The sequence below is a fragment of the Pseudomonas guariconensis genome, assembly GCF_015680235.1.
Lineage (GTDB): Bacteria > Pseudomonadota > Gammaproteobacteria > Pseudomonadales > Pseudomonadaceae > Aquipseudomonas > Aquipseudomonas guariconensis_A.
This window is the reverse complement of record NZ_JADLJL010000006.1, coordinates 111,333-163,741: the sequence shown is the minus strand read 5'-3', so window position 1 is coordinate 163,741 and position 52,409 is coordinate 111,333. Positions and strand designations below refer to the sequence as shown.

The following is a 52,409-nucleotide window of genomic DNA, read 5'->3' as shown; positions in this document are numbered from 1 at the left end:
GCTCCCACAGGGACGACGCCGATCGCCGAACCTGTGGGAGCCGGCTTGCCGGCGATGGGGCCGTCGCGCGGCCTTGAAGGCAATCAGACCAGCGGATCACCTACATGCAGGATCTTCATGCCGTTGGTGCCACCGATAGTGTGGTAGCTGTCGCCCTTGGTCAGGATCACCCAGTCGCCTTGCTCCACCAGGCCGCGCTTGAGCAGCTCGTCGACGGCTGCCTGGCTGACCTTGTCCGCCGGCAGTGAAGCCGGGTCGAACGCGATGGGGTACACGCCACGGAACAGCGAGGCGCGCGCCTGGGTGGCGCGGTGCGGCGACATGGCGAAGATCGGCACGTGCGAGCGCAGGCGCGACATGATCAGCGGGGTGTAGCCGCTCTCGGTGAGCGAGATGATCGCCTTGACGCCCGGGAAATGGTTGGCCGTGTACATGGCCGCCAGAGCGATGCTTTCGTCGCAGCGCTCGAAGGTGGTGTGCAGGCGATGGCTGGATTTCTGGCTGGTCGGGTGCTTCTCGGCACCCTGGCAGATGCGTGCCATGGCCTGGACCGCTTCGATCGGGTAGGCGCCGGCAGCGCTTTCGGCCGAGAGCATCACTGCGTCGGTGTTGTCCAGCACGGCGTTGGCCACGTCGGAGACTTCGGCGCGGGTCGGCATCGGGTTCTGGATCATCGACTCCATCATCTGGGTCGCGACGATCACCGCCTTGTTGTTGCGGCGAGCGTGCTGGATGATCTTTTTCTGGATGGCGATCAGCTCGGCGTCGCCGATTTCCACGCCCAGGTCACCACGGGCGACCATCACTGCGTCGGAGGCGGCGATCAGGCCATCGAGGGTCTCGTCGTCGGCCACGGCTTCGGCGCGCTCGATCTTGGAGACCAGCCAGGCGGTGCCGCCGGCTTCGTCACGCAGCTTGCGAGCGTACTCCATGTCCTTGGCATCGCGCGGGAAGGAGACGGCCAGATAGTCCAGGTCCATTTCCGCGGCCAGCTTGATGTCGGCCTTGTCTTTCTCGGTCAGGGCCGGCGCGGTCAGGCCGCCACCCTTGCGGTTGATGCCCTTGTGGTCGGACAGCGGGCCGCCGACGATTACCACGCAGTGCAGGGCATCGGCCGTGGCGGTCTCGACGCGCATGACCACACGGCCGTCGTCGAGCAGCAGTTCGTCACCGACGCCGCAGTCCTTGACCAGGTCGGGATAATCGATACCGACGATGTCCTGGTTGCCTTCGGTCAGCGGGTGGACGGTGGAGAAGGTGAACTTGTCACCGATCTTCAGTTCGATGCGCTTGTTGGTGAACTTGGCGATACGGATCTTCGGACCCTGCAAATCGCCCAGCAGCGCCACATGGCGGCCGTTCTTGGCGGCGATCTCGCGGATCAGGCGGGCGCGGGCCTTGTGCTCGTCCGGGGTGCCGTGGGAGAAGTTCAGGCGTGCCACGTCCAGGCCGGCGAGGATCAGCTGTTCGATCACTTGCGGCGAGTTGCTGGCGGGGCCCAGGGTGGCGACGATTTTGGTACGGCGGATGGTCATGCACAGACTCCTATAGTGAAGCGCAGCGAAAGGCTACTCCTGTATATCGCTGTAGTCATTGTTCCGTTGCACTACCTCCGTGTTCGGCAGGGTGGCATTTGAACGGGCCGGGGTATGCTTGCATGCCTGTGTGAAGATTTGCCGCGCCCGGCCGATACCCTGCTCATCAAAGGAGATTCCCCATGCGAGCCCTGATCGTTTTGGCCGTGGCGGCCAGTGTCGTCGGTTGTACCCGCTGGTCCATGGACCATCACCTGAACAATGCCTACCGCGCCTATGACCGTGGTGATTGCCAGCGCGTGATGCTGGAGTTGTCGCAGGTCGACCGCACCAGCCGGGCCCGGCCATTCATCCACCCCGAAGTCTCGATGCTGCGCGGCCAGTGTCTGGAGCGTCAGAAACTCTACGTGGATGCTGCACAGACCTACGAGTACCTGATCCAGCGCTACCCGCACAACGAGTACGCCTATCGGGCCAAGGCGCGCCTGCAGACCCTCGAGCAACTGGGCCATTACCGCCCGGGCGAGGCAGCACTGGCGAGCCCGGCGGCAGCTACACCTTGGCGTTAATACCAAGGTGTTCTTGCTTTCACCGAAACAGCCACAGGTGCTGAGCTAATCTGTTAATGGTTGTAACGTTCACCGCCAGTACCTTGTCTTCCTGGCATCAGGTACGGACCTCGCCACATGTTTATCCAACGTCATATAGAACGGCATCAGCTGCCTTGCGTACTCAAGGTCTACAACCGCTACACCGACCAGCCGATCGGCTACCTGGGCAACGCCTCTGAAGACGGCATGATGCTGATCAGCCAGTTGCCGGTGCTGGTGGGGCCGGATTTCGAGCTGCAGTTGCGCCTGCCGCAGGCCGGAGCTGGTAGTCAATGCATCGACCTGACGGCCAGTTGCCTCTGGTGCCGTGAAGATCAGACACCCGGGCACTACGACGCAGGGTTCATGTTGCTCAAGCCGCCTCGTGAGTACGAGGACTTCGTCCGGGCACTGCGTGACTACTTCAGTTTTCGCCCCATGAACGCCTCTGCATAAGGCGTAGGTAACGCGCTGCATCGAAGCGGGCATTCGAATTTGGCCAGCCAGGCCGCTAGACTCTGTCGACCTTGTTAAAGGAAGACCCCGTGAGCTCCAGCATTTTCTGGCACGACTACGAAACCACCGGCATCAACCCCCGTTGCGACCGTCCGCTGCAGGTCGCCGGCGTGCGCACCGACCTTGAGCTCAACGAGATCGAAGCGCCCATCAGCCTGTATTGCCGGCCCAGTGACGATATCCTGCCACACCCGGCGGCGTGCCTGGTGACGGGCATCACGCCCGCGCAGCTGGCCGCCAATGGCCTGGGCGAGGCCGAATTCATGACCCGTGTGCATGAGCAACTTGCACGCCCCGGTACCTGTGGCGCCGGATACAACACCTTGCGTTTCGACGATGAGGTCACCCGCTACAGCCTCTACCGCAATTTCTTCGACCCATACGCGCGTGAATGGCAGGGCGGCAACAGCCGCTGGGACCTGATCGATGTGGTGCGCACCGCCTATGCGCTGCGCCCGGAGGGCATCGTCTGGCCGCAACAGGACGGGCGCACGAGCTTGCGCCTGGAACTGCTCAGCAAGGCCAACGGCATCGACCATGGTCAGGCGCACGAAGCGCTTTCCGACGTGCGGGCAACCATCGCCTTGGCGCGCCTGATTCGTGAAAAACAGCCCCGGTTATATGACTGGTTGTTCCAACTGCGCAGCAAGCACAAGGTCATGGAACAGATTCGCCTGCTGCAGCCATTGGTGCATGTGTCGGGGCGTTTTTCCGCGGAGCGTGGTTACCTGGGGGTGGTATTGCCGCTGGCCTGGCATCCGCGAAATCGCAACGCACTGATTGTATGTGACCTGCACCTGGACACCGCGCCGTTATTGCAGGACAGCGCCGAAACATTACGAAAATGTTTGTATACGCGGCGCGACGAATTGTCTGATGGACAATTACCCGTGCCTCTGAAGTTGGTGCAGGTTAACCGTTGCCCAGTGCTCGCTCCGTTGTCGGTATTACGGCCTGTCGACCAGCAAAGGCTGGGCCTGGATATGACCCTCGTGCAACAGCGCGGCGAACAATTGGCCAGGCAGCAACACCTTTGGCAAGACAAGCTGGACGCTATTTACAGGGGGGATGAATTTGCCCCCAGTGAAGATCCAGAGCAGCAGCTGTATGACGGTTTCCTGGGCGATCGGGACCGTCGATTGTGTGAACAGGTCCGTAGCCTTGACCCTCGTCAGTTGAGGCAGGGGCATTGGATGTTCGACGATCCGCGAATGCCGGAATTGTTGTTCCGTTACCGTGCCAGGAACTTTGCCGAGACCCTGACGGCAGAAGAACAGCAACGTTGGCATCGGTTCTGCCAGCAACGCTTGAGTGACCCGCGCCTGGGGGCGCCGAATACCCTGGGTGACTTCGAACAGGCATGCCAGAGCGCCTGGAGTGCGGCGGACGATGCCGGGCGGCAAGTGTTGGACGCGTGGCGAACCCATGTCCAACAACTGAAAGCACAGTATCAGTTGTAGCGACCGCCCAATAAAAAACGCCGGCAATAGGCCGGCGTTTTCAGGGGTATTGCCTAGGCAACAATTAGTCCAGCAGGGTTGCCCAGCTTTCAACCACGTCACCGCCCCACTTGGCTTTCCACTCTTTCAGGGTCTTGTGGTTGCCGCCTTTGGTTTCGATCACTTCACCGTTGTGCGGGTTCTTGTATTGCTTGACCTTGCGGGCACGTTTGGTGCCGGTGGCCTTGACGGCACCGCGCGGCGCCTTACTCAGTTTGGACTCTGGATCCAACAGTGCGATCACGTCACGCAGGGACTTGGAGTATTCGCCCATCAGCGCGCGCAGTTTGCCTTCGAATTCCAGCTCTTTCTTCAGCTTGTCATCTTGGGACAGGTTGGCCAGGCGGGCCTGAAGTTCCTTGATGGCTTCTTCGGTGGCGCGGTATTCGTTGATCAGGGACATGGAGTGTTCCTTGAGTAGCATGTTCTAGGGATAACAGTTCGGTGCAATAATAGACAGGCAAAACTCGCAAGTAAACAATTAAAAGGACAATGAACTGTTAATTGTTGTGCGACAACGCAGACGTTGGGTTAAGAAATTTTTACATATCGATTGGTGAATTCATCATTTCCTACAGATATCGCCCACGACAGCGTTTCTCGGCGGGACACGCGGCGGCACGGCCAAGGGCCGGGGCAATCGATACTGCGTTTTTTTCGGCGGACCGCTAGAATGTGCGCCTTTGCGAAGTTTCCGGAGTCTCCTTCATGCGCACCTATCGACTGGTGATTGCCTGCCCCGACCGTGTCGGCATCGTGGCGAAAGTCAGTAATTTCCTGGCCTTGTACAACGGCTGGATCAACGAAGCCAGCCACCACTCCGATGAGCAGAGTGGTTGGTTCTTCATGCGCCATGAGATCCGCGCCGAATCCCTGCCGTTTGGCATCGAAGCCTTCCGCGAGGCGTTCGCGCCGATCGCCGAAGAGTTCTCCATGACCTGGCGGATCACCGATTCGGCACAGAAGAAGCGCGTTGTCTTGATGGCCAGCCGTGAATCCCACTGCCTGGCCGACCTGCTGCATCGCTGGCACACCGATGAGCTCGATTGCGAGATCCCGTGCGTGATTTCCAACCATAACGACCAGCGCAGCATGGTCGAATGGCACGGCATTCCGTTCTTCCATGTCCCGGTGGACCCGAAGGACAAGCAACCGGCCTTCGCCGAAGTCTCGCGCCTGGTCCAGGAGCACAGCGCCGATGTGGTCGTGCTGGCCCGCTACATGCAGATCCTGCCACCGCAGCTGTGCCAGGAATACGCCGAGAAGGTGATCAACATCCATCACAGCTTCCTGCCGTCCTTCGTCGGGGCCAAGCCTTATCACCAGGCGGCCCTGCGCGGGGTGAAGCTGATCGGTGCCACCTGCCACTACGTCACCGAGGAGTTGGACGCAGGTCCTATCATCGAGCAGGACGTGGTGCGTGTGACCCATGCCGACAGCATCGAGGACATGGTGCGGTTTGGCCGTGACGTGGAAAAGATGGTGCTGGCGCGCGGCCTGCGCTATCACCTGGAAGACCGCGTGCTGGTGCATGGCAACAAGACCGTGGTGTTCGACTGATAGCCATCGCCGCGATTTGGATTGCGCGGTTCTTGCCCGGCGATGGTGATATGGAGACCGGCCCAATCGCGGGACAAGCCCGCTCCCACAAGGCCTGCGCTGTCTTCAGAGATACCGCCGTACCTGTGGGAGCTGGCTTGTCAGCGATAGGACCGGGGCAAGCAACTCAAGGCAGTTGGCTCCCACAGGGGGGCGGTCCATGACACTCAGCGCGTCCGACGACGCCAGCGCTCGAGCAACGGACGCGCCAACAGGCAGACGAACACCGGCCCGCCCGCGATCAAATAGAAGTAATACGTCACCGCGCGCCAGATCAGGATCGCGGCGGCGGCTGTCGAACTGCCCACCAGGGGCGCGAGCAGGCTGGCCGAGGTCAGTTCGGCCGCTCCCGCCCCGCCGGGCAGCAGGCTGAACTGCCCTGCGCTGAGCGAAAGGATCTGCACCAGGAAACTGGGGATCCACGACAATTCCACGCCCAAGCCCCGCAATACCAGGTACAGCACGCTGTAGCGCAGGCTCCAGTGCGCGCAGGTCAGGGTGAAGACCAGCGCCAGGGTTCGCTTGGGCAGGCGCCAGGTGTCCGCCAGGGCATGCACGAAGCGCAACAGCTTGCGTGCCCAGCGCCGCCGACGCCGGTATGACATGCCCAACCGATATAGCAATCGCCCGTTCAAACGCATCACCGTGCGACGATAGCGCAGCAGCGTGACGACTCCGGCCAGTGCCGAGCACAGCAGCAAGGCGCTGCCCAGCAGCATGCTTTCCTGGGTGTGCCCCAGGCTGTGAAACAGGGCGTAGCCGGCAATGGCCAGCATGGCGCAGAAGAAAAACACCAAGTCATTGAGCTGGTCCATGGCGAACACGGCGCCGCTGTGTGCCGGGCCGATACGCTCGCGGGCCAGCAAAGCCATGAGTGTCAGGGGCCCACCGCTGCCGCCCGGGGTGGTGCAGATAGCGAACTCGGTGGCCATGATCACGCCCAGGCTGCGAACCCGACCGAGCCTGGCGCCCTGCTGGCCGAGCAGCAGACGCAGGCGTAGGGCATTGATCATCCAGCACAGCAGGATCATGCCCAGCAGTATCGCCATCAACCCGGGGGCGAAGGCCTGCAGGCGTGGCAGCAGGTCGCCGCCGCCCAGCAGGGCCGGCACCGACACGGCTACCAGCAGCGCCAGCCCCAGCCAGCCCAGGCGGTTCATGCGACAGCCTGGCGCGCCAGCCAGGCGGACTTGGTCAGCGGCTGTCGGCCTTGCTCGAGCAAGGCGTGCAAGGTGTGCAGCCAATAGTCGCGGGAGGCCCGATGGCGCATGTCCACCGGATGCAGCCCCAGGCGCAGGGTGGCGGCGTCGCGCCATCGCCGGCATTGCCAGTCGCAGACCATCCGTGACAGCCCACGACGCCAGGCGCTGCGAGCGCTCCACACCAGGCCGGGGGCCTCGATCGCGGTAAATTCTGGCAGGCGGTAGAGGTGCCGCGGTGTGCTGGTATAGCGCAGCGGTAGCCGGCGCAGGGCCTGGCGCGTGCCTTCGCTCATCAGCCAGGCGGGGGCGACGAAGCCGGCCACGGGCCAGGCATGGCGATGGAATACCTCCAGTCCGGCTTCCAGGCGCAGCAAGGCCTCGGTTTCATCCAGCCCATAGAACTCGCCTTCGTGGGTATATACCCGGCGCATGAAGAACTCGCCGGGGCTACGTGGTACCGGGGCGTCATCGGTATGGAAGTAGCCATGCAGGGCCAGTTCGTCCCCTTGCGCCAGACGCCGTTCGAGCAGGCGGCAGAAGGTCGGCGAGCGCGCCAGCGCGTTGCGGTGGTGAAAATCCGGCACCACCAGCCAGGTCATGGGCACGCCACCGAGCTGGTCCACGGCCTGGACGAAGGGCTGGTAATCCGGCCAGGTCTCGGGCGCGACGTCGTGCAGCACCAGCATCAGGCTGCGTGGCGCGGCGGCCGCTTCAACCATGGGCCCGCACCTGAGGTTGATGGCCTAGCACGGCCTGGTAGTGAGCGAGCAAGCCATCGACCACCTTGTCCCAGGCGTAGTGCTGTTCCACATGGCGGCGGGCCTGGGCGCCGAGGCGACGCACACCGGCCTCGAAAATTTCCCGCACTGCGGTGGCCATGGCCTGGCCGTCGTTGGGCCTGCACAGGCGCCCGCACTGGTCGGTGACGATCTCCCCGAAGGCACCGGCATGCACGGCCACCACCGGCGTGGCGCTGGCCATGGCCTCGAGGATGACCAGGCCAAAGGTTTCCTGGTCCCCGGCATGCACCAGCAAGTCGGCGCTGGCGAACAAGCGGGCGACCTCCTGGGGCGGGCAAAAGTGGTCGATGACGCTGACATTGCCCGGTACGTTGGTGGGCATGTTGGAACCGACCAGCAGCAAGTGGTAGTGGCGACCCAGGCGGCTCATGCAGTCGAGCAGCACCGGCAGGTTTTTCTCCCGCGAGCCGCGGCCGGCGAACACCAGCAGGCGGGTAGTGTCGGGGATGCCAAGCTCGGCGCGCAGGTGGGGGTCGCGGTGTTCGGGGTTGAAGGTGGCCAGGTCCACGCCCAGGCGTTGTACATGCACGTCCTTGACCCCGAGCCGGCACAGTTTGTCGGCCATCACCTGGCTGGGCGCCAGGACCCGATCGAAGTTGCCGTAGAGCTTGCTGACATAGGCCTCGACATTGGGGGTGAACCAGTTGCCCATGCGATTGCTGACCAACAGCGGCAAGTCAGAGTGATAGAACCCGATCACCGGCACGTCGAGCTTGCGTCGCGCCTCGAGGGCCGCCCAGGCGGTGAGGTAGGGGTCGCCGACTTCGATCAGGTCCGGTTGCAGGCGCCGCAGCACGTTGCACCAGGGGGCCAGGCGTACCGGGAAGCGATAGCCGTTGCCAAAGGGCAAGGGCGGTGCCGGCACCTGGTAGATGCCGTTGGCGTGGCTGGCGCTGGCGCCGGGGATCAAGAGGCTGTGACGCACGCCTGGCCTGGCGTCGAGTCGGCGATGTTTGGCATCAAGATAGGTACGTACGCCGCCGCTGGCTGGGGCGTAGAACATGGTGATGTCAGCGATGTGCACGATCAGCATCCCTCCGGGATCGTCTTCGGGTCTGTCATCTGGCGGTAATGGCCGTGATGACACGCCTAAAGGTTGACCTTCCTTAAGGATAGTTTGTTCGATCGGGATTCGAGGCGGGCAGGGCAGGCGTGACGCGTTCGGCGCCTTGAGTGCAGGAGCGGCCTTGTGCCGCGAAAGGGGCGCAAAGCGCCCCGTGGGTCTTGAGCCGATCACCGACAGCGGTCGGGACCATAGGCTTGGGATCCTGGGGCTGCCTTGCAGCCCTTTCGCGGCACGAGGCCGCTCCTACAGGAGGGGAGCGGTGAATCAGATGCGGAAGCTGCCGACCAGGTGCTTGAGTCGGCTGGCCTGCCGCTCCAGGTCGGCACAGGCGCGCAGGGTAGCCTGCAGGTTCTCGACGCCTTCCTGGTTGAGCATGTTGATCTCGTTGATGTCCATGTTGATCGAGTCGACCACGGCGGTCTGTTCCTCGGTGGCGGTGGCCACCGACTGGTTCATGCCGTCGATCTCGCCGATGCGCACGGTCACGCTGTCCAGGCGTTCGCCGGCCTGGTTGGCGATCTCCATGCTGTCCTGGCTGTGGCGCTGGCTTTGGCCCATGGTTTCGACCGATTCCCGAGCCCCCACCTGCAGCTCCTCGATCATGGCCTGCACCTGCTGCGCCGACTCCTGGGTGCGGTGGGCGAGGTTGCGTACTTCGTCGGCGACCACGGCGAAGCCACGGCCGGCTTCCCCGGCGCGGGCAGCCTCGATGGCGGCATTGAGTGCCAGTAGGTTGGTCTGCTGGGAGATGCTGGTGATCACCTCGAGGATCTGGCCGATGTTCACGGTCTTGTGGTTGAGCGTCTCGATGTGCGCGCTGGAGGTGACGATCAGGTCCGAGAGGCGGTTCATCGCCTCGATGTTGCGCTCCACCACCTGCTGGCCTTCTTCGGCCAGCAGCCGTGCAGAGGTCGCGTGCTGGGACGCTTGGGCCGCATTACCGGCGATTTCCTGGGCGGCGGCGCCCAGTTCGTTGATGGCGGCGGCGACGCTGCTGGTGCGGTTGGACTGCTCGTCGGAATTGGCCATCGACGAATTGGAGGCACTGATCACCCTCAGGGCCACTTCGTTGACGTGTTCGGTGGCCGAGGACACTTCGCGGATCGAGCCATGGATACGCTCCACGAAACGGTTGAATGCCGTGCCGAGGATGCCGAATTCGTCGTGCTGATGGATCTGCAGGCGCTTGGTCAGGTCGCCTTCGCCCTCGGCGATGTCTTCCATGGCGCGGGTCATCGTGTGCAGCGGTTGCATCAGCACACGGATCAGCAGGCCCAGCAGGGCGATGATGATGACCACCGCTACCAGCGTGGCGATGATCGCCGAAGTGCGGAAGGTGCTGAGCATGGAGAAGGCTTTTTCCTTGTCCACCGACAGGCCGATGTACCAGTTGGCCGAAGGCAGGCCCTTGATCGGCGTGAAGGTCAGCAGGCGGGCTTGGCCATTGGCCTGGACCTCGGTCAGCTCGCCGGAGAGCGTCGGGGTGCCCTCGGGGAACAGGTCGGCCAGCGATTTCATCACCAGCTCTTTATCAGGGTGCACCAGGATCTTGCCCTGGTCGTTGACCAGGAAGGCGTAGCCCATGCCGCCGAAGTCCAGCGAGTTGATGATCTGCACCAGGCCATCGAGGGCCAGGTCGCCACCGACCACGCCGACATTGGCCGATACCTTGCTGAGGATGCCGATGACCATCTTGTTGGTGGTTAGGTCGATATAGGGCTCGGTCAGCATGGCGCCATTGGCGTTCATGCCGTCCTTGTACCAGGGGCGTACCCGTGGGTCGTAGCCATCTGGCATCTTCGAGTCCGGGCGCACGCTGAAGCCGCCGTCCACCTTGCCCAGGTAGACAGTGAGGAAACTGGAAAGCAGGGCCGGCTGGCCCATGAAAGTTTCGGCATTGGCGGGATTGTGTGCGATGTTCTGTGCCAGGTTTTCCACCAACTTGATACGGCCGTCGAACAGGTTGCGAATAGTGGTCGACGTCGACTCGCCCATTTCAGCCAGATAATTCTCCAGGTCGTCGCGAATCGCATTACGCTGGAGATAATCGTTGTAGAGGGTGAACAGGCTGAAGGCGACTATCACGATCAATGATGCCGCCAAGAGTATCTTGTGGCTGAAACGAAGGCTTTTGTTCATGGCGTGGTCCGCTAAGGTTTTTATCGGGTCGTTCGCACGAAGGCAGCTTGAAAACAGTGCAACAATGCCCGCAGGTCCTTTTCGGGTTGTTCCTGTCTTTCGAAGTGAAATATCACCCAGGGGTATCGGCCGTTACGCGGCAAAGCTTGAATAGAGGATGAAAGAAGATGTCGGATTCTTCGCAAATCGTTGTAGGAGCGGGCACGGATGGCCAGCCCGTAGGCCAGGCCATGCGCCTGGCCAACCGCCACGGGTTGGTGGCCGGTGCCACGGGGACGGGCAAGACCGTGACCCTGCAACACCTGGCCGAGGCTTTCAGCGATGCCGGCGTGGCCGTGTTCGCCGCCGATGTGAAGGGGGACCTGTGCGGCCTGGGCGCGGCCGGTTCGCCACAGGGCAAGGTGGCCGAGCGTATTGCCGGCATGCCCTGGCTGGGCCATCGGCCCCAGGCCTACCCCGTCACCCTGTGGGATGTCGCCGGCCAGTCGGGCCATCCGTTGCGTACCACCCTCAGCGAAATGGGGCCCTTGTTGCTGGGCAACCTCCTGGAGCTGACCGACAGCCAGCAGGCAGCACTGTACGCCGCGTTCAAGGTGGCCGATCGCGAGGGGCTGCTGTTGCTCGACCTCAAGGACCTCAAGGCCCTGCTCGGGCACCTGAAGGACAACCCGCAGCTTTTGGGTGACGATGCCGCGCTGATGACCACCGGCTCCACCCAGGCGTTGCTGCGCCGCCTCTCGACCCTGGAGCAGCAGGGCGCCGAGGCCTTGTTCGGCGAGCCGGCCTTGCAGTTGGAAGACTTGTTGCGCCCGGACGGTGACGGCCGCGGGCGTATCCACCTGCTCGATGCCAGCCGCCTCGTGCATGAAGCGCCGAAGGTCTACGCGACCTTCCTGCTGTGGCTGCTGGCCGAATTGTTCGAACAACTGCCGGAGCGTGGCGATGCCGACAAGCCGGTGCTGGCATTGTTCTTCGACGAAGCCCACCTGTTGTTCAATGGCACGCCGAAGGCGCTGCAGGATCGTCTGGAACAGGTCGTGCGGCTGATCCGCTCCAAGGGCGTCGGTGTGTATTTCGTCACCCAGTCGCCGGAAGATTTGCCGGACGCGGTGCTGGCGCAACTGGGCTTGCGTATCCAGCATGGGCTGCGTGCGTTCACCGCCAAGGAGCAGAAGTCGCTGCGGGCGGTGGCCGACGGCTTCCGGCCGAACCCGGCGTTCGATGCGCTCAGTGTGCTCACCGAGCTTGGGATCGGCGAGGCGTTGGTCGGTACCTTGCAGGACAAGGGCACGCCGGAAATGGTTCAGCGGGTGCTGGTCGCCCCGCCGCAGTCGCGGATCGGGCCGTTGACCGAGGCCGAGCGCAGGGCCTTGGTGGCTGGGTCACCGCTGGCCGGGCGCTACGACAAGCCGATCGACCGGGAGTCGGCATATGAAATGCTCACGGCACGCAAGGGCGAGCCGGTGGAGCCGGCGCCGCAGCCGCAGGCCGACGAGGAAAGCTTCGCCGACAAGGCGGGCGAATTCCTGCAGAGCGCAGCGGGGCAAGCCATCAAGTCGGCGGTGCGTCAGGCGGCCAACCAGCTCGGCAGGCAGTTGGTGCGGGGGCTGATGGGGTCGTTGCTGGGAGGCAAACGGCGGTAACGAGCAAGAACGAAAAGGCGCCTCGGAGGCTAATGCCGGTCAGTTAAGGACGCGGGGCGCTGCGCGCCCATCGCCGGCAAGCCGGCTCCCACAGGTCAAGGCTGACGCGTTACTTGTGGGAGCCGGCTTGCCGGCGATGGGCGTGCAGCCGATAAGGCTTAACTGACTGGCATTCGCCTCGAAGGCGCCTTCTTCCATTACAGCGGGAGCGTTCAGCTGATCGCCTTGGAGGCCAGCCAGAACAGGCCGGCGGCCAGGCCCATCGAGGCCGGCAGGGTCAGTACCCAGGCAAGCAGGATGGTTTTCACCGTGCCACCTTGCAGGCCGCTCTTGTTGGCGACCATGGTGCCTGCCACGCCCGACGACAGCACATGGGTAGTCGACACCGGCAGGCTGAAGATATTGGCCATGCCAATGGCGCAGGCTGCAGTGATCTGCGCCGACATGCCCTGGGCATAGGTCATACCTTGCTTGCCGATCTTCTCGCCAACGGTCAGGACCACGCGTTTCCAGCCGACCATGGTGCCCAGGCCCAGGGCCAGGGCAACGGCCACGATCACCCAGAACGGAGCGTATTCGGTGGTGGCGGTCAGGTCTTTGCGCAGTTTTTCCAGGTCGGCCTTTTCACGGCTTTCCAGGCCCGGCAGCTTGCCGACCTTCTTCGCGGTGTCGTCCAGGCAGAGCAGGTAGCGACGCACTTCGACACGCTTCTCGGCGCTCAGGTCGCGGTAATCGGTCACGCCCTTGAGCGACGATTGCAGGGCAGCGATGGTCGGCTCGGTCTGCTGCGGGTTGCAGCTGAACTGCTCAGGCAGATCGGTCGACTTGGCCTTGCCCAGCGCCAGGAACTCGCCCAGGGTGGCTGCGTTGCGTTCGTAGAACTGGCTCATGTGCAACGTGGCGTCGCGGGTGCGCTCGATCTGGTAGGTGGTGCTGTTCAGGTCGAGGACGAACTTCGCCGGGACGATACCGATCAGCACCAGCATGATCAGGCCGATGCCTTTCTGGCCATCGTTGGAGCCGTGCACGAAGCTCACGCCCATGGCGGAAATCACCAGTACCAGGCGGTTCCAGAAAGGCGGGTGCTTCTTGTCATCGAGCTTGCGACGCTGTTCGGGGGTCTTGTGCATCTTCGACAGCGGGCGCCACCACTTCAGGCCGATCAGCACCAGGGCCGCGACGGCGAAACCGGCCATCGGCGAGACCACCAGCGACAGGGCGATGTCGATCGCCTTCTGCCAGTTGACGCCATCGCCCAACGGGATGTCGTTGAGCAGGGCGTTGGCCAGGCCAACGCCGAGGATCGAACCGATCAGGGTGTGGGAGCTGGACGCCGGGATACCGAAGTACCAGGTGCCAAGGTTCCAGGTGATGGCCGCGGCCAGCAACGAGAAGACCATGGCCAGGCCGTGCCCGGTGTTCACATTGATCAGCAGCTCGACCGGCAGCAGGTGGACGATGGCGTAAGCCACCCCGACACCGCCCAGCAGAACCCCGAGGAAGTTGAACACGCCGGAGAAGAACACGGCCAGGTGCGGCGGCATGGCTTTGGTATAGATGACGGTGGCTACCGCGTTGGCGGTGTCATGAAAGCCATTGATGAACTCGAATGCGAGCACGAAGGTCAGAGCGAGCAGCAAGCTCACCAGCACCCACGCATCCAGTCCGCTGAATAATTCGATCATGAAGGTTGTCTGGCGGTCATAGGGGGGCGCGATTATGCCAGAAAACCTTGGCAATCGATGCCCCCGCGACGAACCGATGACGCCCCCGTCGACCGCCACGAAGCGCAACGCAAGGCCAGCTGCTGCCCGATTTCGATGGCTAACGGCGGCTAAATCCTGCGAAATAAACGGAAAAATCACAAATTTTGCGCGCGCCTGACGATTCAAACGCTTGTATTAAATTTGTGTGATTCCGTTTCGTTCCTGGCTTTTCGGTAAAAAAGCCTACGCGTGCCACTGCTCAAGGGCGAAGGGTGCGCGGTGCCTTGAGGGGCTGGGTCAGCTGTCTTCGCTGCGCAGTTCCTTTTCCATTTTTTCCAGTTCTTGGGCGAAGACCTGGTCTTGGACCGTGGCACGCTTGCGCCAAGGTTTGCGCTCCGGTTCCGGTTGCGCGGCATAGGTGGTGACTTCGCCACCGTAAACATCCTTGTAACGTTCAGCCTGGCGCTCGAGTTCCGCGCGCAGTTCTTCTTTCGTCACAGTCATACCCGAATAGTTTGAAGTTTTGCGCTGGCCTTCGTCATGCAAAGTTATGCATACGGCTACGCCGCCAGTGCGAACAGGTTGTCGTAGCGACAGTATTCAATACGGAACAGGACACCTGGAAAGTGATACAGGCCTTGGGCCCTGCACGTGGCTTGCTGGCGGGAACTCGATAGGGGATGCCGGATAGGGCCATGCCGAAGTGTTCGGTCCGGGCCAGCAGGCTCGATTATAGCAACCCGCAAGTCAATGGCTACCTACTTTAGGCGACAACACCAAGCCACTGCAAAGTTTACGCATGGCGTGTTTCACAATTGGGTAAGCCTTGAAAGTTTGAGGCGCAGTGGCCTCGAAAGTTCTTACAAACTGCAATGAAATGAAAAACGGCCTCGGGGTTAGCGAGGCCGTTGCCTGGGGACTTCTACGGTGGGTACCTGACCAGTCTCTCCAAAGAAGCCACATGTGGCAGGAGAAAGGTATAAGCAAACGTGTCAGCGGTCAATTGCGATTATCGGCCGTTGGTTCGATAATCGCACAAGCGAGCGATTTTTTTGAGGTAAGCCATGAGCGAAGAAACCCAGGCCCAGGACCCCACCAACCCGGAGCCGGCCCGTCCTGCGGCGCCCGCGCTGGCGCCGCCGATCGTGGCCTCACCGGCCAAGCGCATCCAGGCGTTCACCGGTGACCCTGACTTCATGACCTCCCTGGCCCGGGGGTTGGCGGTCATCCAGGCGTTCCAGGAGCGCAAGCGTCACCTGACCATCGCCCAGATCAGCCACCGAACCGAGATCCCCCGGGCGGCGGTGCGTCGTTGCCTGCATACACTCATGAAGCTGGGCTACGCGACCACCGATGGGCGCACCTATTCCCTATTGCCCAAGGTCCTGACCCTCGGGCATGCCTACCTGTCGTCGACGCCGCTGGCGGTGTCCGCGCAACCGTACCTGGACCGCATCAGCGACCAACTGCACGAAGCGGCCAACATGGCGACCCTCGAAGGCGACGACATTCTGTACATCGCCCGCTCGGCCACCGTGGAGCGTCTGATTTCGGTCGATCTGTCGGTTGGCGGCCGCTTGCCGGCCTATTGCACCTCCATGGGGCGGATCCTGTTGGCGGCGTTGGACGATGCGAGCCTTCGGGAATACCTGGAACGTGCCGACCTCAAACCCCGTACCAGCCGCACCCTGCATGACCCGGAGTCACTGTTCGCCTGCATCCAGCAGGTGCGTGCCCAGGGCTGGTGCGTGGTCGACCAGGAACTGGAGCAAGGTTTGCGTTCGATTGCCGTGCCGATCTATGACGCCTCGGGGCAGGTGCTGGCGGCGCTGAACGTCAGCACGCACGTGGGGAGGGTTACCCGCAGCGAACTGGAGCAGCGTTTCCTGCCGATCCTGCTGGCGGCCAGCCGGGACTTGTGTCACCAGCTGTTTGGGTAGGTTGTCGATTCGGGCAGGCAGGTCTGCTACACCAATCCCTTGGTATGAGCGGCAGGCGCGAAGGCCTGGCGAGTGGCACTGGCGATCGAGCGTGTTCGACGGGACATGACGCATCCCCTGTAGGAGCGGCCTCGTGCCGCGATCAGGCACGAGGTCGCTCCTACAGTGAGTCTAGGTGTGTTGCAGGAGTGAGTCGTGTGCCGCCTTGTCAGGCTGCGGCGTTCTTCTGCCGTACCGCCACCGGCCCGGCATTGGCCTCCACCGCGCGCTTGAGCGCCGGGCACAGCCCGAGCATGAACGCCAGCTCCGCCACGACGAACAGCGGACCGACGATCAGCCCGCTGACATCGTCGACGAATGCTGGCTTGCGGCCTTCGTAGTAATGCCCGACGAACTGGATGATCCAGCCCACCACGAACGCCCCCAGCCCGGCGCTCAACCATAGCCCGGTAGCCTGTATTGCCAGCACTTGGCCAAGCCACAGGCACAACCCCAGCAGCGCACCCATGACCAGCCCGAAACGCAGGTCCAGACGCAGGTAGAACCACACCGATGCGGCGGCCACGAGCAGTGCCGGCGAGAACCAGATGCCGGCCAGTTCCCAACCGGGACGTGACAGCAGGACGGTGACCGCCAATACGATCAGCGGGATGCCGATGAAATGGGTGGCGATATTGCGTGGGTCGCGGTGGTAGGCCGCGTATTGGCTCAGGTGGTCGACGAGGCTTTTCATGGTTGTTCCTCCCTGTGTGGCTCCAGGCTCACCCTGTGGGAGCGGGGCTACCCGTGAATGAACCGCCATGGCATGAGCATAGCGCCCGACCATCGGAGCTGGAACCGTGCGTGGGTAATGGGCCTTAATCACCGCGGCGAATGGGCAGCCCTCTAAAAACGAAAAAGCCCACCGCGAGGGTGGGCTTGATGCATTGCAGGGCGATCAGCCTTTCGGCGACTGCACCGCGGCCTGTTGGTTGGCTTGGCCGGTCTGTTCCAGCCAGCCGCCACCCAGGGCCTTGTACAGGTTGACCTCGCTGACCAGCTGCGAGAGGCGGTCGCTGATCAGCGCCTGCTGCGCGCTGAACAGGTTGCGCTGGGCATCGAGGAAGGTCAGGTTGCTGTCGATGCCGATGCGATAGCGGCGTTCGGCCAGGCGGTAGTAGTCCTGGTTGGCGGCCACCAGGTCGCGTTGGGCCTGCAGCTGTTCTTCGAACGTCTTGCGCGCGGCCAGGCCATCGGAGACTTCCTGGAAGGCGGTCTGGATGGTCTTTTCGTACTTGGCGACGTTGATGTCTTTCTGAATCTTCGAGTAGTCCAGGCTCGCCTTCAGGCTGCCAGCGTTGAAGATCGGCAGGTTGATCTGCGGCTGGAACAACCAGGTGCCGGAGCCGCCCTTGAACAGCCCGCCCATGTCCGGGCTCAGGGTGCCGGCATTGGCGGTCAGGCTGATGCTTGGGAAGAACGCTGCCCGGGCCGCGCCAATGTTGGCGTTGGCCGCCTTGAGCAGGTGCTCGGCCTCCTGGATGTCCGGGCGGCGTTGCAGCAGCTCGGACGGCAGGCCCGCCGGAACTTCGGCCAGCTGATCTTCGTTGAGCTTGAGCGGTGCCGGCAGGTCGGCCGGTACGCCGGTGCCCAGCAGCACGGTCAGGCTGTTCAGGTCCTGAGCGACCAGGCGCTGGTATTGCGACAGCTTGACCCGGGCGCCTTCCACGGCGGTGCGTGCCTGGCTCAGGTCGAGCGCCGAGGCCACGCCCACTTCGTTGCTGCGGCGGGTGAGGTTGTAGCTTTCCTCGTAGGTCTTGAGGGTTTCCTCGGTCAGCTTGAGCAGAGCCTGGTCGGCCTGCCAGGTGTAGTAGGCGTTGGCCACGCTGGCCACTAGGCTGATCTGCGTGGAGCGGCGGGCCTGCTCACTGGAGAGGTAGGTCTCCAAGGCCTGCTCGGTCAGGCTGCGTACGCGGCCGAACAGGTCCAGCTCATAGGCACTCACGCCCAGCGTCGCCGAGTACTGGCTGGTGATGGCCGCCTCGCCGGTCTGCGACATGTTCGCCGGTACCCGCTGGCGGCTGCCGCTGCCATTGGCCGAGACCGCCGGGAACAGGTCGGCCCGCTGGATACGGTACTGGGCCCGGTAGGCGTCGATGTTCAGTGCCGCGACGCGCAGGTCGCGGTTGTTCTCCAGGGACGTCTGGATCAGCTTCTGCAGCGCCGGGTCGTGGAAGAACTGGCGCCAGCCCTGCTCGGCGGCAGCCACGTTGGCCGACTCGGTCGGGGAATACGCAGGGCCTTGCGGCCACTGCGCAGCCACCGGCGATTCCGGGGTCTGGTAGTCAGGGATCAGCGAGCAGCCGCCAAGGATGAAAGCGGTCACCGCCAGGGATAACAAAGACTTGGTCATTGCCCAGCCTCATAACGAGTAGTTTCAGGGGTGGCGTCGGATTCAGGCTTCTTGCTGCCGAACAACGACGACACTGCTACGAAGAACAGCGGTACCCAGAAGATAGCCAGCACGGTCGCACTGATCATGCCGCCGATCACCCCGGTGCCGATGGCGTGCTGGCTGCCCGAGCCCGCGCCACTGGCGATGGTCAACGGTACCACGCCGAGGATGAACGCCAGCGAGGTCATGATGATCGGACGCAGACGCATGCGGCAGGCCTCGATGGCCGCGTCGAACAGGCTGCGGCCCTGCTCGTGCAGTTCCTTGGCGAACTCGACGATCAGGATCGCGTTCTTCGCCGCCAGGCCGATGGTGGTCAGCAGGCCGACCAGGAAGTACACGTCGTTGGACAGCCCGCGCAGGCTGGTGGCGATCAGCGCACCGATGATGCCCAGCGGTACGACCAGTACCACGGCGATCGGGATCGACCAGCTTTCGTACAGGGCCGCCAGGCACAGGAACACGAACAGTACCGAGAGGGCGAACAGCGCCGGCATCTGCGAGCCGGAGAGTTTCTCCTCGTAGGACATGCCGGTCCAGGAGTAGCCGATGCCCGCAGGCAGTTCGCCGGCGATGCGCTCGACCTCGGCCATGGCTTCACCGGTACTGTAGCCCGGCGCCGGGGCACCGAGGATCTCGACCGCTTCCACACCGTTGTAGCGCGACAGCTTCGGCGAGCCGTAGGTCCACTCACCCTTGGCGAAGGAAGAGAACGGCACCATCTCGCCGGCGCCATTGCGCACGTACCACTTCTGCAGGTCTTCCGGGCTCATCCGGGCGCTGGGTTCACCCTGGATGTACACCTTCTTGACCCGACCGCGGTCGATGAAGTCGTTGACATAGCTGCCACCGAGGGCGATCGACAGGGTGTTGTTGATGTCGGCGATGGTCACGCCCAGGGCGCTGGCACGTTCGTCATCGATGGTCAGCTGGTACTGCGGTTCGTCGTTCAGGCCGTTCGGGCGCACGGCGCTGAGCACCTTGCTCTGGGCGGCCTTGGCCAGGAACTGGTTGCGTGCTTCCATCAGCTTCTGGTGGCCGACGCCGGCACGGTCCTGAAGGAACACGTCGAAGCCGGTGGCGTTACCCAGTTCGAGTACCGCAGGCGGTGCGAAGGCGAACACCATCGCGTCGCGGAAGCTGAAGAAGTGCTGCTGGGCGCGAGTAGCGAGGTTGAACACGCTGTTCTCGGCCGAACGCTCTTCCCATGGCTTGAGCATGATGAATGCCATGCCCGAGCTCTGGCCACGGCCGGCGAAGTTGAAGCCGTTGACGGTGAACACCGACGACACGGTATCGGCTTCGTCCTTGAGCAGGTACTCGCGCATCTGGTCAACCACCACCTGGGTGCGCTCGGCACTGGAGCCCGCCGGGGTCTGCACCTGGGCGAACAGCACGCCCTGGTCTTCTTCCGGAAGGAATGCGGTGGGGATGCGCATGAACAGCCAGATCATGCCGACCACGATCAGTGCATAGGCCAGCAGGAACGGTACCTTGTTGCGCAGGATGGTACCGACGCTGCGCTCGTAACCTTGTACGCTGCGGTCGAAGTTGCGGTTGAACCAGCCGAAGAAGCCGCGCTTGGCCACATGGTGCTCGCCCTTCTTCAGCGGCTTGAGCATGGTGGCGCACAGGGCCGGGGTGAAGATCAGCGCAACCAGCACCGACAGGCCCATGGCCGAGACGATGGTGATCGAGAACTGGCGGTAGATCACGCCCGTGGAGCCGCCGAAGAACGCCATGGGCAGCAGTACCGCCGACAGCACCAGGGCGATACCCACCAGGGCGCCCTGGATCTGCTCCATCGAGCGCTTGGTCGCCTCCTTGGGCGGCAGGCCCTCCTCGGACATCACCCGCTCGACGTTCTCCACCACGACGATGGCATCGTCCACCAGCAGGCCGATGGCCAGGACCATGGCGAACATGGTCAGGGTGTTGATGCTGAAGCCCGCCGCGGCCAGGATGCCGAAGGTCCCCAGCAATACCACCGGCACGGTCATGGTGGTGATGATGGTGGCGCGGAAGTTCTGCAGGAACAGGTACATCACCAGGAACACCAGCACCACCGCCTCGATCAGGGTGTGGATCACGCCGCTGATGGACTCGGTGACCACCGGGGTGGTGTCATACGGGAACACGGCCTTCACGCCCGGCGGGAAGAACGGCTCCAGGTCGCTGATGGTCTTGCGCAGCGCCTTGGCGGTATCCAGGGCGTTGGCGCCGGTGGCCAGCTTGACCGCCAGGCCCGAGGCCGGGAAGCCGTTGTACTGCGCGCTGATGGCGTAGTTCTCGCCACCCAGGCCGACCTTGGCGACATCGCCCAGGCGTACCTGGGAGCCGTCGCTGTTGACCTTGAGCAAGATGTTCTCGAACTGCTCGGCGGTCTGCAGGCGGGTCTTGCCGATGATGGTGGCGTTGAGCTGGGTACCGGGCATCGCCGGCAGGCCGCCGAGCTGGCCGGAGGAAACCTGCACGTTCTGCGCGCTGACAGCCGTGCGCACGTCGACCGGGGTCAGCTGGTACTTGTTCAGCTTGGCCGGATCGAGCCAGATACGCATGGCGTACTGGGCACCGAACACCTGGAAGTCACCTACACCTGCGGTCCGCGAGATCGGGTCCTGCATGTTCGAGACGATGTAGTTGGACAGGTCGTCCTTGGTCATGCTGCCGTCTTCGGACACCAGGCCGATCACCAGCAGGAAGTTCTTCACTGCCTTGGTCACGCGGATACCTTGCTGCTGCACTTCCTGTGGCAGCAACGGGGTGGCCAGGTTCAGCTTGTTCTGCACCTGGACCTGCGCGGTGTCAGGGTTAGTGCCCTGCTCGAAGGTGGCGGTGATGGTCATACTGCCGTCGGAGTTGCTCTCCGAGGACACGTACCGCAGGTTGTCGATACCGTTGAGCTGCTGCTCGATGACCTGCACCACGGTGTCCTGCACAGTCTGCGCCGAGGCGCCCGGGTAGGTCACGGCGATGGCGATGGCCGGTGGTGCAATGCTCGGGTACTGGTTGATCGGCAGCTTCAGGATCGACAAGGCGCCGACCAGCATGATCACCAGTGCGATCACCCAGGCGAAGATCGGGCGATCGATAAAGAACTTCGACATGGTTTACTCCGCTTTGGCGTCTGCTTTCGCCGCGCTGGCCTGTGCTGGGCCGGCCGGTTTCTTGACGTTGGTGGCTTCGCTGACCTTGACCTCGACCCCTGGCCGCACGAACTGCAGGCCTTCGGTGATCAGGCGGTCGCCCGGGTTCAGGCCTTCCTCGATCAGCCAGTCACTGCCCAGGGTACGGCTGGCCTTGAGCTGGCGCAGTTCGACCTTGTTTTCCTTGTTCACCACCAGTGCGGTCGGCGTACCCTTGAGGTCACGGGTCACGCCTTGCTGGGGCGCCAGGATGGCATTGGCATTGACCCCGGCTTGCAGGCGGGCATGGACGAACATGCCTGGCAGCAGGGTGTGGTCGGGGTTGGGGAAGATCGCACGCAGGGTGACCGAGCCGGTGGTCTCGTCGACCGCGACTTCGGAGAACTCCAGGCGGCCCTGCTGCTTGAACAGGCTGCCGTCCTCGAGCACCAACTGCACCTTGGCGGCGTTGTCGCCGGCCTTCTGCAGCTTGCCGCTCTCCAGGTCACGGCGCAGCTTGAGCAGCTCGGCGGTGGACTGGGTGACGTCGACGTAGATCGGGTCGAGCTGCTGGATGGTGGCCATGGCGTTGCTCTGGCCGTTGCTCACCAATGCACCTTCGGTCACCGCGGAGCGGCCGATACGGCCGCTGATCGGGGCCAGGACCTTGGTGTAGCGCAGGTCGATCTGCGCGCTCTTGAGCGAAGCCTCGGCCTGCAATCGTTTGGCATTGGCGTCGTCGTATTCCTGCTTGGAGACAGCCTGCTCGTCGATCAGCTGCTTGTAGCGCTCGGCCAGGGAACGGGTGGCCTGCAGGTTGGCCTTGGCGTTGGCCAGGTTGGCTTCGTAGACGGAAGGGTCGATCTGGTACAGCTGCTGACCTTCCTTGACCTCGGTGCCTTCCTTGAACAGGCGCTTGAGAATGATGCCATTGACCTGCGGGCGAACCTCGGCCACGCGGAAGGCGGTGGTACGCCCCGGCAGTTCCGAAGTCAGGGTATAGGCCTGCGGCTGGAGGGTAACGACGCCGACCAGAGGAGCCTGCGCCGCAGGCGCTGCTTCTTCTTTCTTACAGCCACTTAGCAGGGTTGCCAGGGCGACGGCGGAAACCAGGGCGGTAACGGCTGGCTTGAATTGCATGAGGATCCTCGGGTCGCTAGAGCTGGGAGACGCTCAAGAATAATGGAAGTGTTTTCAGAAAAGGTGCTATCCGGTGGATAAATAGCTTACTAACGAATATACTTACATTCATGCTTGTTTGTAAATACCGCAAGCGGGTGCAAAGCGCCGCAGCGGATTCGTCGAATAACCCCGGGGCGGGCCTTCAATAGGCCGCCCTGGCCTGAATTACCGCGTGCCGTACGCGCACGCGGGCCATGATGAGGTTGAGCTGCCATGGTCCGTCGAACCAAAGAAGAAGCCCAGGAAACCCGTGCCCAGATCATCGAGGCGGCGGAAAAGGCCTTCTACAAGCGCGGAGTTGCGCGAACCACCCTGGCCGACATCGCGCAGCTCGCGGGCGTTACCCGGGGTGCGATCTACTGGCACTTCAACAACAAGGCCGAATTGGTGCAGGCACTGCTGGACAGCCTGCATGAAACCCATGACCACCTGGCCCGTGCCAGCGAAAGCGAGGACGAACTCGACCCGTTGGGCTGCATTCGCACCTTGTTGCTGCAGGTCCTCAACGAGTTGGTGCTCGATGCCAGGACCCGGCGTATCAATGAAATTCTGCACCACAAGTGCGAATTCACCGATGACATGTGCGAGATCCGCCAGCAACGCCAGAGCGCAGTGCTGGATTGCCACCAGGGTATTGCACTGGCCATGGCCAATGCAGTGCGTCGCGGGCAATTGCCGAGCGACCTCGATGTGCAGCGTGCCGCGGTCGCCATGTTTGCCTATGTCGATGGCCTGATCGGGCGCTGGTTGTTGCTGCCGGACAGCTTCGACCTGCTACGCGATGTGGAGAAATGGGTCGACACAGGGTTGGATATGCTGCGCTTGAGCCCTTCGTTACGCAAATGAGACTTTGTTAATGATTGTGATGAAGTGTTTCCTTCGTACATTAAGACGAAGTTAATGCATTTGCGGAATGGGCCGCTGCGCGGCCCTTTCGCGGCACGAGGCCGCTCCTACGGACGGCGCCGTGCATGACCACGAATCGCGCTGCGCTCACCGCCCCCGCAACTGCCGATCAGGCATGGCCATCGCCGCCACCAGCCCCAGCAACGAGAGCCCGGCACTGGTCATCAACAACAGGCGGAAGGTTTCCATCAACCGCGCCTGGGTGATTGGGTCCGGCTCCCCGGCCTTTAGGCTGCCCAGCAGCGGATTGCCAAGCGCCTCGAAACCACCCTGGTGCAACAAGGCCAGCAACAGGCTGGACATGCATGCCACACCCATCGCCCCGCCCAACGCGCGAAACAGGTTGGTGGTGCTGGTAGCCACGCCGATATCCTTGAGCTCGACCGCGCTCTGGGTGCCCACCAGCGAGGTCGGGAACTGCAAGCCGCAGGCGATACCGGTCAGCAGCATGAACACGGCGCCGAGCAGGGCCGATTGAGGAGGCGTCAGGGCCATCCCGAGGATCGCCAATGGCATCAGCACGAAGCCGATCAGGATCTGTGGCCGATAGCGCCCCGTACGGCTGGTCAGCCGTCCGCCGGTGAAGGCGCCCAAGGGCAGGCCCATGGCCAATGGCAACAGGTAGAGTGCCGCGCTGTCGGCCCCGGCACCGGTGATGCCCTGGTAGCGCAACGGCATCAGCATGGTCAGGGAGATCGACTGGAAGCTGGCGAAGAAGATCGCACACCAGCACAGCACGGCAGTGCGGTTGCCGAACAACTTGAGCGGCAACAGCGGCTCCTGGCAGCGCCGCTCATGGCCGACGAACAGCAACAGGCCGAGCAGGGCGCCGGCCAGCAGGGCCAGGACCGGTGGTGACAACCAGGCGTGGCCCTGGCCGACCAGGGTAATGCCCAGCAGCAGGCTGCCAAGGCCCAGGATCAACAGCAGTGCGCCCAGGTAGTCGACCTGCGCCTCGCGCCGCTGTACCGGCATACCGCCGAGGGCGCGCCGGATCGCCCACAAAGCGAGCAGGCCCAGAGGCAGGTTGATCCAGAACACCCAGCGCCACGACAGGTATTCGGTCAGCCAGCCGCCGAGCACCGGCCCGGCGACGCTGGCCAGGGCGTACATGCTGCTGAAATAACCCTGGTAGCGGCCGCGTTCGCGGGGCGGAACGAAGTCGCCGATGATTGCCTGGCTCACCGAGACCATGCCTCCAGCGCCGATCCCCTGCAGCACCCGCGCCAGCACTAACTGCTGCATGTCCTGGGCAAGGGCGCAGGCCACCGAGGCCAGGGTGAACAGGGCAGTGCCGACGAGAATCATACGCCGACGCCCGTACAGGTCGCCGAGCTTGCCATAGATCGGTACGGCCACGGTCATGGCGACCATGTAGCCGGAAATCACCCAGGCCAGCAGGCCGACGTCGTTGAACTGCGCCGAGATCGCCGGCATGGACACGGCGACGATGGTCTGGTCCAGGGCGCCGAGGAGGATCGCCAGCATCAGAGCGGTGAGGACACTGCGCAGGACAGTCGGGGGCAGGGCGGCAGTCACGTTGTAACCTTTCGAAGTCAATGTCGAAGTGGCGTCGGCAATATTGGGCAGGCGCTGGGCAGGCCCGCATTGTAGCGGAGTTAAGTAGCTTCCTATGTATTATGTGCATCCCCTATGCAAGATCGGCATTGGCGCATTCATCCAGTGCAGCATGGCTGCGTGATATCGTGACTCCACCGCAGCGGCTGAAATACGGGGCCTGCACCAGCATGGTGCAAGGTTTTCCGGCTCCGATTTACCGTCGTTGTATCCCACACCTTCTATTCCTCTGCCTGCATGTCGAGCATGACCGCCCTGATGGCGACGGTTGGAACAGGTCAGGTAGACCCGATTCAGGGGTCGGTAGTCAGCCCGTTCAAATTTTCCTGTTATTGCGGAGTGATCATGCCCAAGGCTTCCCACCACGATCTGCGTTTTGCCTTCCGCGAACTGCTTGCGTCCGGTTCGTGCTATCACACCGCGTCGGTCTTCGACCCCATGTCGGCCCGTATTGCCGCGGACCTTGGCTTCGAAGTCGGTATTCTCGGTGGTTCGGTTGCCTCGCTGCAGGTATTGGCCGCGCCGGACTTCGCCCTGATCACCCTGAGCGAATTCGTCGAGCAGGCCACCCGGATCGGCCGCGTCGCCCAATTGCCGGTGATCGCCGATGCCGACCATGGCTATGGCAACGCGCTCAATGTCATGCGCACGGTGATCGAGTTGGAACGTGCCGGCGTTGCCGCGCTGACCATCGAGGATACTCTCTTGCCTGCGCAGTTCGGGCGTAAGTCCACGGATCTGATCCCGGTGGAAGAGGGCGTCGGCAAGATCCGCGCCGCCATCGAGGCACGGGTCGATTCGGCATTGTCGATCATTGCCCGAACCAACGCCGGCGTGTTGACCACCGAAGAAATCATCGTGCGTACCCAGAGCTACCAGAAGGCGGGCGCCGACGGTATCTGCATGGTGGGGGTGAAGGATTTCGACCAGCTCGAGCAGATCGCCGAGCACCTGACCGTGCCGCTGATGCTGGTGAGCTATGGCAACCCGAACCTGCGCGACGACGCGCGTCTGGCGCGCCTGGGCGTGCGCATCGTGGTCGATGGCCATGCCGCCTATTTCGCCGCCATCAAAGCCACCTATGACTGTCTGCGTCTTCAGCGCGGGCAGCAGAACAAGTCCGACAACCTCAACGCGACCGAGCTTTCGCACACTTATACCCAGCCCGAGGAATATATTCGTTGGGCCAAGGAGTACATGAGCGTCGAGGAGTGACCGGCCTGTTCAGAAATCCTTGTCCCACTCCGGTTCGTCCTGGAACCGCTGCGCCAGGAAGTCCAACATGCTGCGCAGGGTACTCGGCATGTGCTTGCGCGAGGTGTACACCGCATTGAGGCTCAGCTCCCGGGGCCGCGCTTCGGGCAGCAGGCGCACCAGCTCGCCACTGCGCAAGGCCGGTGCGGCCTGGTAGGTCGGCAGCATGGCGATTCCGGCACCCGCCAGGGCGGCCTTCTGCAAGGTCATGGCCTCGTTGGCGCTGATGTTGCCCTGCACCGGCACGGCCACGCTTTGCCCATTCACCTTGAATTGCCACAGGCTGTGCCCGAAATAGGCATGGGTCAGGCAGTTGTGCCGGCTCAACGCCTCGACCTGTTCGGGCACGCCATGTGCGCGCAAGTAGGCCGGGGAGGCGCACACCACCGAGCGGCACACGGTCAGGCGGCGGGCGATCAGGTTCGGGTCCAGGTCGTTGCTGGTGCGGATTGCCAGGTCGATGCGCTCGTCTACCAGGTTGACCGTGCGATCGAGCATCTGCAACTCGACCTTCACCCCCGGGTAGCGCTTCACATAGTCAGCCACCGCATCCACCAACTGGGCTTGGCCAAACGAGGTGCTGACGCTGATGCGCAGCTCGCCGCGTGGTGCTTCGTCAGGCTGTCGCACGGCGGCCTGCAGGTCGCCGGCCAGTTCCAGCAACTGGCGACAGCGGGGCAGGGTTTCCTGGCCGGCGGCGGTAAGGCTGAGCCTGCGTGTGGTGCGCTGCATCAGGCGGGCACCGACCCATTCCTCGAGCTCTGCCAGGTAGCGCGAAACCACTGGCCGCGAGAGCTGCAGGTGATCGGCTGCGGCCGACTGGCTGCCTAGATCGATGACGGTGACGAAGACGCGCATGGCGTTGAGACGGTCCATGATCTGCTCGCTTTCAGAAACAAACTATGTCCAAGCATCGCATTTTTTGTGACGGATCAGGCAACTAAGCTGTTGCCCACTTCTCGCTCACAGGAACAAACACGATGTCGCTGATCAATACGCTGCGCGGCCTGGCCTTGGCCAGCCTAGCCCTGGCCGGCCACGCCCTGGCCGCCGACCCGCTTCACCTGGAGGTCTATAACCCCGGCCATGAAGCCATCTTTCCGGTCAGTTCGGTGATCGTCCGCGGTGAGCACGATGCCATCCTTGTCGATGCCCAGTTCGGCAAGGCCCAGGCCGAGCAGTTGGTCGAGCGCTTGCGCGCCAGCGGCAAGCGCTTGACCACCATCTACATCAGTCACGGTGACCCGGACTACTACTTCGGCCTCGACACCTTGACCCACGCGTTTCCCCAGGCACGGGTGGTCGCCTCGGCTGCCACCGTGGCGCATATCCGCAAGACCATGGATGCCAAGCTGGCCTACTGGGGGCCGCAGATGGGGGCCGATAAGCCTGAGCAACTGGTCGTGCCGCAGGTCCTGGATGGCGATCGCCTGGAGCTGGAAGGCCAGGCGCTGGAAGTCGTGGGCCTGGACGGTCCGCAGCCGGACCGCAGCTTCGTCTGGGTTCCCTCTATCAAGGCAGTGGTCGGTGGCGTGGTCGTGGCGGAGCACATTCACGTATGGATGGCCGATACCCAGACCGCCCAGTCCCATGCCGACTGGCTCAAGACCCTCGAACGTATCGAACAGCTCGGGCCACGTACCGTGATCCCCGGCCATTACTTGGGCCAGAGCAGCCGTTCGCTGGAGGCGGTACGCTTCACGGCCGATTACATCCGTGCCTTCGATACCGAAACGGCCAAGGCCACCGATGCCGCCGCGCTGGTCAAGGCGATGGAGCGACGTTACCCGAATCTTGCCGATGGCAGCTCACTGGAACTCAGCGCCAAGGTGGCCAAGGGGGAGATGAAGTGGTGATGGGCGTTGCCTAGCCTCCAGCTACTCAAGACTTACGCTGCATTCACTGACGAGCTCGCCCTTCGAGCCAGTCCATCAGTTCGCCCAACCCCGCGGGCATGTGCTTCGAAGGGCTGACCAGGTAGTACCCTTTGCCGGTCAGCACCTTCAGCCCGAACGGCATGCACAGCCGGCCACTGCGCAGGTCATCGCCCACCAGCGCCCAATCCCCGATCGCCACGCCGGTGCCCTGGGCTGCCATGGCCATGGCCATGTCCAATGTCTCGAAATGCTGGCGAGGCCCGTGGGGCACGATGTCGGTGCCCGTCGCCTGCAGCCAGAGCTGCCAGTCGTGTTCGTCCCGGGAAGGGTGCAGCAGCATGTGCCGCTCAAGGTCATGTACCTGGGCCAGGGGCAGCGCGCCTTCCAGCAGCGACGGTGCACACACCGGGGTCAGTTGCTCGTCGAACAGCTTGCGCACCTGCAGGCCGCCGTTAGGCTGCGCGCCGTAGACCACCGCGGCGTCGAAGCCTTCGCGGCGAAAATCCACACCATGTTGGACAGTGGTGGTCAGCTCCACCGGCACATCCGGGCGCAGGGCCTGCCATTCCATAAGCCGCGGCAGTAGCCAGCGCATCACGCAGGTAGGCGCCTTGAGCTGCAGCGTGCTATTGCGTTCGCCGACCTCACGCACGCCTTGCTCGATCAATGCGAACACCTGCTGCACCCGAGGCAGCCAGTCCTGGCCCTCGCGGGTCAGGCTCAGGCCACGGGCCTGGCGCTGGAACAGCGGATAGCCGAGGTGTTCCTCGAGGCCGGCGATCTGCCGGCTCACCGCGCCCTGGGTAATGTGCAACTGCTGCGCTGCACGGGTGAAATTGCAGTGCTGGGCGGTGACCAGGAAGGTATGCAGGGCGGGCAAGGGCGGCAGGCGTTTCATTGTCGTAAGCCATGATCCAGGGACATGGCTAGTATGTGTTTTTTTGCATTGTGGCGATAGCCGCGCCTTGCTTCCATGGGCACCTGAACTCAACAAGAACCAGGGTAATTCCAATGGCAACCTGTGGCGAAGTATTGGTCAAACTCCTCGAAGGCTATGGCGTGGACCATGTCTTCGGGATTCCCGGCGTGCATACCGTGGAGCTCTACCGTGGCCTGGCGGGCTCCTCGATCCGGCACATCACGCCGCGCCACGAGCAGGGCGCCGGGTTCATGGCCGATGGCTATGCCCGCACTCGGGGCAAGCCGGGGGTGTGCTTCATCATCACCGGCCCCGGCATGACCAACATCACCACCGCCATGGGCCAGGCCTACGCCGACTCGATCCCTATGCTGGTGATCTCCAGCGTACAGTCGCGCGACCAGCTCGGTGGTGGGCGCGGCAAGCTGCATGAGCTGCCTAATCAGAGCGCACTGGTCGGTGGCGTGGCAGCGTTTTCCCAGACCCTGATGAGTGCCGATGACCTCCCGCAGGCCCTGGCCAGAGCCTTCGCCGTGTTCGACGGTGCCCGGCCGCGCCCCGTGCATATCGAGATCCCGTTGGACGTGCTGGTCGAGCCTGCCGACCATTTATTGCCCGCTCGGCCGGTGCGCACCACGCGTGCTGGTGCCTCGCCCCGCATGGTGGCGCAGATGGCCGAGCGCCTGGCCCTGGCCCGGCGGCCACTGATCCTGGCGGGCGGCGGCGCCCTGGCAGCTGGCCCGGCCCTGGCGGGGCTTGCCGAGCACCTGCAGGCCCCGGTGGCGCTGACGATCAACGCCAAGGGCTTGTTGGCGTCTAACCACCCGCTGCAGATCGGCTCGACTCAGTCGCTGCCAGCCACCCGTGCCCTGGTCGCCGAAGCTGACGTGGTGCTGGCCATCGGCACCGAGCTGGCTGAAACCGACTACGATGTGACCTTCAAGGGCGGCTTCGAGATCCCCGGCAGCCTGTTGCGCATCGATATCGACCCAGACCAGACCGTGCGCAACTACCTGCCGGAGCTCGCCCTGGTGGCCGATGCCGAGCAAGCGGCGCAGGCCTTGCTCGCCGCCCTGCGAGCGTTGCCGCAGCCTGCGCGAGGTACTGATTGGGGCGTCGGTCGTGTGGCTCGCCTGCGCCAGGACCTGGCGGCAGGCTGGGACCAGCCGACCTTGAGCCAGACCCGCCTGCTCACGGGTATCCTGGCGACATTGCCCGATGCGATCCTGGTGGGCGATTCCACCCAACCGGTATACACCGGCAATCTGACCCTGGACATGGACAGGCCGCGGCACTGGTTCAACGCCTCGACCGGCTACGGCACCCTGGGTTACGCGTTGCCTGCGGCCATGGGCGCCTGGCTTGGCAGCGCGGCACATGCCGAGGAGCGTGCGCCAACGGTGTGCCTGATCGGCGATGGTGGCTTGCAATTCACCTTGCCGGAGCTGGCCAGCGCGGTGGAAGCACAGGTGCCGCTGATCGTGTTGCTGTGGAACAACCAGGGGTACGAGGAAATCAAGAAGTACATGGTCAACCGGGCCATCGAGCCGGTGGGCGTGGACATTCATACCCCGGACTTCATCGGCGTGGCCCACGCCTTGGGCGCTGTGGCGCAGCAGGTAGGCGATGTGGCGCAGTTGCAGGCAGCGTTGAAGCATGCAGTGGAGCGCCAGGGCCCGACGCTGATTCAGGTCGACCAGACGCAGTGGCAGGCGGCGGTGGGGGGCTGACGTTCAGCGCAGGGCATTACCGCCCAATCGCGGGACAAGCCCGCTCTCATAGAACAACGCATAACTATTTGATTTTGCGGGCCTTGTGGGAGCGGGCTTGCCCCGCGATCAAGGGCGAAGCCCTTGCCCGGTAGGGCCGCCCGATCGCAGGACTGGCCCCACAACCCCCTGTTCAGCCCGTATTGCCGCGCAATCGCGCCACATCGCGAATCGGCGGCGCGCCGTACAACCGGCTGTACTCGCGGCTGAACTGCGAAGGGCTTTCGTAGCCCACCCGATACCCGGCCACCGCCGCTTCCATACCGTCATTGAGCATCAGCCGCCGTGCTTCCTGCAGGCGCAGTTGTTTCTGGTACTGCAATGGGCTCATCGAGGTCACGGCCTTGAACCGGTGGTGCAGCGTCGAAGTGCTCAGGTTGACTTCCCGCGCCAGCTCCTCGATGCGCAAGGGCAGGTGGTAATGTTGCTTCAACCACGTGATGGCCTGGCTCACGCGGTGGGTCTGGCTGTTGGCCAGGGCGATTTCATATAGGCGATGGCCCTGAGGGCCACGCAGCAACCGGTACAGGATCTCGCGGCGGATCAGCGGCGCCATGACCGGGATATCTCGCGGCGTATCGAGCAGGCGCATCAGGCGTATCAAGGCATCGAGCAACTGCGGGTCACTCTTTTCCACGTACAAGCCTCGGCCAGAAGGCCGGTTGGGTACCAGCATCGGCCCGCTTTCAGCGATCAGCTGGCTGATCTGGGTCGGGTCGATGTCCAGGCGCAGGCCCAAGGTGGGGTTTTCCGGGCTGGCATCCAGGCGCGCGGCGCTGATCGGCAGGGTCACCGACACCACCATGTAGTGCAGCGGGTCGTAGGCGTATTGCTCATCGCCCAGGAACAGGCTCTTGCTGCCTTGGGCCAGGATGCACAGGGCGGGCTGGGCCAGGGTCGGCATCGAGCGGATGTTTTCGCGATAGGCCGTGGGGTAGAGGTCATCGATGGCCGATGCCGGGCCATTGGGTTCGCCAGCATGGCGCAGGATCAAGCCGGCCAGTTCCTGGCGCTGCGATTCCAGTGCGGGGTCGATGGGCATGGGGCGGTTTCCTCTATGGACCGACGCAGCATAGGTTTGGGCAAGGGCAGGCGCTAGTCTAAAGCTGCACCTCGATTGCCTGATCCTGTCGCGCGGCAGGATCAGGCAATCGAGCGACAGTAATCGCCTAACCACGCGCGCAGGCGAGGGCCTAACCTTGGCAGCCTGGTTTCATTGCCCCCTCGTTCATGGAGATCGATCATGACCCTGTCACAACCGGTCACTCACCTGGCTTTCATCCGCGCCAGCAATGGTCGCTCGGCAGAGCTGGGCGCGCGCCTTCGTGACCTGCTGGAACCGTCGCTGCGAGCGCCGGGTTGCCTGAGCTTCGTCGTGCAGCAGTCCCAGGCCGATGGCGACCTTTGGCTGCTCAGTGGCAGCTGGAGCGACCAGCAGGCGATGAGCGGCTATTTCGCATCGCCCACCCTGGACGTCTTCGGTGAGTTGGTGCAGGCCCAGGTGGTCAGCAGCCTGGACCTGCACACCTTCGCCTGAGGCCCGTCGTCACTGTAACGGGTGCGGTAGAATGCCGCCCTTTGACCTAGACACGGATTTGCACGATGGCACGTAGAGAGTTTCCTCGTTTCGAAGCGGTTTCGGCGATGGTTCCCGTCGAAGGTGGCGGCTACAACGCGGCGATTGCCGTGAAGGGGCTAGGCGCCGGTGGCGCGCCGCGCTTTTACAAGGTACTCGACGGCCAGGTGTTCAAGAGCGCAGTGGCGGCCGATGAGGCCGCCTGTGCCGAGCTTGCGCGCCTGCAGGGCGTCAGCGAGGAGGGCGAGCTGCTCTGGTGATCAGCCGTTGACCTGGGGCCGGGTCATCTTGAACAGGTTGCCCAGCTCGAAATAGTCCGCAGGGCCGCCGCCGCGCAGGATCGGCTCGGCCGCCGCGGTGTCGTAGATGCCGTCCTTGAGCAAGTGCTCGGCGATGTGCACCGCCACCACTTCCCCAAGGATCAGCCAGCTCGGCACTGGCGCCTGGTCGGCGCGCTTGAGCTGGACGATCTGGCTCACCTTGCATTCGAAGGCCACCGGGCTTTCGCCTACCCGGGGTACCTCGACCACACGTGAAGCGCTCGGGGTCAGGCCGCTGAGCACGAACTCATCCACATCCGCAGCCACGGCCGCACAGCTCTGGTTCATCTGCTCGGCCAGCGGGCGGGTCGCCAGGTTCCAGACGAATTCGCCGGTCTGTTCAATGTTGTTCAGGCTGTCTTTGCGCCCGACGCTGCAGAAACCGATGATCGGTGGAATGTAGTTGAAGGCGTTGAAGAAACTGTAGGGCGCGAGATTCAGGCGACCTTCGGCATCCTGGGAGGAGATCCAGCCGATGGGCCGTGGGCCGACGATGGCATTGAAGGGGTCGTGGGGCAGGCCGTGGCCTTTGGCGGGTTCGTAGTAATACATCTGCGCAAGGCCTATGGGCCTTTCCTGTGTGTGGACGAAGCGCCTAGTTTGCCAAGGCTTGGCCTGGCTGGAAATGATCGAGCCCGGCCGAAGCCGGGCTGGGTACTCATCTTCAGTGATCAGCTGAAGCGGTGGGCGTTGGTGCGTTCGAAGCCGTTTTCCGCGAAGCGTTGGCCTCCGGTGCGGTCGAAGCCATCTTCGGTGAAGCGTTGGCCGCCGGTGCGGTCGAAGCCATCTTCGGCGAAGCGTTGGCCGCCGGTGCGGTCGAAGCCATCTTCAGCGAAGCGCTGGCCGCCGGTGCGGTCGAAGCCGTCTTCAGCGAAGCGCTGTGCGCCGGTGCGGTCGAAACCATCTTCTGCATAAGTGGCCGACTGGGTTTGGACGGCGCTGAAGGTGTGGGCGTTGGTGCGGTCGAAACCGTCTTCGGCGAATGCACCGGTAGCCAGTGCCGACAGAGCCAGGGTCAGGATCAGTTTGCTTTTCATGGTCGTTGCTCCAGTGGAATCGTGGGGTTGTTTGTTTCTATGGGTTCAATGCTACGCCGATTTAATTGATAAAAAAGCGCAAAAACTAGCGATAAAAAATCGATTTATTCGATTTTTTTGGGGTCGCAGTGCCTCGCTTTGAAGCGGATCGGATCGAGTGGTGAGCGCCGCTTTTATCGAAGAAATGAGCCGGACGAAAAAAGGGGCGCCCCGTCAGACGGGGCGCCCCTTTGGTGCAGGGTACTTGTGAGGATCAGTCAGTCACGATCCGCGAGTGCTTGGCGGTGTCCTTCATGGTGGCATACACCAGCAGAGAACAGGCGATGCAGGCGGTGACGTACCAGTAGAAGCCGGTCTCCATGCCGTGGCTCTTGAACCACAGGGCCACGTACTCGGCGGTGCCGCCAAAGATCGATACGGTCAAGGCGTAGGGCAGGCCGACGCCCAGGGCACGAATCTCGGTGGGGAAGAGCTCGGCCTTGACCACGGCGTTGATCGAGGTATAGCCGCTGACGATGATCAGCGCCGCCATGATCAGGAAGAAGGCGCCCCACCAGGTTTGCACGGTGTGCAGGGTGCTCAGGATCGGCACGGTGAACAGGGTGCCCAGCACACCGAAGGCGATCAGGATCGGGCGGCGGCCGATCTTGTCGGACAGCCCGCCGATCACCGGCTGCAGGCACATGAACAGGAACAGCGTGGCCGCCGAAATGGTGGTCGAGTCGCTGATGCTCATGCCCACGGTGTTGACCAGGTACTTCTGCATGTAGGTGGTGTAGGTGTAGAACGCCAGGGTGCCGCCCATGGTCAAGCCGACCACGGTCATCAGTTCCTTGGGGTGGCGCAGCAGGGTGCGCATCAGGCTTTCCTTGGCCTTCTCCTTCTTGGTGAAGGAGCTGGTTTCTTCCATGCCACGACGCAGGTACAGGGCGACCACCGCGCACAGCGCGCCGATCACGAACGGTACGCGCCAGCCCCAGGCATACAGCTGCTCGGTGGTGAGGGTCTGCTGCAGGATGATCAGCACCGCCAGGGCGATGAGCTGGCCGGAGATCAGCGTCACGTATTGGAAGCTGGAGAAGAAACCACGGCGGTCCTTGCTGGCCATTTCGCTGAGGTAGGTGGCCGAGGTGCCGTATTCACCGCCGACCGACAAACCTTGCATCAGGCGTGCTAGCACCAGGAGGATCGGCGCAGCCACACCGATGGTTTCGTAGCCTGGGGTCAGGGCGATGACCAGGGAGCCAGCGCACATCAGCAGCACCGAGGCCATCAGTGCGGCCTTGCGGCCCTTGCGGTCGGCGTACAAGCCCATCAGCCAGCCACCGATCGGGCGCATGAGGAAGCCCACGGCGAAGATGGCAGCGGTGTTGAGCAATTGTGCGGTGGTGTCGCCGGCCGGGAAGAAGGCCTTGGCGAAGTACAGCGAGAACGCGGCGTAGACGTACCAGTCGTACCATTCGACCATGTTGCCGATGGAACCACTGAAGATCGACTTGAGGCGGCTGGCGGTGGTTTTTTCCGCGGCGGGCGCGGCGACCGCCCCGGAGGGCAGGGTGCTGGCGTTATCCATCAGGGGATACCTTCTCGTTGTTTTTGTGGGAGCGCGCCTGGGCGCGGCTTGAGAAGGCGATTGCAGAAGGTGTGCCAAATGGTGCAACGGGGGCGCAGCGCGCCCCATTGCGGGGCAAGCCCGCCCCTACAGGTCCCTGAAATCCAGGCATTCGCGCCCCCCCTGTAGGAGCGGGTTTGCCCCGCGATGGCTGCGCAGCAGCCCCCATCCGATCACTCGGATAAGCAATATCTTGCTCACTCAGGCAAAACGATAGGCAAGAATCCGCCTATTCCCGCTCGATAAAATCCTCCCGCACCAACCCATGGCGCTGCATTTTTTCGTTCAGCGTACGCCGCGGCAGCTGCAAGGTTTCCATTACCGCCTTGATTTCGCCCTTGTGCTGACGCAGGGCTGCCCGCAGGCACTGGGCTTCGAATGCTTCCATCTGCCCAGCCAGGGATTGCCCGTCCGGCGCCGCTTCGACGTTGGGCGCGTCCAGCCCCAGGGCATGGCGCTCGGCGGCATTGGCCAGCTCGCGTACGTTGCCCGGCCAGTCATGGGCCAGCAGCCGCGCCAGTTGCACGCCCGAAAGGGGCGGTGCGGTGCGGCCCAGGCGTTCGGCCGCGGCCCGGGCAAAGTGCTCGAACAGCAAGGGGATGTCTTCGCGCCGTTCGCGCAAGGGGGCCAGGCGCAGCTCGGCGACGTTCAGCCGGTAGGCCAGGTCTTCGCGGAACCGTCCGGCCCGGGCCTCTTCCAGGAGATCCGGCTTGGTCGCAGCGATGATCCGCAGATCGACGCTGATGCTCTGGTTGGCGCCCAGCCGTTCCAGCTTCTGCTCCTGGATCACGCGAAGCAGTTTGGCCTGCTGGGCCAGGGGCATGCTCTCGATTTCGTCCAGGAACACCGTGCCACCATTGGCGTATTCCAGCTTGCCGATACGCTTGCCCTGGGCGCCGGTGAAGGCGCCGCTTTCGTGACCGAACAGCTCGGCCTCGAACAGTGACTCGGGGATCGCTGCGCAATTGAGGGCCACGAACGGCTTGTCGGCACGCGGGCCGAAGTCGTGCAGGCAGCGGGCGACGCGCTCCTTGCCGCTGCCGGTTTCACCGCGCACCAGCACATTCACCGGCAGGCTGGCCAGGTCCAGGACCTGCCGGCGCAGGTTCTGCAGGCCTTGGGACATACCCAGCAGCGTGCCCTCCAGCCGCGACTTGAGGTCGGCCTGTTGATGCAGGCGCCGGTTCTCCAGCACCAGCTGGCGTTTCTCCAGCGCACGGCGTAGGCTGCCCAACAGGGTCTGTGGCGTGAAGGGCTTTTCCAGGAAGTCGTAGGCGCCGCTGCGCATGGCCTCGACCGCCATGGGCACGTCGCCGTGGCCGGTGAGCAGGATCACTGGCAGGTCCGGGTCCTGTGCCTGCAGTCGCTCGAGCAACTGCAGGCCATCGATGCCCGGCATGCGCACATCGCTGACGATCACCCCCGGGAAATGCGCCGGCAAGTGCGCCAGGCATTCCTCGGCACGGGCGAACAACTGGACGCTGAAGCCGCTGAGGCTCAGCCACTGTTCCACCGCGGTGCGGATACTGGTTTCGTCATCGACGACGATCACCGAATTCAACATACGGGCTCCTGGTCACGGGGCAGGGTGAAGCTCAGACGTGCACCGCCCGGCAGGTTCTCGGCCTGCAACTGGCCGCCGGCCTCCTGAACGATACCGTAGGAGATCGCCAGGCCCAGGCCAAGCCCTTCGCCCACCGGCTTGGTGGTGAAGAAGGGGTCGAAGACCTTGCTCAGGTCCGCCTTGGGGATGCCGCCGCCGGAGTCGATCACGCTCAGCCGCCACTGGCCGTTGTCGGCTTCGATGCGAATCTCCAGGCGTTTGTAGCGTTTATCGGCCATGGCGTCGAGGGCGTTGCGCAGCAGGTTGATCAGCACCTGCTCGAGGCGGATCGCGTCGCCACGGACCCAGGCCGGGCGCGCCAGGTACTGTGCGACCTCGACACCTTCGTCGCGGATGCGCGCCTCGAGCAGATGCAGGGCCTGGTCGACCACGGTCGCCAGGTCCAAACGCTCGCGCAGGCCACCCGGGCTATTGCGGGCGAAGGTCTTCAGGTGCCCGGTCAGTGCTGCCATGCGCTTGAGCATCTGTTCAAGGGGCTCCAGGGCGCGGCGGGCTTCGTCGATGCGGCCATGGTCGAGCAGCAGGCGCAGGGTTTCCAGTTGCATGCGCTGGGTGGTCAGGGGTTGGTTGATTTCATGGGCCAGGGCCGCAGACATCTGCCCCAGCGCGGCCAGCTTGGTCGATTGCACCAGGCCTTCCTGGGCGGTACGCAGCTCACGGGTGCGTTCTTCCACCAAGCGCTTGAGCTCGTCGCGGCTGCGCTTGCGCAAGCGGGCCAGGCGCAGGCGTTGGCTGACGAACAGCGCGGCGAACACCAGGGTCAGCCAGATGGCCGCGGCGGCCAGGGCGGCGTTGCGGCCATCGGCGCTGACCTGGGGCTTGCGCAGCAGGTGCAGGGTCCAGCCTTCGGCTTCCAGCGGCAGGCTTTCCCACAGGTATTCGGCACTACCCTCCGGGCCTTGCACCCGACTCAGGCGGCTGTTGTCGCCGAAATCGGTCAGCACCTGATGCTGCAAGGGCACCAGGGGTTGCTTGTCGTACTGCCGGGTTTCGGCCAGCTCGGCGCGGTCGGCGCTGGAGAGCGGTTGCAGTTCGCGGTAGCGCCAGCCGTCCTGGTTGGCGATGAAGGTGATGCCACGGGCATCGCTGACCAGCAGGATGTCACTGCCCTGGCGCCATTCGCGCTCAAGCTCGGGGAACTCCAGCTTGACCACCATCGCCCCAAGGAATCGTCCCTGCTCGTCGTTGACCGCGCTGGCCAGGAAGTACCCCGGCACGCCGCTGGTGACGCCGACCGCATAGAAGCGGCCGCTGCCGTGGGTGCGGGTCTGCTTGAAGTAGGGGCGAAAGCCGTAGTTGGAGCCGACGTAGGTGGTCGGCAGGCGCCAGTTGCTGGCGGCTATGGCAAGGCCGGTACGATCGAGCAGCTCGAGGGTCGAGGAATTGGCGGCGCCATTGATCCGTTCGAGCTTGTGGTTGAGAGCATCCTGCACAGGCGCGTTGACCGGGCCGCGCAGGGCGGCGATCAGCTCCGGGTCCAGGGCCAGCACGGCCGGCAAGGCGCGGTAGCGTTCGATCAGAGTGTGCAGGGCATTGGCGTACAGGGTCAGCTGCTGGCTGGCCCGGCGGGCGTCGGTCTCCATGGCCTGGCGCTTGGCTTGGTGCATCGCCCAACCGGCGCTGAGCGCGGTGCCGACGAGGATCACCATTAGGATCATGGCCAGGCGCAGGGTACGGAAGGAAAAAAGCATGAGGCAGGTCCTTGGCCTGTGCGGCTGTTTGACAGTGACACGGCGGGCTTCATCGCGGGGCAGTCCCGCGCCTACAGGAACAGCGTCATCCCTGTGGGCGCGGGCCTACCCCGCGATGGGGCCCGCACCGGCACCGCAGGCTTACATCAATTCGAAGCTCTGCTGCTGCACCGCCTCGGAGTCCAGGCCGACCTGGACGTTGAATTGCCCAGGCTCTGCGACCCGTTGCAACTGGCCATTGTAGAACTTGAGGTCGTCCTCGCTGATGCGGAAGGTCAAGGTCCGCGATTCGCCGGCCTTGAGCATCAGCTTCTGGAAGTTCCTCAACTCCTTGACCGGGCGGCTCATGGACGCACTGACGTCCTGCAGGTACAGCTGCACGACCGTCTCGCCGTCGCGCTTACCGGTGTTCTTTACCGTTACCTTGGCCTCGAGCGTACCGCCACGCTTGAGCTGCTGGCTGCCCAGGGTCAGGCCGGAGAGCTCGAAGCTGCTGTAGCTCAGGCCATAGCCGAACGGGTAGAGCGGGCCATTGGGCTCCTCGAAGTACTGCGAGGTGTAGTTGCCCGGTTTGCCCGGCGTATAGGGCCGGCCGATGCGCAGGTGGTTGTAGTACATCGGAATCTGCCCGACCGAGCGCGGGAAGGTGATGGCCAGCTTGCCGGACGGGTTGTAGTCGCCGAACAGCACATCGGCGATGGCGTTGCCGCCTTCGGTGCCGCTGAACCAGGTCTCGAGCATGGCGTCCGCCTGTTCGCGCTCCCACGCCAGAGACAGCGGGCGGCCGTTCATCAGCACCAGTACCAACGGCTTGCCGGTGGCTTTCAGCGCCTTGATCAGGTCTCGCTGCACCTTGGGAATTTCCAGCGTGGTGCGGCTGGAGGACTCGTGGGACATGCCTCGCGATTCCCCGACCACGGCCACTACCACGTCGGACTGCTTGGCAGCCTTCACCGCTTCATCGATCAACACAGCCGCGGGGCGAGGGTCGTCGACGATCTCGGGCGCTGCGAAGTTGAGGAAGTTCAGATAGTCGAACATGGCCTTGTCGCCGGTCACGTTCGACCCCTTGGCATACACCAGCTTGGCTTTGCCCGCCAGCGCGCGGCCCAGGCCTTCGCGCACGGTCACCGAGTGTTCCGGTTTACCGTCGGCGGCCCAGCTGCCCATCATGTCGATCGGTGCGTCGGCCAGCGGGCCGACCAGGGCGATGGTGCCGGCTTTCTTCAAGGGCAGGGTCTGGTTGCGGTTTTCCAGCAGCACCAGGCTGCGGCGCGCCACGTCCCGGGCCGCCTCACGATGCAGGCGGTTTTCGGCGTAATAGTCGGCAACGTCGTGCTCAGGCTTGCCGATACGCACGTACGGGTCCTTGAACAGGCCCATGTCGTACTTGGCGCCGAGCACTTCGCGCACCGCCTGGTTCAGCTCGGCCTGGGTCACTTCGCCGGACTTCAGCAGGCCCGGAAGCTCCTCGCCGTAGAGAGTGTCGTTCATGCTCATGTCGATGCCAGCCTTGATCGCAAGCTTGGCAGCCTCGCGGCCATCCTGGGCCACGCCATGGCGGATCAGTTCCTGGATGGCGCCGTGGTCGCTGATGGTCACGCCCTTGAAGCCCCATTCCTTGCGCAGCAGGTCGTTCATCAGCCAGGTGTTGGAGGTGGCTGGCACGCCATTGATGGAGTTCAGTGCCACCATCACCCCGCCAGCGCCAGCATCGAGGCTGGCGCGGTAGGGCGGCAGGTAGTCGTTGTACATCTTCGGCAGGCTCATATCGACGGTGTTGTAGTCGCGCCCGCCCTCCACCGCGCCGTACAGGGCGAAGTGCTTGACGATGGCCATGATGCTGTCGGGGTTGGCCGGGCTCGAGCCCTGGAACGCCTTGACCATCACCTGGCCGATCTTCGAGGTGAGGTAGGTGTCCTCGCCGAAGCCTTCGCTGGTGCGACCCCAGCGCGGGTCGCGGGCGATGTCGACCATCGGCCCGAAGGTCATGTCCAGGGAGTCGGCCGCCGCCTCGATGGCCGAGGTGCGGCCGACCTTGGCAATGGCGTCCATGTCCCAAGTCGCGGCCAAGCCCAGGCCGATCGGGAAGATGGTGCGTTCGCCGTGGATGGTGTCGTAGGCGAAGAACATCGGGATCTTCAGGCGGCTGCGCATGGCAGCGTCCTGCATCGGCCGGTTCTCCGGCGCCGTGCGCGAGTTGAAGGTGCCGCCGATGCGCCCGGCGGCGATCTCCTCGCGGATCTTCTCCCGGGGCATTTCCGGGCCGATGCTGATCAGGCGAAGCTGGCCGATTTTTTCGGCTTCGGTCATCTGGCCGATCAGGTGTTCGATGAACGCCTGCTTGTCCTGCAGGGGCGGTGCGGAGGGGGCGGCCAGGGCCACCTGACTGGCAAGGCCCATGGCCAGGCCCAGCAAAGACAGTTTCATCATGAATTCCGTTGTCGTGGCCAATGCCGTATCCACGAAGATACGCGCCCGGCCTGAGTTTTCTTGGCGGCTGTTCTTGTACGGTTCGCCGGGCGTTTCTTGGCCGATCCGCCCTGCAGGGTCCAATGCAGCGGCGGATTATGCCTCATCTGGGGCGTGTCATGAGATACACTCCCGCCGACCGGCTGCCGGGACAACAACTATAAGAACGACCGAGAGACCCAGGGCATGACTGTTTTCAACGAATACGAACAGCGCCAGATCGCCGAGGCCATCGCCCGCGCCGAGCAGCGCACCGATGCGGAGCTGGTGACTGTGCTGGCGCGGCGCGCCGACGATTACGCCTACCTGCCACTGTTGTGGGCTGCACTGCTGGCCCTGGCGATACCGGGCTTCGCACGCCTGGCCTTGGGTTGGCCCGATATTCGCACCTTGCTGGTGGCCCAGATGATCACGTTCGTCATCCTCTGCCTGTTACTGCGCAATCCGCGCCTGGCCAGCCACCTGGTACCGCGTCTGTTGCGCCAGCGTCGTGCGTCGGGCCTGGCCCGGCAGCAGTTCCTGGAGCTGAACCTGCAACGCACCGCCGGCGCGACGGGGGTGCTGATCTTCGTCAGCGAAGCCGAGCGCCACGTGGAGATCCTGGTGGACGAAGGCATTGCCCGTCATCTGCCGGACCAGGCCCGCGAGGCGCTCGTCGCGCGCTTCACCGAGCAGGTGCGCCAAGGGCAGACCCTGCAAGGCTTCGTCGAGTGCATCGAAGCGTGTGGCGAATTGTTCAGCGAGCATGTGCCGCCGACCTGCGCGCGCAACGAACTGCCCAACCGCCTGGTGATCCTCGACTAGCCGCGTCCATCGAGAAAGCCTTCGCGCAGGGCGGGCATCGACGTAGAATGCCCGCCATTGCGCGTTGCGCTCCCCGCATTTCGAGGCACCCACTTCCCATGTCCGCCACACCTTCCGCCACCACCGCGCCGGATGCGCGTGCCCAGTTCCTTGGCCTGCTGGCCGATGCCCTGCACGGGGGCAGCCTGGCCAAGCTGGTGCTGGCGCGCCCGGTCGGCGCCGACCAGACCCTGCAGCGGATCATCGCCAAGCCCGTGGTGGTCAAAGGCCAGCCGTGCCTGTCGCTGGTCTACCGTCACCAGACCCGCGACATCACCCGCAACCTGCCGCTGAAGGAGGCCCAGGCACTGGTCGCCGACCTGCTGCCAGAAAGCTTTCGCAATGCCCACCTGTTCACCGCAGAAGGTGAAGTGCAACTGGGCTTCAGCAAGAAGGGCAAGCCGATGCTCCAGCGCCATGTCGCCCAGCCGGCCCGTGAGCAGGCGGGCGCTGCCCACGACCGGGAGAAGAAGCGCTACCTGGAGCTGTCGCGGCCGTTCCTGCGCGACCTCGGCGTGACCGACGCCCAGGGCGCGTTGATTCCGTCGATGTCGCGAAAGTGGAAGCAGATCAACAAATTCATCGAAGTGTTCGACCATGCCCTGGCCAGCGCGCCGCTCGCTGCGGATCAGCCACTGCGGGTGGCGGACTTCGGTTCGGGTAAGGGCTACCTGACCTTCGCCATGCATGACTACCTGCGCAATACCCTGGCCCGTGAGGCGCAGGTGACCGGCGTCGAACTGCGCCAGGACATGGTCGATTTGTGCAATGCCGCCGCCGCGCGCCTGGATCACCCGGGCCTTGAGTTTCAGTGCGGCGACGTGCGCAGCGTGGTGCCGGAGGCCATCGAAGTGATGATCGCCCTGCACGCCTGCGACATCGCCACCGACTACGCCATCCACACCGGCATCCGCTGCAACGCCGCGATCATCATGTGCTCGCCGTGCTGCCACAAACAGATCCGCCCGCAGCTGCACAGTCCAGGGCTGCTGCAACCGATGCTGCAATACGGCCTGCACCTCGGCCAGCAAGCCGAGATGCTCACCGACAGCCTGCGCGCGTTGTACCTGGAGGCCTGCGGGTACGAGACCAAGGTGTTCGAGTTCATTTCGTTGGAGCACACCAACAAGAACAAGATGATCCTGGCGGTCAAGCGCCGGCAGCCGGTGGATAACCGCGCGCTGCTGGAAAAGATCGGGCAGCTCAAGGCGTTCTACGGGGTGCAGGAGCATTGCCTGGAGACGTTGTTGCGTCAGGATGGGTTGATTTGATAGTCCAGCGCCCTTCGATATCAGCCATCGTGTAATGATATGACGGCAACGCCAGCTACGATTACCAGAATGGATGTGGTTTTGCGTAATAGGCTGGTCGGTGCGATGTCCTCGGTTAGAAGAGTTGGAAAATAGCGGGTGGCAAGGAACCCAAACAGTAGGACAAATAAGGGGTGTATGCTGACGACGACGGATACCAACGCAGCACCACCGCCCGCAGACAGAGCCGCCATAAAGAATATATAGCCGCCGACATCGAAAGTGTTGGTGAGGCCGAAGACCCCAAACTGCTTGAGGTTAAACTGCTTCAGATCATGCGTGATCAGCCTTCGGCAATGAGGAATCAAAAGCAGCAGTAAACCACCGAGCGCGTAACCTAGAAAGTTAAAGAGCAGCACGGGCGCTAAACTTGTTACTTTAAGTATCTCGTCTGAAATTACTGTTGATGCTGCGCCAAAAAAAGCGGAAACCAAGATCATCATGATGTGCTTTTTCTGGCCTAGACCGTCAAGGGTCTTACCAGATGCGCATAGCAAGAGGATACCACTCGTTATCAATAAGAAACCTCCCATTTGCCCGTATGTGGGGATGCTATTGAATAGCAGTGCTGAAGCGATGAGTACGAATAGAGGTTCGGATTGGTGAATCGGTATGACAATCGACACATCCATGTCTTCTAGGGAGTAGCTGTAGGCGAAGTATTGCAAAAATATAGCAATGCCTGAAATTAAGTTTATGCAGGCGAAGGCTACGTCTAGGTCTTTGGGCCTTAGGAAAGCATAGATAATGGCGGCGAAAAAAATATTTCCAATGCTCAACAGGAAGATAAAAGAGATGTAATTGGATGTTATGTTATTGATTGCAAATTTATCGATCATGTTGGACAGGCTCCACAGCAGTGGAGCCATGAGTGAAAAAAATAGCCAGCTCATGACGCTTTTCCTAGGGTATCAAGTATCGTTGTTCGGCTTTGATGAAAAAGCACGTTCGAGAAGTCGTCTGTGTCATGGTCGAATATAAAGGTATTTTGGTAAGTGAACGCATGGCTGCTCTCAAAGTCGATGATGTCGCTCAAGAAAGCTGACGCCTCTTCGAACCTTGATGTGTGGTGGAGTTTTAAAAGTTTAATAGCGTTTCCATAATGAGCCGCTTCATCCCTTGCGGCATGCCTTATCCAGGTTGATAAGCAGCGCGGGCCCAGGCTGTCATAAAGCTCAAAGTCTTGTTTGTAGGCTCTTGTGCTGGTGATTTCGTCAAAAGCAATGGATAGCAATATGGTAAATTCGTCGCGCAGGAACGGGGAAATTAATTCGAAGTCAGGTTTCCTGGACTTGATTTTCTGGTCAATATGTTCTTCGCTTTGGGCATAAAGGACGCTGTTTATTTTGCGAAGTCCCCGGTAGTGATTTTGTTCGTCAAGATGCCATAAGCAGACAAATTCGAGGAATTCATCGCTAAGGAACAAGTCTTCTCGCCTAAGAAGGTAAGTCAGGAAGTGTCTTGAGTCGAACTCTGAGCTCATGTCGTGCCAGAAATTTCGTTGGCGTATGTTGATTCTTTTTCTGCAACCGGTAATTGTATCTGGCGTTAAATCTTTCAGCAGCTCTACAGAGGACCAGTCGTAGCACTTCAGGTTGATGGCTGTTTTTGTATGGTTCATGGGCGCACTCCTTGTGCTTACTCTAAGAAGTTTTCGAATTGCCAAGCATCATCGGAGTTGGATTCGCTCGGAAACAGAACTTCTTTGTTACAAGTGGGTATCCATTCCGTGTAGACGCCGACCATGTCGCCTAGGTAGCGTCGAGAAATATCAAGCGCAAACGCGAAGTCCATTTCTTCCGCCTCCACGATGCCTCGCTTGGGGTGTTTAAGCGCCCACTTTATGCCAGCAAGAACGCCAGCTGCTACTTGTAGTGTGGTGGCTGAGCTTGCAGGGTTCAACGTCTGAGCGGTAGTGTTCTTCAGCACGGAGCCGTACCAATACGCATTTTTTTCATGCCCCATGAGAAGTACGCCGAGATAGTCGGCACCACTAATTATTTCATCACCTTTTAACACGCGTCTGTGCCGCTGCGGCCTCAATGAGTTGCCGTTGAGTTCATGCACAGATAGGATTGCATCGTTGCATGGATGATAGGCATAGGTTACGGTCGGTCTATAAATTTCTTGGTCGTTGGGCCTATATGTCAGATAGTCAGATAACGAGAGGGATTCATTGTGGGTGATAAGAAATCCTAAACACGGGCCGCATGCCGGTGTCCAGGTCTTTATCCGGACGGAAGTGCCTGGACGGTTCAGGTAAATTGATTTTTTACACGTGGGTGTATGAAATTTAGCACCGTCAGGTAGTGTCTGTTCATGTGTCCCCCACCCGAGCTCTGAGGGTTGGCATCCTTCTCCAATAAATCCATCCACAGACCATGTGTTTACAAACTCATCCGGATGCTTTGCGATCTTGGCTGCTTGAGTGTCATGCTCGGCGATGTGTATTGTTTTAATGTTTAGTTTCCAGGCCAGTTGCGCCCACTCTTGGCGCGTAGCAGGGATGTGATCGCTCGCTCCCATCAAATCATGTCGAAGGTTGAGCAAGGCTTGTTTGACGAAGTGCGATACCAAGCCGGGATTTGCTCCATGAGCGATGACAGCCGTTGGTCCATTGCGAAACAGCCGTTTCTCCGCGAGAAGGTGCGCTCGCAAAGAGTGGTTCGTTCTTTTTTGGAGGTCTATATTGCTGTTTGTATAGTGCCCGGCCCATGGTTCAATGCAGGTGTCTAAGTATAGAGCTCCTTTCTCTTGGCAAAATAATACGAGTGGGAGAGTTGCGACATCGACGGAAAGATTGATGAGGCAGGTTTCCTCATCTAAATCTTTGAGGGTGTTCGTATAGTTTTCTTTTGTCAGCGCTTGGTTGTGCCAGGTTATAGTGAGCCCATGTGTACGCGTTTGTCTGTCTTCAATGCAAGGCGCAATGATTTTCAGTGATGTGATTGTCTGACCCAGTTCGCTGACGAGAATGGGTAAGAAAGCAGCGGATACCGCCCCGTAACCAATAATTATTATCTTCATCTGCTGGCTCTGTTTGGTTTTAGTCGTGAATGCGTGTGAGCGGTTCGAACTTTATGGTGCATTGCTTGTGAGACTGCTCAGGCAATGTGTGAGCCAGATAAAACAGTAGGAGGCAAAATGGGTCAACGCTTTTCGGGAGGGCTATTGTAATTTCAGCGCGGGACTACAGATGGGGCCTAAAATTTTGTAGGGAGTTTCTTATTTATGGCGGGTGGGGGCGATTTTAAATGTTCAGTGTTTGTGGGTGCGATCAAGCACATGTCCTGCAGGATGAGTCGAGGCAAGAAAATACGTAGAGCCCAAAGCGAATGCATAGGCACTGGGTCTGACCAGATCAGCTTGATAAACGACTAGGATGTTACGGTGATAATGCCGCGATGGATGGCGGCTAACATGCTACTTAGTGATGGCTTGGTGCCTGACCATCGCTGCATGCACCTTGATGGATATTCAGGGCAGTGTGCCACAGACTGTTAAAACAGTTGCTCATGAGACATTATCAATGCAGTGGGAATGTCGGTAGATAGAATCAGGGTGGCTTACCGCCGCTGCATGTAATCCGCGGGTACCTCGATCGCCAATTCCGGGCTACCCAGCGGATGGCTGCTGGCATCGAAGAAATGCAGCTCCGTTTCCGGCATGTCGGCAAACCGCTGAACGAAATGTTGCTTCTGGTTGATGACCGATGCTTCGCTCAGCGGCCGGATGGCAATCGACAAATGCCTTGGCCGAGCCTGACGGATGGCATCGAGCAGGTGCTGGTCGCTGGCGTCCAGATGCTGGCCGAACAGGCACAGGCCTTCGCGTTCCTCGGCCAGTTTCCCCAGCCCCCACGACAGGTAGTCCGACGCGCGAATGGCGCGCAGTTTTTCTTCGCTGCGGCTTTCATTGACGAACAGCGGCACCTCGCCGGGGATGTTCACGGCAAACCCATCGAGCAGTTCGCTGCACTCGGCGCTGCGCAGGCGCGTGGTGCCGTCGGGCAGTTTGAGCAAGTGCAGGCCACCGTGCAGGTGGACGACCCGTGTCCCTTCGCCTGCAGTACGACGCACGTCGAAGAAGCCCTGTTCGTCGAACAGTGCGGCGAAGCCTTCGGGCGCTTGCTGCATGGCCCAGGGCAGCACCAGGTCATAGTTGCTGGTGTAGACGTTGCGATAGTCGCGTAGCGCCTGGTTGATCGTCGCCAGCGTATTACCTGGCACCCGCGCCCAGGGCAGGTGCACGGCGCGTATGGCGTGGATCAGGGCTTCCTTGATCGAGTAGTAGCGGTTCAGCGGTGCGGTGGAGTTGATCGCCAGCGCGGCATTGGCACGCACGGTGGTGTTGAGGATACTCAGGACCGGCTCGAACAGCTCGGTACCCAAGGCCTTGAACAGCGCCTGGTCGCTTACGCCCAGTGCCTTGTGACGGACCCGCTGGGCCTCCTCGAACAACGAGAAGTAACCGAACGGCTTCCACAAGGCGCGGCTGGCGCCGTTGCCCAGCAGCAGGGCAGAACAGGGGTGGCGGTCGTTGAGCACCTGCCAGGCGGGCAAGTGGGCATCGAGAGCGGGCATGATGAGTCCATTAGGCTGGGCGAGAAACGCGGGGACTTTAGCATGCCGGGCACCTTGTGCGGGACAGCCTCCGTGCAATCGCCCGGCCGGCCTTCGCCGTAGATGCCGCTCTTGGGCATGCTTCGTCGAGTGCGGGGCATGCCCTTTTTGTTGACTGTGCTCACACCTCCTGCAATGCCGTTGCCACCTGCATCGCCACCTCGATGAAGGCACGCGCGGCGGCTGTCTGGTAGGCGCCCTTGCGCTGCATGAGCACCGCCGTGCGCTGCAGGTGCAGCGGCTCCAGGTCCAGGGCGGTGAGGTCGGCATGAGCGTTGGCGAGGTTGGCCGGCAGCAAGGTCGACAGTGTCGTGCGGCGCACCACCTCGATCACCGCCCCGATGGCGTTGGCCTCCATCGCCACCCGTGGGCGTACGCCCTGCTCGCGGAAGTAGCGGTCGATCTGCTCGCGGGTGGCGAATTCGCCGCTCAGCAGCACCAGAGATTCTGCGTCCAGCGCCTGTCGCGAGACACGACGGTGCTTGGCCAAGGGGGGGGCCTCGCCGACCACCAACGCCAGGCTCTCGACCAACAGCCGCTGCGCCGCGATGTCCTGGGCATGCACGGGGTCGAATGCGATCCCTACATCCAGCTCATCGGCCAGCAACAGCGCTTCCATGTGTTCCTGGGCGATTTCGCGCAAGGTCAGGGTGATGTTGGGGTGGCGGCGATGAAAGGCCTCCACCAGCGGGCCGATCAGGTAGGTGGTGAAGGTCGGCGTCACGGCTACCCGCAGCGCACCACGGCTCAGGTCGGCGACGTCATGGATGGCGCGCTTGTCCTCTTCGAGCTCGAAACGCAGAAGGCGCCACCAAGCGTGCAGCCAAAGAGACCTGGGACGCCCGAATCTAGCCGCCCACAACCTCGGAAGATGATCGAAGGTTCGTTGCTCACGGCTGGTCTGGATTGACTATGATCTCGCGCTAAGTAGTTGCAGGTCAGTCCTCACGCTCAGCTTCGAGTTCTGTTCTGTTGGTGTATAGGAAGTTGTTCGCCATCCCTCGCTCTACCCATTTCAACACAGCCCGCTCAACCAGCCTGTGGGTTTGGTCGATGGTCAACAGGTTGCGGGTGGAATGGGTGAAGGTTGGGGCGAACCACCGTTCACCGTTGATTGGGAGCTCGAAATCGAAGAGGTGAACATGCGGGCCGGTACCATTCCAATTCTTGATGGCGTCGCTGGCCAGCTTTCTCATGTCGCGCGCTTGTACCCGCATGAAGGCATTCAAGACTACGACATGGTGCGCTCGCAGTAATTTGAGGAACTCATCGACCTCTACGTCGGCGTCGTCATTGATAAAGACCTGATACATCGAATTGTCCTTGCTGTTGCTCGTGGATCATTGGCAGGTCATCCCTTCCAGGTCACGCTGGCATTGCTGCGTTCCTTAAAAGACGCCTGGAGGAACGTGGCGATCGCCAATCGCACACCAAGTTAAAAATAATATGCCCAGAAAGGGGCAAAGTGGGCTGTTTATCTTGCTTCAGGGCGGCGTGTGATTGTGGCGGTCGAGTACAATAGCCTCCCATCAGCAGTGTGCGGTCATGTGTGGCCGCAGCCTCTGGTTACTGGAGTGCGTACAATCGCCACCGTTGCCACTCGTCAATTCCTGAAGAACCTCAGCCAGGATTCGCGACTTCCTGAAGATGTCAAAGCGACTGTGCGGCAACTGTTGAAGCACTTTCCAACATCTCAGGAAGTGCTAACGCTGGCGAAGCGTGAGAGCTATCTTCAAGAAACTGTGGGGTGGGGATCAGCCATACCCTTTTCGCCTTGGGTGAAGGCGATGAGGTGGCGAAGCTGCAGGCGCTGGTCGAGTCTGAAGAGCAAGCGCTGTAGGCCGCATGCCAACTGCTTTCCGTCAAGCTAGTAAACCGATTTATCTATCAACGCTTTTCTCGTAAACCGGATGGTCGAGCCATGGTGCATGAGCATGAGTACAGCCTGCTCGGCGGCATAAACCGAGCTGTCATTGGCCGCTACATCACACTGCTCGCAAGCAGCGTCTCTGCAGCACTGGTGTTTGTGGTGCTCACACTTGTTGATCTGGCAAAGCACTTCAACCTGAACGTCAATGTCCCACCTACGCTGATGTCGCTCATCGGAGCGGGTGTCGTCTTCACCGTTTTGTACGCGGCTTTCAGTCGTGCGGTATGGAAGTGGCCATGGGCGGTTAGATTTCTCAAAGTGCCTGATCTCTCGGGCGAATGGGAGTGCACGGGTACCACGCTTGATGATGAGGGCAACGTCCGTTTCACTTGGCATGCGGTTGTGAACATCACGCAATCTTGGGACAAGATCCGTGTGCGGCTCAAGACAGCGCAGTCGTCCTCTTACAGCATCACTGCAGCCTTGGCGTTTGATGAAGCGGATGGCTACACGCTGCTTTACAACTACAAAAATGAACCTAGGCCCGGAGAGCCCGTGCTCAGGGGGCATCAAGGTAGTGCAAACCTGTTGTTCTCAAAAACGCTGGATACCGCCTCTGGCGACTATTTCAATGGTTATGGGCGGCCTACGTACGGTCGAATGGAGCTGAGAAAGAAGAATGAGCAACGGAGTTAACGAAAGGATTAGCCGGCTGCGCTCTCGTCGTTCGGGTCTCGACCGGGCAAGCGTGGTCACCCAGGATGCCAAGGAATTCATCGTCAACCGTAGCCGGAACCAGGAGGCTTGGGAGAATCGAGCACGCGACAAGCCGCACACCACCTTCGCATTGGGTGCAATGCAGGAAGTCGATCCCACCTACACGAGGATCAGTCTTGAAACCGCTGAGCGCGTTCGCAATCAATTGGAAAAGCGTGTGGGTGGAGGCGTTGCGTTCGAGCTGCAGGGTTCTGTGCCGCTCAACGTTCACATCCGTGGTGTGAGTGACGTCGATCTGCTGATCCTTGATGGCGGTTTCCTGATCTATGATACCAACGGCATGAATGCAGGAACCGGGTATTACTCGGCGACCCCGGGTAAGACGTCAGTGGGGGTGTTGAGTGCTTTGCGTTGGGAAACAGAGCGAGCGCTGCGCGCCGCGTTTCCTTCGGCCACCGTGGATGCCAAGGGTGCCAAGGCCGTGAAAATCTACGGTGCCTCTCTCGCTCGACCTGTCGACGTTGTGCCGGCGCACTGGTACGACACTGCGGCCTATCAATCGTCACGACAAAAGCATGATCGTGCGGTCACGATTCTGAACGCTCACAAGATGTCCACGATCAACAACTGGCCGTTCCTGCATATCAAGAAAATCACGGATCGCTGTGGCTCCACACTCGGTGGTCTCAGAAAATCGATCCGGCTCTGCAAGAACGTCAAGGCTGAGCTGGAGGCGGAGGGGCGGTCAGTTAACCTCTCCAGCTTCGACCTTGCCTCGATCATGTACCACGCCAACATGGGGCACCTGACTGCTGGCTATGTGTACGAGTTAGCGATCCTGGCAGAGACACAGCGCTACCTGGATTACCTCTGGATTTACAAGGACGAGGCCAGGCGGTTGCGCGTGCCTGACGGTTCCCGCGCTATCTTCGACACAGAGGACAAGTTTGACGGCTTGCTTGCGGTGTCGAGTGCCATGGATGAGCTGATGCGTGAGGTCGCAAAGGAGCAGAGTTATGCGCTGAGACTCCAGCTCAAGCCCGGCTTGCAGGAAAGCCGCAACGCGGTGATGCAGTTGTATATTTAATGTGTAGGGAAGGTGCACACTAAACGGCCAGGGGCATTGAGCGCTTGGTCTGGGAAACGGCTGTCGGGGCTTATCGCGCGGATCTGTCGGCCATCCCTGAATGACCTGTTCGATCAATACAGGCGCAGCCCCGGTATGGATGCGATCGCTCGATTGACCCCGGCGTGTATAAGCTCTCAAGGCTATGTTGCATTGCTGACGTCGCTCCAGGTAAGCCTGCGAAGAAACGTCCACTTTTTTGATCATGGCTGTCACATAGAAATGCGATCACGGCTGCGCCAGCATCTGTGCATAGGGCTGCAGCGGCAGCTCCTGGAGAATGGGGCCGCCTCGGAGATGCTAGTCGAAG

Annotated in this window: 44 protein-coding genes and 2 pseudogenes; 17 read left to right on the top strand and 29 right to left on the bottom strand. The window is 62.1% G+C overall.

Annotation, left to right across the window (positions count from 1 at the left end):
• Positions 1-83: 83 nt before the first annotated feature.
• Positions 84-1,535, bottom strand: a complete 1,452-nt coding sequence (gene pyk / locus IRZ56_RS07325) for a pyruvate kinase (protein ID WP_196144339.1) — start codon at positions 1,533-1,535, stop codon at positions 84-86.
• Between the two features lie 182 nt (positions 1,536-1,717).
• On the opposite strand from pyk, the gene IRZ56_RS07320 reads away from it, so the two are divergent.
• The 3 genes from IRZ56_RS07320 to sbcB all read left to right on the top strand — a co-directional run bounded on the left by IRZ56_RS07320 (position 1,718) and on the right by sbcB (position 4,101).
• Positions 1,718-2,104 carry a tetratricopeptide repeat protein gene (locus IRZ56_RS07320; RefSeq protein ID WP_196144338.1) on the top strand — a complete coding sequence of 129 codons (387 nt, stop codon included), beginning with the start codon at positions 1,718-1,720 and terminating at the stop codon, positions 2,102-2,104.
• Between the two features lie 117 nt (positions 2,105-2,221).
• Entirely contained in the window at positions 2,222-2,581 is a 360-nt protein-coding gene (locus tag IRZ56_RS07315; RefSeq protein ID WP_196144337.1) for a PilZ domain-containing protein, read from the top strand.
• Positions 2,582-2,670: 89 nt separating this feature from the next.
• Positions 2,671-4,101, top strand: a complete 1,431-nt coding sequence (gene sbcB, locus IRZ56_RS07310) for an exodeoxyribonuclease I (protein WP_196144336.1) — start codon at positions 2,671-2,673, stop codon at positions 4,099-4,101.
• 64 nt (positions 4,102-4,165) lie between these two features.
• Here the strand turns inward: sbcB and mvaT are convergent, their stop codons facing one another.
• Complete coding sequence (gene mvaT, locus IRZ56_RS07305) at positions 4,166-4,543, bottom strand: histone-like nucleoid-structuring protein MvaT (protein WP_084855845.1); 378 nt, start codon at positions 4,541-4,543, stop codon at positions 4,166-4,168.
• Between the two features lie 305 nt (positions 4,544-4,848).
• Between mvaT and purU the strand changes: the two genes are divergently transcribed.
• The gene (purU, locus tag IRZ56_RS07300; protein ID WP_196144335.1) at positions 4,849-5,700 is read left to right on the top strand and encodes a formyltetrahydrofolate deformylase; all 852 of its coding nucleotides are present in this window, start codon (positions 4,849-4,851) and stop codon (positions 5,698-5,700) included.
• A gap of 206 nt (positions 5,701-5,906) precedes the next feature.
• Here the strand turns inward: purU and IRZ56_RS07295 are convergent, their stop codons facing one another.
• From IRZ56_RS07295 to IRZ56_RS23455, 5 genes and pseudogenes are all read right to left on the bottom strand, one after another.
• On the bottom strand, positions 5,907-6,899 hold the full coding sequence (locus IRZ56_RS07295; protein ID WP_196144334.1) for a lysylphosphatidylglycerol synthase transmembrane domain-containing protein: 993 nt from the start codon (positions 6,897-6,899) through the stop codon (positions 5,907-5,909).
• Complete coding sequence (locus IRZ56_RS07290; RefSeq protein WP_196144333.1) at positions 6,896-7,660, bottom strand: DUF2334 domain-containing protein; 765 nt, start codon at positions 7,658-7,660, stop codon at positions 6,896-6,898. The genes IRZ56_RS07295 and IRZ56_RS07290 overlap by 4 nt, the downstream gene beginning before the upstream one ends.
• Positions 7,653-8,774, bottom strand: coding sequence for a glycosyltransferase family 4 protein (locus tag IRZ56_RS07285; RefSeq protein ID WP_196144332.1), 1,122 nt, complete (start codon positions 8,772-8,774; stop codon positions 7,653-7,655). The genes IRZ56_RS07290 and IRZ56_RS07285 overlap by 8 nt, the downstream gene beginning before the upstream one ends.
• Positions 8,775-9,071: 297 nt before the next feature.
• Positions 9,072-9,836, bottom strand: a complete 765-nt coding sequence (locus IRZ56_RS23460) for a methyl-accepting chemotaxis protein (RefSeq protein ID WP_416764456.1) — start codon at positions 9,834-9,836, stop codon at positions 9,072-9,074.
• A 93-nt stretch (positions 9,837-9,929) separates the two neighbouring features.
• Positions 9,930-10,946, bottom strand: a pseudogene (locus tag IRZ56_RS23455) (cache domain-containing protein); the annotation flags it as partial.
• Between the two features lie 167 nt (positions 10,947-11,113).
• On the opposite strand from IRZ56_RS23455, the gene IRZ56_RS07275 reads away from it, so the two are divergent.
• Complete coding sequence (locus IRZ56_RS07275; RefSeq protein ID WP_196144330.1) at positions 11,114-12,589, top strand: helicase HerA-like domain-containing protein; 1,476 nt, start codon at positions 11,114-11,116, stop codon at positions 12,587-12,589.
• 212 nt (positions 12,590-12,801) lie between these two features.
• On the opposite strand, the gene IRZ56_RS07270 is transcribed toward IRZ56_RS07275, so the two are convergent.
• Positions 12,802-14,274 (bottom strand): inorganic phosphate transporter, encoded by a 1,473-nt coding sequence (locus tag IRZ56_RS07270; protein ID WP_196144329.1) that lies wholly within the window; start codon positions 14,272-14,274, stop codon positions 12,802-12,804.
• Between the two features lie 318 nt (positions 14,275-14,592).
• Positions 14,593-14,793 carry a hypothetical protein gene (locus tag IRZ56_RS07265; RefSeq protein WP_196144343.1) on the bottom strand — a complete coding sequence of 67 codons (201 nt, stop codon included), beginning with the start codon at positions 14,791-14,793 and terminating at the stop codon, positions 14,593-14,595.
• Between the two features lie 566 nt (positions 14,794-15,359).
• Between IRZ56_RS07265 and pcaR the strand changes: the two genes are divergently transcribed.
• Entirely contained in the window at positions 15,360-16,235 is an 876-nt protein-coding gene (gene pcaR / locus IRZ56_RS07260) for a pca regulon transcriptional regulator PcaR (protein ID WP_230381285.1), read from the top strand.
• A gap of 208 nt (positions 16,236-16,443) precedes the next feature.
• On the opposite strand, the gene IRZ56_RS07255 is transcribed toward pcaR, so the two are convergent.
• The 4 genes from IRZ56_RS07255 to ttgA form a co-directional block, all read right to left on the bottom strand.
• On the bottom strand, positions 16,444-16,968 hold the full coding sequence (locus IRZ56_RS07255; protein WP_196144328.1) for a DUF962 domain-containing protein: 525 nt from the start codon (positions 16,966-16,968) through the stop codon (positions 16,444-16,446).
• Between the two features lie 204 nt (positions 16,969-17,172).
• Positions 17,173-18,627 carry an AdeC/AdeK/OprM family multidrug efflux complex outer membrane factor gene (locus IRZ56_RS07250; protein ID WP_196144327.1) on the bottom strand — a complete coding sequence of 485 codons (1,455 nt, stop codon included), beginning with the start codon at positions 18,625-18,627 and terminating at the stop codon, positions 17,173-17,175.
• The gene (gene ttgB, locus IRZ56_RS07245) at positions 18,624-21,776 is read right to left on the bottom strand and encodes a multidrug efflux RND transporter permease subunit TtgB (RefSeq protein WP_196144326.1); all 3,153 of its coding nucleotides are present in this window, start codon (positions 21,774-21,776) and stop codon (positions 18,624-18,626) included. Before ttgB ends, IRZ56_RS07250 begins: the two co-directional genes overlap by 4 nt.
• 3 nt (positions 21,777-21,779) lie before the next feature.
• Positions 21,780-22,934 (bottom strand): toluene efflux RND transporter periplasmic adaptor subunit TtgA, encoded by a 1,155-nt coding sequence (ttgA, locus tag IRZ56_RS07240; RefSeq protein WP_196144325.1) that lies wholly within the window; start codon positions 22,932-22,934, stop codon positions 21,780-21,782.
• A gap of 255 nt (positions 22,935-23,189) precedes the next feature.
• Here ttgA and IRZ56_RS07235 point away from each other — a divergent pair, with 255 nt between their 5' ends.
• Positions 23,190-23,822: a TetR family transcriptional regulator gene (locus IRZ56_RS07235; protein ID WP_196144324.1), complete on the top strand. Its 633-nt coding sequence runs from the start codon at positions 23,190-23,192 to the stop codon at positions 23,820-23,822.
• A gap of 147 nt (positions 23,823-23,969) precedes the next feature.
• Here the strand turns inward: IRZ56_RS07235 and IRZ56_RS07230 are convergent, their stop codons facing one another.
• Complete coding sequence (locus IRZ56_RS07230; RefSeq protein WP_196144323.1) at positions 23,970-25,421, bottom strand: MDR family MFS transporter; 1,452 nt, start codon at positions 25,419-25,421, stop codon at positions 23,970-23,972.
• A 384-nt stretch (positions 25,422-25,805) separates the two neighbouring features.
• Between IRZ56_RS07230 and IRZ56_RS07225 the strand changes: the two genes are divergently transcribed.
• On the top strand, positions 25,806-26,675 hold the full coding sequence (locus IRZ56_RS07225) for an isocitrate lyase/PEP mutase family protein (RefSeq protein ID WP_196144322.1): 870 nt from the start codon (positions 25,806-25,808) through the stop codon (positions 26,673-26,675).
• Positions 26,676-26,684: 9 nt separating this feature from the next.
• On the opposite strand, the gene IRZ56_RS07220 is transcribed toward IRZ56_RS07225, so the two are convergent.
• Positions 26,685-27,590 (bottom strand): LysR family transcriptional regulator, encoded by a 906-nt coding sequence (locus IRZ56_RS07220; protein ID WP_196144321.1) that lies wholly within the window; start codon positions 27,588-27,590, stop codon positions 26,685-26,687.
• A 104-nt stretch (positions 27,591-27,694) separates the two neighbouring features.
• On the opposite strand from IRZ56_RS07220, the gene IRZ56_RS07215 reads away from it, so the two are divergent.
• Entirely contained in the window at positions 27,695-28,570 is an 876-nt protein-coding gene (locus IRZ56_RS07215) for an MBL fold metallo-hydrolase (RefSeq protein WP_196144320.1), read from the top strand.
• Between the two features lie 43 nt (positions 28,571-28,613).
• Here IRZ56_RS07215 and IRZ56_RS07210 read toward each other — a convergent pair whose 3' ends face one another.
• Positions 28,614-29,489, bottom strand: coding sequence for a LysR substrate-binding domain-containing protein (locus IRZ56_RS07210; RefSeq protein ID WP_196144319.1), 876 nt, complete (start codon positions 29,487-29,489; stop codon positions 28,614-28,616).
• Between the two features lie 113 nt (positions 29,490-29,602).
• On the opposite strand from IRZ56_RS07210, the gene IRZ56_RS07205 reads away from it, so the two are divergent.
• The gene (locus tag IRZ56_RS07205; protein ID WP_196144318.1) at positions 29,603-31,240 is read left to right on the top strand and encodes a 5-guanidino-2-oxopentanoate decarboxylase; all 1,638 of its coding nucleotides are present in this window, start codon (positions 29,603-29,605) and stop codon (positions 31,238-31,240) included.
• A 172-nt stretch (positions 31,241-31,412) separates the two neighbouring features.
• Here IRZ56_RS07205 and IRZ56_RS07200 read toward each other — a convergent pair whose 3' ends face one another.
• Positions 31,413-32,321: an AraC family transcriptional regulator gene (locus IRZ56_RS07200; protein ID WP_196144317.1), complete on the bottom strand. Its 909-nt coding sequence runs from the start codon at positions 32,319-32,321 to the stop codon at positions 31,413-31,415.
• Between the two features lie 201 nt (positions 32,322-32,522).
• Between IRZ56_RS07200 and IRZ56_RS07195 the strand changes: the two genes are divergently transcribed.
• Both IRZ56_RS07195 and IRZ56_RS07190 read left to right on the top strand, forming a co-directional pair.
• Positions 32,523-32,816: a putative quinol monooxygenase gene (locus tag IRZ56_RS07195; protein ID WP_196144316.1), complete on the top strand. Its 294-nt coding sequence runs from the start codon at positions 32,523-32,525 to the stop codon at positions 32,814-32,816.
• A 65-nt stretch (positions 32,817-32,881) separates the two neighbouring features.
• On the top strand, positions 32,882-33,115 hold the full coding sequence (locus IRZ56_RS07190) for a hypothetical protein (RefSeq protein ID WP_196144315.1): 234 nt from the start codon (positions 32,882-32,884) through the stop codon (positions 33,113-33,115).
• Here IRZ56_RS07190 and IRZ56_RS07185 read toward each other — a convergent pair whose 3' ends face one another.
• The 6 genes from IRZ56_RS07185 to bglX all read right to left on the bottom strand — a co-directional run bounded on the left by IRZ56_RS07185 (position 33,116) and on the right by bglX (position 41,572).
• A complete protein-coding gene (locus IRZ56_RS07185) occupies positions 33,116-33,727 on the bottom strand; it encodes a flavin reductase family protein (protein WP_196144314.1) in 612 nt (203 codons plus the stop codon).
• Between the two features lie 119 nt (positions 33,728-33,846).
• Complete coding sequence (locus tag IRZ56_RS07180; protein ID WP_196144313.1) at positions 33,847-34,212, bottom strand: heme utilization protein; 366 nt, start codon at positions 34,210-34,212, stop codon at positions 33,847-33,849.
• 253 nt (positions 34,213-34,465) lie between these two features.
• Positions 34,466-35,785: an MFS transporter gene (locus IRZ56_RS07175; protein ID WP_196144312.1), complete on the bottom strand. Its 1,320-nt coding sequence runs from the start codon at positions 35,783-35,785 to the stop codon at positions 34,466-34,468.
• Between the two features lie 268 nt (positions 35,786-36,053).
• Positions 36,054-37,388, bottom strand: coding sequence for a sigma-54-dependent transcriptional regulator (locus tag IRZ56_RS07170; RefSeq protein ID WP_196144311.1), 1,335 nt, complete (start codon positions 37,386-37,388; stop codon positions 36,054-36,056).
• Entirely contained in the window at positions 37,382-39,139 is a 1,758-nt protein-coding gene (locus IRZ56_RS07165) for an ATP-binding protein (protein ID WP_196144310.1), read from the bottom strand. The genes IRZ56_RS07170 and IRZ56_RS07165 overlap by 7 nt, the downstream gene beginning before the upstream one ends.
• 141 nt (positions 39,140-39,280) lie before the next feature.
• Positions 39,281-41,572, bottom strand: coding sequence for a beta-glucosidase BglX (bglX, locus tag IRZ56_RS07160; protein WP_196144309.1), 2,292 nt, complete (start codon positions 41,570-41,572; stop codon positions 39,281-39,283).
• Between the two features lie 225 nt (positions 41,573-41,797).
• On the opposite strand from bglX, the gene IRZ56_RS07155 reads away from it, so the two are divergent.
• Together IRZ56_RS07155 and IRZ56_RS07150 are read left to right on the top strand one after the other, a co-directional pair.
• Entirely contained in the window at positions 41,798-42,415 is a 618-nt protein-coding gene (locus IRZ56_RS07155) for a TPM domain-containing protein (protein ID WP_196144308.1), read from the top strand.
• 98 nt (positions 42,416-42,513) lie between these two features.
• Positions 42,514-43,725, top strand: a complete 1,212-nt coding sequence (locus IRZ56_RS07150; RefSeq protein WP_196144307.1) for a class I SAM-dependent methyltransferase — start codon at positions 42,514-42,516, stop codon at positions 43,723-43,725.
• Positions 43,726-43,745: 20 nt separating this feature from the next.
• Here the strand turns inward: IRZ56_RS07150 and IRZ56_RS07145 are convergent, their stop codons facing one another.
• The 6 genes and pseudogenes from IRZ56_RS07145 to IRZ56_RS07120 all read right to left on the bottom strand — a co-directional run bounded on the left by IRZ56_RS07145 (position 43,746) and on the right by IRZ56_RS07120 (position 49,699).
• Positions 43,746-44,657, bottom strand: a complete 912-nt coding sequence (locus IRZ56_RS07145) for an EamA family transporter (RefSeq protein WP_196144306.1) — start codon at positions 44,655-44,657, stop codon at positions 43,746-43,748.
• Positions 44,654-45,385 carry a hypothetical protein gene (locus IRZ56_RS07140; protein WP_196144305.1) on the bottom strand — a complete coding sequence of 244 codons (732 nt, stop codon included), beginning with the start codon at positions 45,383-45,385 and terminating at the stop codon, positions 44,654-44,656. Before IRZ56_RS07140 ends, IRZ56_RS07145 begins: the two co-directional genes overlap by 4 nt.
• A gap of 17 nt (positions 45,386-45,402) precedes the next feature.
• Entirely contained in the window at positions 45,403-46,791 is a 1,389-nt protein-coding gene (locus IRZ56_RS07135; RefSeq protein WP_196144304.1) for a saccharopine dehydrogenase C-terminal domain-containing protein, read from the bottom strand.
• Between the two features lie 539 nt (positions 46,792-47,330).
• The gene (locus tag IRZ56_RS07130) at positions 47,331-48,347 is read right to left on the bottom strand and encodes a DUF4917 family protein (RefSeq protein WP_196144303.1); all 1,017 of its coding nucleotides are present in this window, start codon (positions 48,345-48,347) and stop codon (positions 47,331-47,333) included.
• A gap of 160 nt (positions 48,348-48,507) precedes the next feature.
• Positions 48,508-49,179 (bottom strand): annotated as a pseudogene (gene cynR / locus IRZ56_RS07125) (transcriptional regulator CynR); the annotation flags it as partial.
• A gap of 145 nt (positions 49,180-49,324) precedes the next feature.
• Entirely contained in the window at positions 49,325-49,699 is a 375-nt protein-coding gene (locus IRZ56_RS07120) for a hypothetical protein (protein WP_196144302.1), read from the bottom strand.
• Positions 49,700-49,882: 183 nt separating this feature from the next.
• On the opposite strand from IRZ56_RS07120, the gene IRZ56_RS23450 reads away from it, so the two are divergent.
• From IRZ56_RS23450 to IRZ56_RS07110, 3 genes are read left to right on the top strand one after another with little or no spacing between them, the layout of a single operon-like run.
• The gene (locus tag IRZ56_RS23450) at positions 49,883-50,257 is read left to right on the top strand and encodes a BPSL0761 family protein (protein ID WP_419183253.1); all 375 of its coding nucleotides are present in this window, start codon (positions 49,883-49,885) and stop codon (positions 50,255-50,257) included.
• A 50-nt stretch (positions 50,258-50,307) separates the two neighbouring features.
• Positions 50,308-50,952, top strand: a complete 645-nt coding sequence (locus tag IRZ56_RS07115; RefSeq protein WP_196144301.1) for a hypothetical protein — start codon at positions 50,308-50,310, stop codon at positions 50,950-50,952.
• Positions 50,936-52,060, top strand: a complete 1,125-nt coding sequence (locus tag IRZ56_RS07110; RefSeq protein ID WP_196144300.1) for a hypothetical protein — start codon at positions 50,936-50,938, stop codon at positions 52,058-52,060. The genes IRZ56_RS07115 and IRZ56_RS07110 overlap by 17 nt, the downstream gene beginning before the upstream one ends.
• Positions 52,061-52,409 lie beyond the last annotated feature (349 nt).

What these genes read in the sequence shown, in the direction of transcription:
- IRZ56_RS07290 (WP_196144333.1), bottom strand. Translation starts at nt 7,660, where the DNA reads ATGGTTGAAGCGGCCGCCGCGCCACGCAGCCTGATGCTGGTGCTGCAC.
- IRZ56_RS07235 (WP_196144324.1), top strand. Translation starts at nt 23,190, where the DNA reads ATGGTCCGTCGAACCAAAGAAGAAGCCCAGGAAACCCGTGCCCAGATC.
- IRZ56_RS07150 (WP_196144307.1), top strand. Translation starts at nt 42,514, where the DNA reads ATGTCCGCCACACCTTCCGCCACCACCGCGCCGGATGCGCGTGCCCAG.
- IRZ56_RS23460 (WP_416764456.1), bottom strand. Translation starts at nt 9,836, where the DNA reads ATGGCCAATTCCGACGAGCAGTCCAACCGCACCAGCAGCGTCGCCGCC.
- IRZ56_RS07285 (WP_196144332.1), bottom strand. Translation starts at nt 8,774, where the DNA reads ATGCTGATCGTGCACATCGCTGACATCACCATGTTCTACGCCCCAGCC.
- IRZ56_RS07170 (WP_196144311.1), bottom strand. Translation starts at nt 37,388, where the DNA reads ATGTTGAATTCGGTGATCGTCGTCGATGACGAAACCAGTATCCGCACC.
- IRZ56_RS07200 (WP_196144317.1), bottom strand. Translation starts at nt 32,321, where the DNA reads ATGCCCATCGACCCCGCACTGGAATCGCAGCGCCAGGAACTGGCCGGC.
- IRZ56_RS07320 (WP_196144338.1), top strand. Translation starts at nt 1,718, where the DNA reads ATGCGAGCCCTGATCGTTTTGGCCGTGGCGGCCAGTGTCGTCGGTTGT.
- IRZ56_RS07145 (WP_196144306.1), bottom strand. Translation starts at nt 44,657, where the DNA reads ATGAGCTGGCTATTTTTTTCACTCATGGCTCCACTGCTGTGGAGCCTG.
- bglX (WP_196144309.1), bottom strand. Translation starts at nt 41,572, where the DNA reads ATGATGAAACTGTCTTTGCTGGGCCTGGCCATGGGCCTTGCCAGTCAG.
- IRZ56_RS07110 (WP_196144300.1), top strand. Translation starts at nt 50,936, where the DNA reads ATGAGCAACGGAGTTAACGAAAGGATTAGCCGGCTGCGCTCTCGTCGT.
- IRZ56_RS07250 (WP_196144327.1), bottom strand. Translation starts at nt 18,627, where the DNA reads ATGACCAAGTCTTTGTTATCCCTGGCGGTGACCGCTTTCATCCTTGGC.
- IRZ56_RS07180 (WP_196144313.1), bottom strand. Translation starts at nt 34,212, where the DNA reads ATGAAAAGCAAACTGATCCTGACCCTGGCTCTGTCGGCACTGGCTACC.
- IRZ56_RS07135 (WP_196144304.1), bottom strand. Translation starts at nt 46,791, where the DNA reads ATGAAGATAATAATTATTGGTTACGGGGCGGTATCCGCTGCTTTCTTA.
- IRZ56_RS07220 (WP_196144321.1), bottom strand. Translation starts at nt 27,590, where the DNA reads ATGGACCGTCTCAACGCCATGCGCGTCTTCGTCACCGTCATCGATCTA.
- IRZ56_RS07115 (WP_196144301.1), top strand. Translation starts at nt 50,308, where the DNA reads ATGGTGCATGAGCATGAGTACAGCCTGCTCGGCGGCATAAACCGAGCT.
- IRZ56_RS07155 (WP_196144308.1), top strand. Translation starts at nt 41,798, where the DNA reads ATGACTGTTTTCAACGAATACGAACAGCGCCAGATCGCCGAGGCCATC.
- IRZ56_RS07205 (WP_196144318.1), top strand. Translation starts at nt 29,603, where the DNA reads ATGGCAACCTGTGGCGAAGTATTGGTCAAACTCCTCGAAGGCTATGGC.
- IRZ56_RS07275 (WP_196144330.1), top strand. Translation starts at nt 11,114, where the DNA reads ATGTCGGATTCTTCGCAAATCGTTGTAGGAGCGGGCACGGATGGCCAG.
- IRZ56_RS07185 (WP_196144314.1), bottom strand. Translation starts at nt 33,727, where the DNA reads ATGTATTACTACGAACCCGCCAAAGGCCACGGCCTGCCCCACGACCCC.
- IRZ56_RS07295 (WP_196144334.1), bottom strand. Translation starts at nt 6,899, where the DNA reads ATGAACCGCCTGGGCTGGCTGGGGCTGGCGCTGCTGGTAGCCGTGTCG.
- ttgA (WP_196144325.1), bottom strand. Translation starts at nt 22,934, where the DNA reads ATGCAATTCAAGCCAGCCGTTACCGCCCTGGTTTCCGCCGTCGCCCTG.
- IRZ56_RS07210 (WP_196144319.1), bottom strand. Translation starts at nt 29,489, where the DNA reads ATGAAACGCCTGCCGCCCTTGCCCGCCCTGCATACCTTCCTGGTCACC.
- pcaR (WP_230381285.1), top strand. Translation starts at nt 15,360, where the DNA reads ATGAGCGAAGAAACCCAGGCCCAGGACCCCACCAACCCGGAGCCGGCC.
- IRZ56_RS07270 (WP_196144329.1), bottom strand. Translation starts at nt 14,274, where the DNA reads ATGATCGAATTATTCAGCGGACTGGATGCGTGGGTGCTGGTGAGCTTG.
- ttgB (WP_196144326.1), bottom strand. Translation starts at nt 21,776, where the DNA reads ATGTCGAAGTTCTTTATCGATCGCCCGATCTTCGCCTGGGTGATCGCA.
- IRZ56_RS07175 (WP_196144312.1), bottom strand. Translation starts at nt 35,785, where the DNA reads ATGGATAACGCCAGCACCCTGCCCTCCGGGGCGGTCGCCGCGCCCGCC.
- mvaT (WP_084855845.1), bottom strand. Translation starts at nt 4,543, where the DNA reads ATGTCCCTGATCAACGAATACCGCGCCACCGAAGAAGCCATCAAGGAA.
- IRZ56_RS07140 (WP_196144305.1), bottom strand. Translation starts at nt 45,385, where the DNA reads ATGAACCATACAAAAACAGCCATCAACCTGAAGTGCTACGACTGGTCC.
- pyk (WP_196144339.1), bottom strand. Translation starts at nt 1,535, where the DNA reads ATGACCATCCGCCGTACCAAAATCGTCGCCACCCTGGGCCCCGCCAGC.
- IRZ56_RS07120 (WP_196144302.1), bottom strand. Translation starts at nt 49,699, where the DNA reads ATGTATCAGGTCTTTATCAATGACGACGCCGACGTAGAGGTCGATGAG.
- purU (WP_196144335.1), top strand. Translation starts at nt 4,849, where the DNA reads ATGCGCACCTATCGACTGGTGATTGCCTGCCCCGACCGTGTCGGCATC.
- IRZ56_RS07215 (WP_196144320.1), top strand. Translation starts at nt 27,695, where the DNA reads ATGTCGCTGATCAATACGCTGCGCGGCCTGGCCTTGGCCAGCCTAGCC.
- IRZ56_RS07225 (WP_196144322.1), top strand. Translation starts at nt 25,806, where the DNA reads ATGCCCAAGGCTTCCCACCACGATCTGCGTTTTGCCTTCCGCGAACTG.
- IRZ56_RS07130 (WP_196144303.1), bottom strand. Translation starts at nt 48,347, where the DNA reads ATGCCCGCTCTCGATGCCCACTTGCCCGCCTGGCAGGTGCTCAACGAC.
- IRZ56_RS07165 (WP_196144310.1), bottom strand. Translation starts at nt 39,139, where the DNA reads ATGCTTTTTTCCTTCCGTACCCTGCGCCTGGCCATGATCCTAATGGTG.
- IRZ56_RS07190 (WP_196144315.1), top strand. Translation starts at nt 32,882, where the DNA reads ATGGCACGTAGAGAGTTTCCTCGTTTCGAAGCGGTTTCGGCGATGGTT.
- IRZ56_RS07195 (WP_196144316.1), top strand. Translation starts at nt 32,523, where the DNA reads ATGACCCTGTCACAACCGGTCACTCACCTGGCTTTCATCCGCGCCAGC.
- IRZ56_RS07315 (WP_196144337.1), top strand. Translation starts at nt 2,222, where the DNA reads ATGTTTATCCAACGTCATATAGAACGGCATCAGCTGCCTTGCGTACTC.
- IRZ56_RS07255 (WP_196144328.1), bottom strand. Translation starts at nt 16,968, where the DNA reads ATGAAAAGCCTCGTCGACCACCTGAGCCAATACGCGGCCTACCACCGC.